The 57,671-nt window shown below is 41.1% G+C and carries 56 protein-coding genes and 1 tRNA gene (2 of these 57 running past the window's edge); 40 read left to right on the top strand and 17 right to left on the bottom strand.

The annotated features are described in order from the left end of the window. The 6 genes from FD716_RS07400 to FD716_RS07390 form a co-directional block, all read right to left on the bottom strand. On the bottom strand, window positions 1-159 hold the 5' portion of the coding sequence (locus FD716_RS07400; protein WP_139851699.1) for a helix-turn-helix domain-containing protein. 69 nt of this gene lie to the left of the window's left edge; only the first 159 of its 228 coding nucleotides appear in the window; its start codon is at window positions 157-159; its stop codon lies beyond the left edge, outside the window. A 14-nt stretch (window positions 160-173) separates the two neighbouring features. Continuing rightward, window positions 174-332 carry a hypothetical protein gene (locus tag FD716_RS18855; protein ID WP_171477003.1) on the bottom strand — a complete coding sequence of 53 codons (159 nt, stop codon included), beginning with the start codon at window positions 330-332 and terminating at the stop codon, window positions 174-176. Window positions 333-399: 67 nt separating this feature from the next. After that, window positions 400-531 (bottom strand): hypothetical protein, encoded by a 132-nt coding sequence (locus tag FD716_RS19260; RefSeq protein ID WP_267285304.1) that lies wholly within the window; start codon window positions 529-531, stop codon window positions 400-402. 299 nt (window positions 532-830) lie between these two features. Then, window positions 831-992 (bottom strand): hypothetical protein, encoded by a 162-nt coding sequence (locus tag FD716_RS18850; protein WP_171477002.1) that lies wholly within the window; start codon window positions 990-992, stop codon window positions 831-833. A 40-nt stretch (window positions 993-1,032) separates the two neighbouring features. Continuing rightward, a tRNA-Ile gene (locus FD716_RS07395) sits at window positions 1,033-1,109 on the bottom strand. Window positions 1,110-1,651: 542 nt separating this feature from the next. After that, window positions 1,652-2,332, bottom strand: coding sequence for a hypothetical protein (locus tag FD716_RS07390; protein ID WP_139851698.1), 681 nt, complete (start codon window positions 2,330-2,332; stop codon window positions 1,652-1,654). A gap of 985 nt (window positions 2,333-3,317) precedes the next feature. Between FD716_RS07390 and FD716_RS07385 the strand changes: the two genes are divergently transcribed. The 12 genes from FD716_RS07385 (at window position 3,318) to FD716_RS07330 (ending at window position 18,513) form a co-directional block, all read left to right on the top strand. Then, window positions 3,318-4,691, top strand: a complete 1,374-nt coding sequence (locus FD716_RS07385; RefSeq protein WP_139851697.1) for a dihydroorotase — start codon at window positions 3,318-3,320, stop codon at window positions 4,689-4,691. Between the two features lie 2 nt (window positions 4,692-4,693). After that, a complete protein-coding gene (locus FD716_RS07380) occupies window positions 4,694-5,944 on the top strand; it encodes a Zn-dependent hydrolase (RefSeq protein ID WP_139851696.1) in 1,251 nt (416 codons plus the stop codon). A gap of 91 nt (window positions 5,945-6,035) precedes the next feature. Beyond that, window positions 6,036-7,124, top strand: coding sequence for a DUF917 domain-containing protein (locus FD716_RS07375; protein ID WP_139851695.1), 1,089 nt, complete (start codon window positions 6,036-6,038; stop codon window positions 7,122-7,124). 135 nt (window positions 7,125-7,259) lie between these two features. After that, window positions 7,260-8,903 (top strand): urocanate hydratase, encoded by a 1,644-nt coding sequence (locus tag FD716_RS07370; RefSeq protein ID WP_139851694.1) that lies wholly within the window; start codon window positions 7,260-7,262, stop codon window positions 8,901-8,903. A 112-nt stretch (window positions 8,904-9,015) separates the two neighbouring features. Further along, complete coding sequence (locus tag FD716_RS07365) at window positions 9,016-10,347, top strand: MFS transporter (protein WP_139851693.1); 1,332 nt, start codon at window positions 9,016-9,018, stop codon at window positions 10,345-10,347. Further along, window positions 10,344-12,191, top strand: coding sequence for a LysR substrate-binding domain-containing protein (locus FD716_RS07360; RefSeq protein ID WP_139851692.1), 1,848 nt, complete (start codon window positions 10,344-10,346; stop codon window positions 12,189-12,191). The genes FD716_RS07365 and FD716_RS07360 overlap by 4 nt, the downstream gene beginning before the upstream one ends. Before the next feature lie 24 nt (window positions 12,192-12,215). After that, window positions 12,216-13,874, top strand: coding sequence for an HAL/PAL/TAL family ammonia-lyase (locus tag FD716_RS07355; protein WP_139851691.1), 1,659 nt, complete (start codon window positions 12,216-12,218; stop codon window positions 13,872-13,874). Between the two features lie 203 nt (window positions 13,875-14,077). Then, window positions 14,078-15,250, top strand: a complete 1,173-nt coding sequence (locus FD716_RS07350; protein WP_139851690.1) for a hypothetical protein — start codon at window positions 14,078-14,080, stop codon at window positions 15,248-15,250. A 230-nt stretch (window positions 15,251-15,480) separates the two neighbouring features. Beyond that, window positions 15,481-15,942: a LexA family protein gene (locus tag FD716_RS07345; protein ID WP_139851689.1), complete on the top strand. Its 462-nt coding sequence runs from the start codon at window positions 15,481-15,483 to the stop codon at window positions 15,940-15,942. Next, entirely contained in the window at window positions 15,939-17,240 is a 1,302-nt protein-coding gene (locus tag FD716_RS07340; RefSeq protein WP_139851688.1) for a Y-family DNA polymerase, read from the top strand. Before FD716_RS07345 ends, FD716_RS07340 begins: the two co-directional genes overlap by 4 nt. Before the next feature lie 88 nt (window positions 17,241-17,328). Continuing rightward, window positions 17,329-17,700 carry a hypothetical protein gene (locus tag FD716_RS07335; protein ID WP_139851687.1) on the top strand — a complete coding sequence of 124 codons (372 nt, stop codon included), beginning with the start codon at window positions 17,329-17,331 and terminating at the stop codon, window positions 17,698-17,700. 57 nt (window positions 17,701-17,757) lie between these two features. Then, window positions 17,758-18,513, top strand: coding sequence for a DUF4850 domain-containing protein (locus FD716_RS07330; RefSeq protein ID WP_171477001.1), 756 nt, complete (start codon window positions 17,758-17,760; stop codon window positions 18,511-18,513). Window positions 18,514-18,628: 115 nt separating this feature from the next. Here FD716_RS07330 and FD716_RS07325 read toward each other — a convergent pair whose 3' ends face one another. Next, entirely contained in the window at window positions 18,629-19,279 is a 651-nt protein-coding gene (locus FD716_RS07325; protein ID WP_139851685.1) for a hypothetical protein, read from the bottom strand. Window positions 19,280-19,791: 512 nt separating this feature from the next. On the opposite strand from FD716_RS07325, the gene FD716_RS07320 reads away from it, so the two are divergent. Together FD716_RS07320 and FD716_RS07315 are read left to right on the top strand one after the other, a co-directional pair. Further along, window positions 19,792-20,358 (top strand): 1-acyl-sn-glycerol-3-phosphate acyltransferase, encoded by a 567-nt coding sequence (locus tag FD716_RS07320; RefSeq protein ID WP_139851684.1) that lies wholly within the window; start codon window positions 19,792-19,794, stop codon window positions 20,356-20,358. 266 nt (window positions 20,359-20,624) lie between these two features. Then, window positions 20,625-21,374 carry a YebC/PmpR family DNA-binding transcriptional regulator gene (locus tag FD716_RS07315; RefSeq protein WP_139851683.1) on the top strand — a complete coding sequence of 250 codons (750 nt, stop codon included), beginning with the start codon at window positions 20,625-20,627 and terminating at the stop codon, window positions 21,372-21,374. A 70-nt stretch (window positions 21,375-21,444) separates the two neighbouring features. Here FD716_RS07315 and FD716_RS07310 read toward each other — a convergent pair whose 3' ends face one another. The 3 genes from FD716_RS07310 to FD716_RS07300 all read right to left on the bottom strand — a co-directional run bounded on the left by FD716_RS07310 (window position 21,445) and on the right by FD716_RS07300 (window position 24,883). Then, window positions 21,445-21,738, bottom strand: a complete 294-nt coding sequence (locus tag FD716_RS07310) for a DUF1330 domain-containing protein (protein WP_139851682.1) — start codon at window positions 21,736-21,738, stop codon at window positions 21,445-21,447. 110 nt (window positions 21,739-21,848) lie between these two features. Continuing rightward, window positions 21,849-23,258, bottom strand: coding sequence for an aldehyde dehydrogenase family protein (locus FD716_RS07305; RefSeq protein WP_139851681.1), 1,410 nt, complete (start codon window positions 23,256-23,258; stop codon window positions 21,849-21,851). Between the two features lie 26 nt (window positions 23,259-23,284). Then, a complete protein-coding gene (locus tag FD716_RS07300) occupies window positions 23,285-24,883 on the bottom strand; it encodes a GMC family oxidoreductase (protein ID WP_139851680.1) in 1,599 nt (532 codons plus the stop codon). A gap of 292 nt (window positions 24,884-25,175) precedes the next feature. Between FD716_RS07300 and FD716_RS07295 the strand changes: the two genes are divergently transcribed. Further along, window positions 25,176-25,472, top strand: coding sequence for a hypothetical protein (locus FD716_RS07295; RefSeq protein WP_139851679.1), 297 nt, complete (start codon window positions 25,176-25,178; stop codon window positions 25,470-25,472). 129 nt (window positions 25,473-25,601) lie between these two features. On the opposite strand, the gene FD716_RS07290 is transcribed toward FD716_RS07295, so the two are convergent. From FD716_RS07290 to FD716_RS07275, 3 genes are all read right to left on the bottom strand, one after another. Next, entirely contained in the window at window positions 25,602-26,087 is a 486-nt protein-coding gene (locus tag FD716_RS07290) for a GrpB family protein (protein ID WP_139851678.1), read from the bottom strand. Beyond that, entirely contained in the window at window positions 26,087-26,563 is a 477-nt protein-coding gene (locus FD716_RS07285) for an Lrp/AsnC family transcriptional regulator (RefSeq protein ID WP_139851677.1), read from the bottom strand. The genes FD716_RS07290 and FD716_RS07285 overlap by 1 nt, the downstream gene beginning before the upstream one ends. A 1,301-nt stretch (window positions 26,564-27,864) precedes the next feature. Beyond that, window positions 27,865-28,629 carry a glutathione S-transferase family protein gene (locus FD716_RS07275; protein ID WP_139851676.1) on the bottom strand — a complete coding sequence of 255 codons (765 nt, stop codon included), beginning with the start codon at window positions 28,627-28,629 and terminating at the stop codon, window positions 27,865-27,867. A 382-nt stretch (window positions 28,630-29,011) separates the two neighbouring features. On the opposite strand from FD716_RS07275, the gene FD716_RS07270 reads away from it, so the two are divergent. From FD716_RS07270 to FD716_RS07235, 8 genes are all read left to right on the top strand, one after another. Further along, window positions 29,012-30,226: an SfnB family sulfur acquisition oxidoreductase gene (locus tag FD716_RS07270; RefSeq protein ID WP_139851675.1), complete on the top strand. Its 1,215-nt coding sequence runs from the start codon at window positions 29,012-29,014 to the stop codon at window positions 30,224-30,226. Between the two features lie 10 nt (window positions 30,227-30,236). Beyond that, the gene (locus tag FD716_RS07265) at window positions 30,237-31,460 is read left to right on the top strand and encodes an SfnB family sulfur acquisition oxidoreductase (protein WP_139851674.1); all 1,224 of its coding nucleotides are present in this window, start codon (window positions 30,237-30,239) and stop codon (window positions 31,458-31,460) included. Further along, a complete protein-coding gene (locus tag FD716_RS07260; protein ID WP_139851673.1) occupies window positions 31,460-32,920 on the top strand; it encodes an LLM class flavin-dependent oxidoreductase in 1,461 nt (486 codons plus the stop codon). Before FD716_RS07265 ends, FD716_RS07260 begins: the two co-directional genes overlap by 1 nt. A 29-nt stretch (window positions 32,921-32,949) precedes the next feature. Then, window positions 32,950-33,789: a MetQ/NlpA family ABC transporter substrate-binding protein gene (locus FD716_RS07255; RefSeq protein WP_139851672.1), complete on the top strand. Its 840-nt coding sequence runs from the start codon at window positions 32,950-32,952 to the stop codon at window positions 33,787-33,789. 11 nt (window positions 33,790-33,800) lie between these two features. Next, complete coding sequence (locus FD716_RS07250; protein WP_139851671.1) at window positions 33,801-34,889, top strand: methionine ABC transporter ATP-binding protein; 1,089 nt, start codon at window positions 33,801-33,803, stop codon at window positions 34,887-34,889. Continuing rightward, window positions 34,870-35,529, top strand: coding sequence for a methionine ABC transporter permease (locus FD716_RS07245; protein WP_139851670.1), 660 nt, complete (start codon window positions 34,870-34,872; stop codon window positions 35,527-35,529). Before FD716_RS07250 ends, FD716_RS07245 begins: the two co-directional genes overlap by 20 nt. A gap of 157 nt (window positions 35,530-35,686) precedes the next feature. Then, window positions 35,687-36,778, top strand: coding sequence for a redox-regulated ATPase YchF (ychF, locus tag FD716_RS07240; RefSeq protein WP_139851669.1), 1,092 nt, complete (start codon window positions 35,687-35,689; stop codon window positions 36,776-36,778). A gap of 386 nt (window positions 36,779-37,164) precedes the next feature. Beyond that, window positions 37,165-37,518 (top strand): hypothetical protein, encoded by a 354-nt coding sequence (locus tag FD716_RS07235; protein ID WP_139851668.1) that lies wholly within the window; start codon window positions 37,165-37,167, stop codon window positions 37,516-37,518. An 87-nt stretch (window positions 37,519-37,605) separates the two neighbouring features. On the opposite strand, the gene FD716_RS07230 is transcribed toward FD716_RS07235, so the two are convergent. Continuing rightward, window positions 37,606-38,082, bottom strand: a complete 477-nt coding sequence (locus FD716_RS07230; RefSeq protein WP_139851667.1) for a hypothetical protein — start codon at window positions 38,080-38,082, stop codon at window positions 37,606-37,608. 111 nt (window positions 38,083-38,193) lie between these two features. Between FD716_RS07230 and FD716_RS07225 the strand changes: the two genes are divergently transcribed. After that, window positions 38,194-38,943: an AzlC family ABC transporter permease gene (locus FD716_RS07225; RefSeq protein WP_139851666.1), complete on the top strand. Its 750-nt coding sequence runs from the start codon at window positions 38,194-38,196 to the stop codon at window positions 38,941-38,943. Further along, complete coding sequence (gene ygaH, locus FD716_RS07220) at window positions 38,940-39,287, top strand: L-valine transporter subunit YgaH (protein ID WP_139851665.1); 348 nt, start codon at window positions 38,940-38,942, stop codon at window positions 39,285-39,287. Before FD716_RS07225 ends, ygaH begins: the two co-directional genes overlap by 4 nt. Window positions 39,288-39,419: 132 nt before the next feature. Here ygaH and ppsR read toward each other — a convergent pair whose 3' ends face one another. Further along, window positions 39,420-40,256, bottom strand: a complete 837-nt coding sequence (gene ppsR, locus FD716_RS07215) for a posphoenolpyruvate synthetase regulatory kinase/phosphorylase PpsR (protein WP_139851664.1) — start codon at window positions 40,254-40,256, stop codon at window positions 39,420-39,422. A gap of 157 nt (window positions 40,257-40,413) precedes the next feature. On the opposite strand from ppsR, the gene ppsA reads away from it, so the two are divergent. The 9 genes from ppsA to FD716_RS07170 all read left to right on the top strand — a co-directional run bounded on the left by ppsA (window position 40,414) and on the right by FD716_RS07170 (window position 52,042). Continuing rightward, complete coding sequence (ppsA, locus tag FD716_RS07210) at window positions 40,414-42,795, top strand: phosphoenolpyruvate synthase (RefSeq protein WP_139851663.1); 2,382 nt, start codon at window positions 40,414-40,416, stop codon at window positions 42,793-42,795. An 83-nt stretch (window positions 42,796-42,878) separates the two neighbouring features. Further along, a complete protein-coding gene (locus FD716_RS07205) occupies window positions 42,879-43,682 on the top strand; it encodes an RDD family protein (RefSeq protein WP_139851662.1) in 804 nt (267 codons plus the stop codon). A 292-nt stretch (window positions 43,683-43,974) separates the two neighbouring features. Beyond that, a complete protein-coding gene (gene cyoA / locus FD716_RS07200) occupies window positions 43,975-45,048 on the top strand; it encodes a ubiquinol oxidase subunit II (protein WP_139851661.1) in 1,074 nt (357 codons plus the stop codon). Between the two features lie 3 nt (window positions 45,049-45,051). Continuing rightward, window positions 45,052-47,034, top strand: coding sequence for a cytochrome o ubiquinol oxidase subunit I (gene cyoB, locus FD716_RS07195; protein WP_139851660.1), 1,983 nt, complete (start codon window positions 45,052-45,054; stop codon window positions 47,032-47,034). A 4-nt stretch (window positions 47,035-47,038) separates the two neighbouring features. Continuing rightward, on the top strand, window positions 47,039-47,656 hold the full coding sequence (gene cyoC / locus FD716_RS07190; RefSeq protein WP_139851659.1) for a cytochrome o ubiquinol oxidase subunit III: 618 nt from the start codon (window positions 47,039-47,041) through the stop codon (window positions 47,654-47,656). Further along, the gene (gene cyoD, locus FD716_RS07185; protein WP_171477087.1) at window positions 47,653-47,985 is read left to right on the top strand and encodes a cytochrome o ubiquinol oxidase subunit IV; all 333 of its coding nucleotides are present in this window, start codon (window positions 47,653-47,655) and stop codon (window positions 47,983-47,985) included. The genes cyoC and cyoD overlap by 4 nt, the downstream gene beginning before the upstream one ends. A gap of 10 nt (window positions 47,986-47,995) precedes the next feature. Beyond that, on the top strand, window positions 47,996-48,874 hold the full coding sequence (cyoE, locus tag FD716_RS07180) for a heme o synthase (protein WP_139851657.1): 879 nt from the start codon (window positions 47,996-47,998) through the stop codon (window positions 48,872-48,874). A 210-nt stretch (window positions 48,875-49,084) separates the two neighbouring features. Further along, the gene (locus FD716_RS07175) at window positions 49,085-51,202 is read left to right on the top strand and encodes a hypothetical protein (protein WP_407641925.1); all 2,118 of its coding nucleotides are present in this window, start codon (window positions 49,085-49,087) and stop codon (window positions 51,200-51,202) included. A gap of 6 nt (window positions 51,203-51,208) precedes the next feature. Next, window positions 51,209-52,042 (top strand): DUF3142 domain-containing protein, encoded by an 834-nt coding sequence (locus FD716_RS07170; RefSeq protein ID WP_139851655.1) that lies wholly within the window; start codon window positions 51,209-51,211, stop codon window positions 52,040-52,042. Here the strand turns inward: FD716_RS07170 and FD716_RS07165 are convergent. Further along, entirely contained in the window at window positions 52,039-52,524 is a 486-nt protein-coding gene (locus tag FD716_RS07165) for a hypothetical protein (protein ID WP_228714924.1), read from the bottom strand. The genes FD716_RS07170 and FD716_RS07165 overlap by 4 nt on opposite strands. Window positions 52,525-52,859: 335 nt before the next feature. On the opposite strand from FD716_RS07165, the gene rpsF reads away from it, so the two are divergent. The 5 genes from rpsF (at window position 52,860) to dnaB (ending at window position 56,391) form a co-directional block, all read left to right on the top strand. Next, window positions 52,860-53,246 carry a 30S ribosomal protein S6 gene (rpsF, locus tag FD716_RS07160; protein WP_139851654.1) on the top strand — a complete coding sequence of 129 codons (387 nt, stop codon included), beginning with the start codon at window positions 52,860-52,862 and terminating at the stop codon, window positions 53,244-53,246. Window positions 53,247-53,257: 11 nt separating this feature from the next. Further along, window positions 53,258-53,485: a 30S ribosomal protein S18 gene (gene rpsR / locus FD716_RS07155; protein ID WP_139851653.1), complete on the top strand. Its 228-nt coding sequence runs from the start codon at window positions 53,258-53,260 to the stop codon at window positions 53,483-53,485. Between the two features lie 8 nt (window positions 53,486-53,493). After that, complete coding sequence (rplI, locus tag FD716_RS07150) at window positions 53,494-53,940, top strand: 50S ribosomal protein L9 (RefSeq protein WP_139851652.1); 447 nt, start codon at window positions 53,494-53,496, stop codon at window positions 53,938-53,940. A gap of 132 nt (window positions 53,941-54,072) precedes the next feature. Beyond that, complete coding sequence (locus FD716_RS07145; protein WP_139851651.1) at window positions 54,073-54,633, top strand: DUF4303 domain-containing protein; 561 nt, start codon at window positions 54,073-54,075, stop codon at window positions 54,631-54,633. Between the two features lie 312 nt (window positions 54,634-54,945). Then, the gene (dnaB, locus tag FD716_RS07140; RefSeq protein ID WP_139851650.1) at window positions 54,946-56,391 is read left to right on the top strand and encodes a replicative DNA helicase; all 1,446 of its coding nucleotides are present in this window, start codon (window positions 54,946-54,948) and stop codon (window positions 56,389-56,391) included. Window positions 56,392-56,526: 135 nt separating this feature from the next. Here dnaB and FD716_RS07135 read toward each other — a convergent pair whose 3' ends face one another. Next, on the bottom strand, window positions 56,527-56,943 hold the full coding sequence (locus tag FD716_RS07135) for a DUF4259 domain-containing protein (RefSeq protein WP_139851649.1): 417 nt from the start codon (window positions 56,941-56,943) through the stop codon (window positions 56,527-56,529). Window positions 56,944-57,393: 450 nt separating this feature from the next. On the opposite strand from FD716_RS07135, the gene mdlC reads away from it, so the two are divergent. After that, a protein-coding gene (mdlC, locus tag FD716_RS07130) for a benzoylformate decarboxylase (protein WP_139851648.1) crosses the window boundary here: on the top strand, window positions 57,394-57,671 show its beginning. The gene runs 1,351 nt beyond the window's last position; 278 of the gene's 1,629 nt are visible here — the first part of the coding sequence; it begins with the start codon at window positions 57,394-57,396; the stop codon falls past the right edge of the window.

The following is a 57,671-nucleotide window of genomic DNA, read 5'->3' as shown; positions in this document are numbered from 1 at the left end:
TCTACAGTAGTGTAAGTACTCAATGATCTCCAAGAAGTACAATCCCTGCTCAATTTGTTGAATATAGTGAACAGACTTATTCAGACGTTGCGCCAACTCTAATTGAGAAAGGCTCTTCAATTGACGTTGTAGCGTTAGCCATTGTTGCAATGCTTTCATGACAAAGTCTCTCCCTAGAGCAAAGCCAGTACAACAGCACGTAACTTTTCAACAATATCCGTATCTTGGTCATTGCAAATACGAATTGCATTTGCAATGGATTTACATTGAGGATAAGGAATTACTTCGACAAAGTCAGAAACAGCATCAAGTTCAGGGTAATATTTATTCATGGTCACTCCTTTGTTTATGGACCATGAAAATAATATGTGCGTGAAATTGGACTAGATACGATTCTTCTTATTTAGCTCGTGGTTTTCCAGCATCAGAGCGCTTTTTACGCCATTCACCATCTTCATTACGTGAACGGTTTTGACCTGCTGTAGGGCCTGTTTTAACGATTGGACCTTTAGTATCTTTTGGAGAAGGCATAATTATTTCCTTTAAATTAGTAAGTTAAGGAACTATCTTAACTAAAAAAGGAATTTCAGCAACAAAAGAAATTAAGATATTGAAATTATGATTGAAAGACTCACCGTAAACTGATCACATCTGAGATTCCTCAAGAACTGTCAAGCAAACAATCTTCTAGCCAAACTCCCCAATTCGACCAACGATATCCCCTAGAGAGGCAGTGCAAAACAGGAAATACAGGAAATTTTAAAAATCCCCCAAGCCTTACATTTTCCACTCGCTTTACGCCACGATGGAGTCGACTAGAGATGATTCATCTATGGCTGTACATCGAGTGTAAAGTCTAAGTACTTGAAAATATGTAGGGGGAGTAAAAAGTAGGCGTGTAGTAGACTGCCGTTGAGATAGCCCAACGGACTATTCAATAAATGGACCGCATTTTTTACCGCAAAGTCCGATGTTCCAAAGATAGCGGACATTAAAAAAACCTCATAAACCAATGGTTTACGAGGTTGAATTTGGTGGGCCCACCGTGACTTGAACACGGGACCAACGGATTATGAGTCCGCTGCTCTAACCAACTGAGCTATAGGCCCTATAAATACTGATAGATCAAGTATTTCGAATCGAATACTAGCGAATCTTAAAGTTAAACACAAGAACTTTAGGCTGAACTGAATGGGTGTGATGGTTTATTGACCGCCCCTACTTCTGAGGTGATCCGATGCTATAAAATAGTTTATAAACGCTTATTGGGTAACTTGACTTTTATTTCAACGCTCATGATAAAGTTTTGCTTTTTTAGCATCGGATTCGGTTGCCTTAAACTCATCTGAGTGATTTCTTCTTAGTCTAGATGCCATGTAATGCTCCATATTTTGATGTTTCTCGCATTATTTATGGGAACAGTTTATCACTTATAAGTGTTGTTTAATTTCTAGAATCCATATAAGTAACGTGTAAGTAAATCGCACCCACAAAAAACCACCCGAAGGTGGTGATTCGTTCTCTCATCCGACTGGATTTTAGCCAGCAGTCATTTTATAAAATATAGCTTTGCCTTTATTGTTTCGACGTACTATTCCACAAAACATATCCTGCAAATAAATTAAATCTAATACTTCAGGTTTCGCTTTATTCACTCTTCAGATGCTTCAGTTGCTACTTGGGCCTCAACAACGCCATCATCCAATTCATTTTTAATTTGATCAGGGAGATCAGGGAAAAACTCTTGAAAATCTTTATTTGAAATATCGCGATTAAACGCTAAAACACGCCATTGATTATTCTTTGTGTCTCTAACAAAAATATGATCAATTCGCATCGCTTCAACCATTAAATTCTCTGAATTGTTTTTACGTTCTCCTTCTTTTAATTCAGCTTCACCAGCTACATTAATATATGCTTGAACGGGTATTACACATACTTCGCCGACCTGAGTTAAAACATTTGATTTAGGCGGCAAAATTTCATAAGAATATGGGTTCGAATTGTTTGTCGTATTGTGTTTTGCAATCGCTTTAATCCGTTTATTGTATTCACGCTGGCTAATCCAGGCATTTTCAGACCACGATGGTTTTGCAAATTGTAAATGCTTGGCTGCCCAAAATTGTTTACCAGGGTGGTTTTTATTAAATAAATATGAATAGTCATATTTTTCAGTATAGCGTTGTATCTCCTTCTCATCATTTATATGATCCGTGTTTGATTTTTTTTGAATGATTTCTTCAAATAGTTGATCGTTATTTTCACATTCTAAATTTTCAGCATTTGCAAAAGGAGCTAAACAGCAAACAAGCCCAACAAATATATTTTTCATAATAATTTACTCTTTTAGAGCGATTAAAATACTAAATATTGGATAAAAAGACTACCTCTAGATAAGTTTGATTTTTGTTCTGACTTAAAAGCCCAGATCTAATCCTAGCCAAATTATTGACCAGCAATATTTGAAACAGCCTCTGTACTGCTATAGATCTGTGCAGATAAAAATCTTGGCGCCTACTTGATCGGCTGATCCATACTCATCAGGAGTTTAGCATGAGTAAAAAAATCAGGTATTTACACAGATCTATTCAAAGCATAAACCATTAAATTGAGTGAGATGAGAAGCACAGCTTCGCAAGATATTATGATTCAAAATTATTTTAACAAAATTAAAGTTAAGATTAAGCAATTGCAGTTATAAAGGAATTTATACTCTGGCTCTCGGCAATTCGGTTTAAATATTAGCTATAAAACACTTATTATTTAACGATGTGCATGAGATATTATTATTTTAAAATTAAAATATACCAGCCTAGCTGTATCCATTATTTAAGTTAAATCGTATGTTAAACCCTAAACTTCGCATTATTAACTAAATCCATCTCGATATTAATCTCCCCCGCAACACCACTCAGCACAACCCTCAGATTTAGGCTGCAGATCCCCTTTTATTCGGCTAATGATTTACCTCTATCTGTAACACCATCAAGTAATACAACTTAAGTTTTTAGCAGCAAATTAAAGCCCGACTTTTTTCAGGCAGTTGTTGATTTTCGACTGAACGCATTGCCATTTTAGTTGATCAAAATATTGCTGCTTATCGCGCCCCCTCTTCGCCAGTCTTAAAGCAACTCGCTGTAATGAGCCGCTATATTTCAAAATGTATTGAAAAAATAACTAAATAAATTTAAATATTTGAAAATGTTGTTCGGTTTTATTTATGTTTTTTCTTAAAATCGGAATAGGAATTTTTTTGATGAGCACGCTAATCTTAGGCACATAAAGAAAACACCAAAGCGGCATGTAGGAGATTACTTATGGAAAAGTATCAACAACTTGTGTTAGGCCATGTGGTTCTAGCATCAGGTGAGATTGAACATGGCTATGTCGCCATTGACCAAGGAAAAGTTGCACGAATTGGTGCTGTTGAGGCAGGACAACCTGATGCAGATGTCATTCATAATTTTCAGGGTCATTATATTTTTCCTGCTGCAATTGATGCACAAGTACACAGCCGTAGTCAAAAAGACCAAGAGGATTTTATTTGGTCTACTCATTCTGCGGCTGCTGGTGGTGTCGGCACCATCGTCGATATGCCCTATGATGCAGGCCGCTTAATTTGTGATGCAGAACGTTTTGAACTAAAAAAAGCGGAGGCAAAACAGCAAGCACGTGTTGACTTTGCCTTGTATGGCACGGTTCATCCCGATCAAGGTGATGAAAAAATTGAGGAAATTATTGCTGCAGGTGCAATCGGATTTAAATTCTCAACCTTTGGCACAGACCCAGAGCGCTTCCCACGCATTCCTCCTAAAACTATGCATGCATGTATGGCTAAAATTGCAAAATACGGTTTATTCGCAGGTGTACATAATGAAGATGATGAAACGGTAAAAGCCCTAACAGCGGACTATAAAGCCAAAGGTGCTACCGATTACACTGCACATTCAGCATCACGTCCAATTTATGCTGAAAACCTAGCCATCAATCAAGTTTATGAATTGGGTGTCGATACTGGGTGTCGCGCGCATGTGGTGCATTGTTCAAACCAACGTGGTTATGACATCTGCCAAAGCTATCAACGTCAAGGCTTTGATACCACAATAGAAGCCTGCTTACATTATTTGATCTTATCTGAAGACGAAGACGTGGCGCGTTTAGGTGGCCGCGCCAAAGTCAATCCCCCTATTCGTAGCAAAGTTGAGCGTGAGGCGCTTTGGCAGCACTTAGCTGCAGGCAATATTACAGTGGTTTCAACCGATCATGTCAGTTGGTCAATTGACCGCAAAACCCATGACAATATTTTTGAAAATGCCTCTGGCGCCACAGGTTTAGCCTTGTTGCTTACCCTGATGATCGATGGTGCAGCCAAACGTAATATTCCATTCAGTCGGATTGCTCAAGTGCTCAGTTATAACCCTGCCCGATTATTTAGCATCCAACATCAAAAAGGTGCTTTAGAAATTGGTCGTGATGCAGACTTGGCCATCGTCAAAAAACAAAGCTACGTTTACGACGCAAAAGCCAGCAATTACAACTTCTCTGACTGGAGTCCCTATGATGGTCTGTCTATCGATTATCAAGTGATTGCAACAATGGTTCGTGGTGAATGGGTCTTCCAAGATCAAGTCGTTATTAGCCAGCCCGGTTTTGGTCAGTTTGTTCAGCCACTCCTCAATAAAAAGGTGTAAACATGCGCACAATCAATCGTCAGCGTTATTGGCAACAATTAATGCGCTTGGGTGAAATTACTGAAGCTGAGCGTCCTTACACCCGACGTTCTTTTAGCGAATGTTTTTTACAAGGTCGTGCTTGGTTAACCGAACAAATGCAAGCTGCGGGTCTAACTGTACATGTGGACACTGCAGGCAATTTAATTGGCCGCAAAGCCGGTACACACCCTGAATTGGGCTGCATCATGATCGGCTCGCACAGTGATTCAGTCCCCTCTGGTGGTCGCTTTGATGGCATGGCAGGTGTGATTGCAGGGCTCGAATGTGCGCAAGTGCTGCAAGATCATCATATTACGCTCAACCATGATTTAGAAATTGTAGATTTTTTAGCTGAAGAGCCGAGTGAGTGGGGCATTTCATGTGTTGGTAGCCGTGGCATCAGTGGCTATTTAACCCAAGATCTCATCAATACGCCACATCCGCAAAGCCAAGAAACCTTGGCAGATGCTGTCACTCGCATGGGCGGTGACACCACACAGTTAAGTTTGCGTACTGATGTAGCACAGTTTCTAGAACTACATATTGAGCAAGGCGTAGTACTTGAACATAAACAAATAGATATTGGTGTAGTTACCGGCATCGTGGGCATTATCCGTTTAAGTTTAACCTTAACAGGTCAAGCTGCACATGCAGGTACCACCCCGATGAACCTACGTAAAGATACGCTGGCAGGTGCGGCAGAAATTATTTTAGCCGCTGAAAAATTAGCACAACAATTCTCTCAACGTGAACATGGCTATTTTGTTGCAACCTGCGGTCAAGTGTTCAACAAACCCAATGCCAGCAATGTCGTCCCTGGTCGCACGCAATTGGTCTTTGATATTCGTTCCGATACCCGCGGCTGGATGGAGGAGTTTGCAGATGCCCTTCATCAAATGATTCACAATATTCTCCCACCCCGTCAATTGCAGTTAGTTGAATTTGAACGTTTAACTGATACCTATCCCATGCAATGTGATGAAACGCTGATGCAGCACATTGAAGCTGCCTGCAAAACTGAAAAAGCCAGCCATCAACGGATGTCGAGTGGTGCTGGGCATGATGCGGCATTTATTGCCAAGCTTGCTCCAAGTGCCATGATTTTTGTGCCAAGCGTCGATGGAAAAAGTCACTGTCCAGAGGAATGGACCCATGAAGTCGATTTAAGCCGCGGTGTTGCTGTATTGCTACAAACTCTACTCAGCGTCGATGCCGCTGCTCGACCTGTTTAGTGAATAAACTAAGCAAATAGACTGAGTTCATCAAGTTAGTAAATAGATTAAGTAAATATCTGCTTTAAATTGATATAGATAAGGAAATGAAATGTCACGGATTTTAACATTACAAGATGTCGAGTTTGCAATCAAAGGTGGTTCGGTCTTTGCCTGCGGTGGTGGTGGTTGGGTCGAGCATGGTCGTGAATTAGGCACCATGGCGGTCACCATTGGTCGCCCAGAATTGGTCAGTATGGATGAAGTCAATGATGATGCTTGGATTGCAACAGCTGCAGCGATTGGTGCACCGGGTGGTTTGACCGACTGGGAAATGCTAGGCATGGACTATGTTAAAGCTGCCTCATTGCTACAAGATGCGCTCGGTGAAAAGCTGTATGGCTTGATTATTGGACAAAATGGCATGTCATCGACCTTAAATGCTTGGTTACCTTCTGCCATTTTAGGAACAAAAGTTATTGATGCAGTTGGTGATATTCGTGCCCATCCCACAGGTGATATGGGCTCAATTGGCATGGCCAACTCGACTGAACAAATGATTCAGACTGCTGTTGGCGGCAATCGTGAAAATAATCAGTATATTGAATTGGTTACTCGTGGTGCAACCGCCAAAGTCTCACCTATTTTACGCAAAGCATCCGATATGTCTGGTGGTTTTATTGCCAGTTGCCGCAATCCTTTACGTGCTTCATACGTTCGCCAAAATGCAGCATTGGGTGGTATTTCCAAGGCACTGTCCTTAGGTCAGGCCATTTGTGCGGCTGAACCTGCAGGCGGTGCTGCTGTGGTCGATGCCATTTGCAAAGAAACCAATGGACAAATTTTGGTATCAGGAAAAGTCACGGCGAACACGCTGCGTTATACCGATGAAGCCTTTGATGTTGGTGTGATTGAGATTGGAACCGGTGCAAACAAAGTGCGTATCCATGTCATGAATGAACATATGGCGGTCGAAAATGCACAAGGTGAACGTCTAGCTACCTATCCAGATGTGATCACTACTTTAAATATGGATGGCCAACCACTTAGTGCAAGTAAAGTACTACCAGGAATGGAAATTTTAGTTTTTCACATTGAAAAATCTAAATTACCACTGTCTTCTAGCGTGATTGATCCAAGTGTCTATCCACATGTCGAAGCAACATTAGGTATTCCATTAATGGAATATGCCCTTGCTTAAGTACAGTACACCCCGTTAAATACGCACGCTTGAATACTTAGCCATTTTTTTAATTAGGCCGTTTTCAAATAGATGCGTTAAAGATTGAAATTGCAAAGATAGGCGTCACAAGGACAAAATTCACAAGGATTGAATATGAATCAGAAATTTACAGTCACCAGTGGTACACAAGTACGTTGTAAAGGCTGGCGTCAAGAAGCACTGCTACGTTTATTGGAAAATGTGCTGGCAGTTGGTGAAAATCCTGCAGATTTAATTGTTTATGCTGCGATGGGCAAAGCTGCACGCAATTGGCCAAGCCATGACGCGATCGTACATACCTTAAAAACCATGACTGAAGATTATACCTTGATCGTTCAGTCTGGTAAGCCCATTGGGCTACTCAAAACCCATGCCAAAGCCCCGTTAGTGATCATGGCAAACTGCAATATGGTGGGTCAATGGGCAAAAGCCGAAGTCTTTTATGACTTAGAGAAAAAAGGCTTAATTTGCTGGGGTGGCCTAACCGCAGGCGCTTGGCAATATATTGGCTCACAAGGTGTGATTCAAGGAACTTACGAAATTTTCAACCATATTGCCAACCGTGATTTTAATGGAGACTTAAGCGGCCGTTTTATTTTAACAGCAGGTTTGGGAGGGATGGGCGGTGCACAGCCATTGGCAGGTTATTTGGCCAATGCTGCAACCCTCGTGGTTGAAACTGATGCTGAACGTATTGATAAACGGATGAAAATTGGTTATTTGCAACATCGTGCGGATCATTTAGATGAAGCCTTGGCTTTAATTCAACATGCACAGGCCACCAAACAAGCAATTTCTGTTGGCTTGGTTGGTAATGCTGCTGAAGTTTATCCAGAACTGGTACGTCGTAATATCACGCCTGATATTGTGACCGACCAAACCTCAGCACATGATCTGGTCTATGGCTATATTCCACATGGTTTTGAATATGCAGACATTGTCGAAATGCGTAATCATGACCATCCAAAACTTATGGCTGCAAGTTTGGCCAGTATCAAACAACATGTTACTGCAATGCTCGATTTCAAGGCAAAAGGTGCGGTGGTCTTTGACAATGGCAATCTGATTCGCACCCATGCCTTTAATACTGGGGTGAGTAATGCCTTTGATATTCCAGTATTTACCGAAGCATTCTTACGTCCATTGTTCTGCCGCGCGATCGGCCCTTTCCGTTGGGTAGCCTTATCCAATGATCCAGAAGATATCAAAATCATTGATGACTTTATTTTACAACGCTTCCCTGAAAATAAAATTGTGACCAATTGGATTCATCTGGCACGCAAACATGTTCCTTTTGAAGGCTTACCTGCTCGCATTGGCTGGTTAGGACATTTAGAACGGACTGAATTGGCCCTTGCTGTAAATGACATGGTCGCCAAAGGGGTCTTAAAAGCCCCAATCGCATTTACCCGTGATCATCTTGATGCTGGTGCCATGACCCATCCTAATATCATGACTGAAAACTTAATCGATGGTTCAGATGTGATTGCCGATTGGCCACTGATTAATGCCATGGTCAACTGTGCGTCGGGTGCAGACTTGGTGGCGATTCATTCTGGCGGTGGCGGTTATAGCGGCTATATGACATCAGCGGGTGTAACTGTGATTGCCGATGGTAGCGCAGAAGCAACCGAGCGCTTACAACTTAGCCTCACCAATGATACCAGTCTCGGCATCATGCGTTATGCCGATGCCGGCTACCCAGAAGCTTTAGATGAGGCGATGCAAAAAGGGCTGCATTACATTTCACTAACATAATACGTTGCTAGCATTTTCTTTGGGCTTGTGGTGATAACCATCTCCCCCCTCGCCCTGAGAAAAGTAGATTTAATATTAAGGAAAGATATTATTTCCAGCACTGGGAAAAATCATGGAACGAATGAATCAAGATACGACCTCAAGCAAAAAATCGCCAGGCAAGGCGGTTGCAGCAGCATCCATCGGTAATGCACTAGAATGGTATGACTTCAGTGTATTTGCTTTTTTTGCCACCTATATTGGGCATAGTTTTTTTATCGATGGCGATGAAAATTCGACCTTATTTAAAACTTTTTTAATTTTTGCCGTAGGTTTCATTGCCCGTCCACTCGGTGCACTCTATCTCGGCCTTTATGGTGACCGAGTCGGTCGTAAATCTGCCTTGGTACTCACCATTGCACTGATGGCTATTGGGACCTTAATTATTGCCATCGCACCACCGATCTGGATGATTGGTATTGGCGCACCGATTTTATTATTGGTTGGCCGTTTATTACAGGGGTTTTCTGCTGGTGGAGAAATTGGGGGCGCCACTGCATTTTTAGTGGAATCAGCACCTAAAGAAAAACAAGCCGTTTATGCCTCTTGGTTACAGGCCAGCATGGGGATTTCCAACATTCTTGCCGCTTTGGTGGGTGTCACAATCACCAGCTATTTTACCGACCCCGAAATTCATGAATGGGCTTGGCGTATTCCCTTTATTATTGGCCTCTTGATTGTTCCTGTAGGTTGGTATATTCGTCGTAATCTCGATGAAACTGAAGACTTTAAGATTCAACAACGCGCACAGCAACACATCGCTCCACCCACCTTAAAAACTATTCTGAAAGAATATCCAAAACATATCTTGTTTGGTTTTATGTTCTCGATTTTATGGGCCGTGAGCATTTATACCTTCATTATTTATATGCCAACCTACTACTCGTCACATAGTGCAGGATTAGGATTTACACGAAATCAAGCCTTTACTGCTTCTCTGATCGGCAATGTCTTTATGGTGGTGCTCTGTGTTGTTTCAGGTTCCTTAGCAGATCGCTTTGGCATGGCACGTATTCTAAAGATTGGCGCACTCATTCTTTTGTTTGGCAGCTATCCCTTACTGGCGTGGTTACAGCATAGTCCAACTTTCTCCACCCTAATTATGGTGCATATTGCGTTCTGCATGATGGTCTCTATTTTCTGTGGTGTCGCACCAGCAGCCTTGGCCAGTATTTTCCCTGTCGCTGTACGCACAACTGGTATGTCTATTTCATATAATATTGCGACCATTTTCTTCGCAGGATTCGCTCCAGCACTGCTGACTTGGGCAACAGCATATAATGTGATGGCTCCATCGTTCTATTTAATCATGGCCAGTTTTGTCGGATTAATCGCGTTACACTTCATGTTTAACCTCAATGCAGAAGTTGTCCCAGAAAGCCAGAGTGTAAACAAAATCGTATGAAACCTATTCCACTTTCAACAAAGCTAAATCGGATTGAATGGTCTGCGCTCAGTTATTATTTGTTGGTTTGTCACAACAACAATCTGAGCCAGAGCGCACAGATACTGGGCTATTCTCGTTCGAACTTAAGTGAACGTTTAAGCAAATTAGAAGATGTTTTATCACTTCCATTGTTTGAACGTTTGCGTAAGCGATTATATGTCAATGAACAAGGGCTCTCATTGGGTCGATTTATCTTACCGGCCCTGATCCTTGAGCATTTTGCCACACATTATCGACACGATTTAGCCGAGCCAATACAGTGGTTAGAAATCAAATTACCATTACGATTTTATGGTGGGCGCCTTAGTCGGGCGCTCGAAAATGCCATTCAACTTTGTCAGCAGCAGTATCCCAATGTTTTAATTTGGCCACTGCCCTTTGATAGTTTTGATATTCGGCAGAGCTCAATTTCCGAATGGATTCCAAAATGGTCGCGTCTTGGTGAAGTCCGTATTGATTGGGCACAACAAGCCTTAGCGACCACACCCGAGATCACCTCAGTTCCTGGCCATTGGTGTTTGCTTAGTCATGAGTCATTGGACCTGGCGGAAACACTATCTCTCAAAGATCTTGCCGGGTTAAAGTTATCTTTGCCTCGCCTGCCTTGGATTTTATTACAACAAATTGCCTCTTTTATTGAATCTTCTCATCTGTCTTTTGAGCATATCAGCACAGATTATCGACAGATTTTAAGCCGGCCCAATGATCAGAAAAAATCCTTTCTGGTGAATAGCCTGCTCCTTGATCAACAAATTTTAGCTGCAGACTGGCGCATCAGCCACCTGCCAGAAATACCACAAGCATTTTTGCAGATTCAGCATGAAGGACAGCACCCTGTCATTGAAACCTTTATGCAGTCGTATTTAACCGCATTTCAATCTAATCATGGCAGTGCCAGTTGGTCACCAAAGACACAGCTAAAGCATTGGATTTATTTACACCAAACCATTAAGTCTGGCTCGATTAGTACCGCTGCCGAAACCTTATTTATGACCCAATCCAACCTCAGTATCCAACTTAAAAAACTGGAACACACCGTTGGTTATGAACTGCTGTATCGCAAGATGGGAGTTCGCCAGATCTTAAAAACGGACGTTGGCGAAATATTCCTCGAACTGTGCAAAGGCATGTCACATATCTTCACCGAGTTATTTGAATACTGTGATGGTCAACGCTTAAGCCAACAGCAACATTTATCTTTGGGGCTTTTGCCCAGTATTGATAGCAAAAGCACCTTGGTTCAAGTAATTGCCAATCAAGTCAACGAATGGCAGCAGCAAAACCCACAAGTCAGACTGGAAATTATCGAAGAGCGACATCGTTATCTGATTGATGCGCTCCGCAACCATGAATTGCATTTAGCCATTATCGAAGCGGATTCACCTTGGGTAACCCATGTCCCAATTCAAAAGCCTGAAACGATGGGCTTGGTCATTCACCCCTCAAAAATTGATGCGACCATTACCGCACTCAATTGGAGTGATCTCATTCATTTTCAATTGGTCTTGCCAAGAAAAGGAACAGGAATGCGCCTTCTCATTGACCAACACTGTTTAAGTCTTGGAGTTGAACTTCAACCAGAAATTCAATCAGACAGTTTAAATATCAACCAGCACTGGGTCATTGAAGGGCGCTATGCCACCATTTTACCAAAATCAGCCGTTACGCAATTGATTGAACAGAACAAAGTTAGATTTATTCAATTAACCCCGAATTTAAACCGAATTTTGCGCTTGGCTTATCTCAGCCACCGCATTTTAAATCCAATAGAAAATAGCTTACTGCAATTTCTATTGAAGTAACTCACCTCACCACAGGAATATCACATGCGCAAATGGAATGCCCACATGTTGAAGATCTGCTTTACCTTCAGCGTCATACTCAGTAGTCACACGCTATACGCTGAAACGATCACCCTCACACCGAAGCGTCAATTAACTATAGAGATGGTCAATAAAGTCGCCTCAGAGCAGGCCAGCGTCACCTTAAGCCAAGATGCGAAAAATAATATTAAAGCGGGTTATGACACCGTTATGCAGGCAGCTTTAAATAACGTTCCGGTCTATGGTCTAACGGTTGGTGTGGGTTGGAATAAAGATCATCCTGTTTTTCATGAGGTTAATGGTCAGCGAGTTTTATCTTCTGAACTGGTCGAATTGTCACAAAAATTTAACCAAACCTCTTTACGTGCACACAGCTCTGGCTTAGGACAAGCTCTACCTGTGAGTACCGTACGTGCTTCAATGCTGATCCGATTAAATACTTTTTTAAATGGTGAAGCTGGTATTTCCCCTGCGCTTGCACAGCAGTATGTCGAGTTTTTAAATAAAGGCATTACGCCCGTAATTCCAAGCCAAGGCAGTGTTGGAGAAGCCGATATCACCCTAGCCTCTCATATTGGCTTGGCTATGATTGGTGAGTGGAATGTGGTCTACCAAGGCAAAGTTCAGCCTTCGATCAATGTGATGAATCAACTTAAAATCAAGCCATTACAACCGATTGGCAAAGACTTTCTATCGATTTTGAGCACCAATGCATTGATGGCTGCCAATGCCATTGATGTACTCAATCAAAGTAAAGCTTTGTACCAAAAGGAAGTACAACTTTTTGCATTGATGCTTGAAGGATTTAATGGCAATGTCGCACCATTTAGCGAATCGGCTCTAAATGCACGACCTTATCCTGAAGTACAAAAAGCGGCGGCGGATATACGTCAGGCCTTAAAAGGCAGTGACTTATGGAAACCGAGCAGCGAACGAGCCTTACAAGATCCGCTCTCTTATCGAACCATGGCCTATACGCTGGGTGAAGTTCGCACCGCCAATACGGAATTGGAAAAAATGTTGTTGATTCAAATCAATCACAGTGATGACAACCCCTTGGTTCTGATTGCGGGTCTAAATACAAATGACAGCACTGCACAAATGCAACGTTACAGCATTCCAGGGAAAGCTTCTGCTGCGATTGTTCCAACAGCAAATTTTAACTTCCTGCCCGTCACTAGAGCCGCTGCACAGTTAAATGAAGCACTGGCAAAACTTGCTGAAATCATGACCCAACAACTGATTCGTACCGAAAATCCAGAATTCACGAAACTACCACGCTTCTTGGCTGCAAAAGATAACCATGGCCATGCCTTTGGTGCAATTCAAAAACCCTTTGTCACTGTCAATCAGAAAATCAAATTACTGGCACAACCCCAATGGTTTATGGGTGCAACACTCGCAGGCAATATTGAGGATACGGCAACCATGAGCAATCTGACTTTAGAGAATAGTCAGGCGATTATTAATGGTTTATATGATATCTCCGCTTTTCAGTTGTTACATGCCGCTCAAGCCGTCGATTTACGTGAGGGCTTTCAACTCAGTCAGAGTAGCGCACAACTCATGAAACAATATCGCCAACATGTTGCCTTTATAAATCAAGATATTGCGACAACGGCACTGATTGAAAAAAGTATTCCATTCTGGAAACAGTACTAATACTGTAAAAGTGTCATTATTTTGCTGTAGAATATTAACCTTCTTTAAATAGTGCATTCGCTTAAATGTGCTATATCGCATTATTTACTTCAATCGAAGCTTATTATTTTGATCTATTTAATTCCGTCAGTTTCTGATTTTTAAATGATTGAAAAACGAGAACTCACTGATGAGTTCAGTCATAATTTACTTAGGACAAACCGATGTTAAAGCAAAAAACTTTTTTATTTAAAACAATTATTGCCAGCTCAATTGTAATCTCACAATGGGGTTATGCAGGTCTTACTTTCGGGGATAAAGAATCTACAGCGGGTCAGGTTGATATTGGTGGGGCGATTCGCGGTAAATATGTATATGATGATTATTCAGATCCAACCACCAGTAAGTTTTCCTTTTCTGATGCTATTTTAAGAATTGATTATGAATCCAATAAAATCATTGGCCATCTAGATTATCGCGCTTATGAATATTATGGCCATCTGGGTGATGCAAGCTGGCTAACAGATGCATGGGTTGGTTATAAAATTGATGACAAAAATAAAGTAATTGCGGGTTTAAATCCTGTTCCCTTTGGCATAGACCGCTTTTGGGGTAAAACTTTTTATCTCGGTATGGGCAATGCAATGGGTCTCGAAGATGTACATAACCTCGGGCTAAAGTACCAACATAAAACTGAAAGCAATCAGCTTGATTTGGCTTTCTATCCAACGGATGGCGGTAATTTTCAGGGACATTCTAAAGACTCACGCCGATATAGCATTAATATGGTCAACGCAGATGATTATGTCGTCAATGGAACCAATACCAAAGAAAAGAATATGCTGGTGGCGCGCTATGTGCATCAATTTAAATATGATGACCTCAACTACAAACTTGGGGCATCGGCTTGGTATTCAGATGTTGAAAATAAAAATACCCATGCAACCGGCTCTCGAAAAGTTTGGTCTATTTTTACTGACATGAATTATGAAAACTGGAGTATGAATTTATTACTTGGTCATCAAAAAATTGACAATAAAGATGATTTATATCCAGATCACATTACCCTTGGTGGCTTTGACGCTTCATTTAACTCTGCCACTGAAGGTGATTTTTTCTCGACTGAAGTCAGCTATTTATTCCCTCAGAAATTTGAATATATCAATTCAATTCGTCCATATATTAACTACAGTGGCTACATTAATAAAAAAGGCGATAGTGCAGATAGTTTTCGCATTATTCCCGGTCTTTCTTTTATGCTGAAAGATATCACCATACAGGCAGAATATTTAATTGGTAAACATGATCCCTACTTGGGTGATGCCAATGGCCTCGCAAATGGCAGCAATGACAAATGGAATAAAAAGGCCAATGTCTCAATTGCTTACTATTTCTAAGCCCCAACAACACTGTTGTGCTTGAGTCCGATTTCAGATTGGACGATAGCGCTGTTTTAACCACGCCATTTTATAATTTTCGTATTTTGCGTATATTATAAAATGGTTTTTGAGCTAAATAAGCACCGCGTCTGAGATAAAATCTCGTTCCCCCTGCACATCTTTCAGCTTGAACTTTCCACACATTCAATCTACAATTTGATTTTGTAACGTTATCAAGTTGGCGTAGCATGGCCCTATTAAAATTCCCTACAAAAAGTAGCGATGAGATTTGCGATGTATTACACATCACAGCTAAAACGCATACTTCAATTCCACTGGCTGCAGAAAAAGTTTCAGCCGGTTTTCCATCTCCAGCCCAAGACTATATTGATAAGAAAGTAGACCTCAATGAGCATTTAATTCGCAATCCGAATGCCACTTTTTTGGTACGAGTTGCATCACTTTCTATGCGTGATGCTGGAATTAATATTGACGACATATTAATTGTCGATCGAAGTTTAGATGCTAAGCATAATGATATTGTGATTGCGCTGATTGATAATGACTTCACCCTCAAACGTTTAAAAATAAAACAAGGTATTTGTTGGCTTAAAGCTGAAAACCCCGACTTTGATGATATTCATCTCACTGAATTTCAGGACTCGATGATTTGGGGTGTGGTGACCAGTTCAATTAAGCATTTTCGATGAAATCAGCGGAGAAGATCTTTGCGCTGATTGACGTGAATAATTGCTACGTCTCCTGTGAACGTGTATTTAACCCCCAATTAAATAATAAACCCGTGATCGTCTTATCTAATAATGATGGTTGTGCTGTCGCCAGATCACAAGAAGCCAAAGACTTGGGCATTAAAATGGCAGTGCCCTTATTTCAAATACAAGACCTGATTCAGCAACATGATATTCAAGTGCTTTCGAGTAATTATGCGCTTTATGCTGAAATGAGTACGCGCTTTCACGCCATACTTGGCAGTTATGTCACACCTGCCGAGCAGGAGATTTATAGCATTGATGAATGCTTTCTCGATCTAACCGCTTATGCTGCGCAATATCATTTAATTGATTATGCCCAAACCATGAGAAAGCGTATTTTAAAATGGATTGGGCTACCCGTTTGTGTCGGTATTGGCCACAGTAAAACCGAAGCGAAACTTGCCAATCACATTGCAAAGCAAACCCCTCACTGGCAAGGGGTGTGTAATTTGGCGGATATGGATTTATTAATTAAGGAACAAATTTTACAAGCAATCGATGTTGCAGAGGTTTGGGGGGTTGGCCGCAAACATTCAAAAAAATTAAAAAGCATGAATATTCATACCGTTTTTGATTTGGCTTGTAGTGATCCGATTTTTCTACAAAAACAATTCAGTATTGTCATGGCCAGAACCGTACTGGAACTTCAGGGAAGCTCTTGTATTGAGATTGAAGATGCACCTGCCCCCAAAAAACAAATTATTGCCAGTCGTTCCTTTGGTGAAAAGATTACTGAATTTGATGATTTAAAAGAAGCTTTGAGCAAATATATTCAAGATGCTGTACAACGCTTAAGAAAGGAAAAACATCTGTGTGGTATGTTGACGGTTTTTGTGCAATCGAGTCCTTTCGATCCCAATCTACCTTTTTATAATCAATCAGCGAGTGTTGAACTCCCCAATCCAAGTGACAATTTAACGGTACTGAGCAATATCGCATTTAGCCAGCTTAAAACGCTCTTTAAAACACATGTGAAATATAAAAAATGCGGCATTATTTTAAATAACCTTATTCCACAATCCTCGTATATTCCAGATCTTTTTACCGACAATACACACGACCAAAAAAATGAAAAGCTCATGCAAGCCTATGAGCATGTGCAAGATCGTTTTGGTAAAACTAAACTGGCGCTAGGCACCTGTTATTTACCAGATCGAAAATGGAGTATGCATCGTGCTCATATGAGCCGCAATTATTTTAGTATGATGGGAATGTTGAGCGTTAGCGATAAATAAAAAGTAAAACTAATATTTTTTCATATTCATCTTATTAAATGTATAAAATACGATATGACTGATCCTAGTGAAAATAATGGATAAACCAATGAAAAAATTATTTTTTTCACTTCTAATTACCCTAAGTACTGCAGCATCAGCCAATATCAATTGCGACCAGCTCTCTAAACTCGCGGACGATAATGGCGTGATGTATGGCACCAAATATATGTTTACCTTACAAGGCCCCAAAGGTTTTAGAAGCAATTTTCATTCAGCACCCTCAGCACAGTGCAGTATTAAAAACTTATTCTTAATTCCAAATGATACGGTAATTGCCTACCAGCAATTTCAAAATGAAAATTATACTTGGTTCTATGTGATGTACATCGACAAAAATGGTAACGATACAACTGGCTGGATGAAAGAAAAAGATTTTAAAATGACCAGTAGACTCAGTCTGAATGCCCCAGAGGATTGATGTATTTACCGTCTCGTTCATTCATTTAAATAAAAACATATCATGCGAAGTCATCTCATGAAAATAATAGCATCAACTGTATTTACTCTACTTGCCACCTTGGCTATTCAAAGCCATGCCAAACCATATAACTTTAGCCCTCCAACAATAAATACCTCTATGGCAGAACAAAATGTACAGCACCCGATTACCGCAATTGGCCAGGCTGTATTTCGTAATGGCGTTAAAATTCCAGCTTATTCGATCAGCGTGCCGATGGGCACCGATGAAAATGACAGTCCGCACCTGCCCACTGAAAATTGCTCAATCACCAAATGCTTTTTTAATATGGATGTAGATCCAAAGCTAGCCGAGCAATTTACGGTTTATCATATTGCAGATACTACAGAATGGATTTTAGCCCCTCGCTCATTTACCCGAATCAAAGCTGCGATTGGAGCAAATGGCAATACAGCCGTACTTATGACAACTGCTGACCAAAAATCTAACCTGAGTTTGTATGTTGTGCCTGCTTGCGTGAGTTGTGCTTTAGATGCCGCCAGTATATTTTTTCCTGAAGCGGCCAAAGAAAATAAAAAGCAATTTGATCACGTTTATTCAGGTACCAATGTGCCACTCAAGATCGTGCGACTCAATAAACACACCGCTTATTATCAATACCAGTTAGCAGCGCAATATGTGACCGATGGCGTGGCAAAATTTAATATGGAAGGTGATACTGCTTTTCAACAGCTCTCAATGAGTTTAAGCCCTCCACAAAAACCATTGGCACGGCTCATGCTCAATTTCTTTTCACTCACCCATCCCAATTAATATGCATATCGTGGCTGAGCTTGGTTAATACATAGATTACGCTTTATCTATAATCAAATGCAGGCAAGATCTTCTGAAAAAGCCAGCATTTGATTCGTCGTAGATAGAAATAGAATTAAAAATTGGCGGATTCTGCTGTATTTTTTTGCTGTTTTTGCGCTGCTTGACTTTGTGATCGCTGCTGAGAAAATTCATGGGTTAAATACTCAACTTGTACTTTAAACCCGCCCATATGTGGTGAACGAACCAAAATCGTTTCATTATTGGGCGTTACAAACTCAGTTTCTCGATCACCTACAAATGGGGCTTTTTCACGCACGATTTTATAATTATTTTTTTTGATATAACTCACAATTTTTTTATAAGTTTCATGCGACATATGATTATTTTCATTGAGTACCATCCACACATAAACCAGTTTTTCATTTTCATCAAAACCAAACTGCGTACCAACCAATCCGTCGATATTAAACCCGGAACCATCATTTTCAAGTAAAGGTCCGCCAGCATAACTCACATTATTTGCATCAACTTGGTAATCTGTTAGCCGTTTTTTAACAGAGTCAAAAGTTGAGTCTCTCAGTTTAAAGCCTAAAACAGGTGTTCCGGTTAAATTTTTATCATCTTCAGGTGCAAGCTTTTCTGGTTGCTTCGGTACTTTCTGCTCTACTGCCGCATTATTTGCTTTTGCCTCAGTCGTATCAGAGCACCCCGAAAAAACAATAGCCGTACTGCATAAAAATGCAGTTAAATAAATTTTATACATTAAGGAAAACACCCAGACCAAACCATTAAAATGTTGTGGCCATTTAAAAATAAATAATCTTGTATGGCTTATTCTAAATAAGCCCATCACATAGTAAATGACATGTAAGTATAAGTAAGCAAAAGACTTTAGCAATAGTTTTGCTTTGATTATTGATTAGACATTCGGCTAAGCCTTTTTCAAAAGCATTTATTATGATTTTAAAACAACCACGGCAACGATCATTAAAAGCAGAAGCGAAACTCCAAGAATATTATTTGGAATCGATATAATTCATCAAAAGTAGTTACTTCTAACGCAAGTAAAAATACCAACAATCTGCATACCCAATAAATATTCAACCAAGAAATAACAATACTGCAGACTTATTGGTATAAGCCAGCGACAAATTTAAATCAAAACCAAGGTCTTAAACCTCTTTTTTGATAAAAAAATAAAATTGAACATTGTATTTCGTATCGATTCCTCGCAAACTCCCCAGCTCATTTCTCTCTTGCCACAAAGGTAAATCTATGAAAACGCAACTCGGTAAACTTACCTTTAAACTCGCAGGTTGGAAGTATCAAGGTGATAAGAATATTTTAGAAGATAAACAAGTACTTATTGGTTTTGAGCACACCTCAATGATGGATGGTGTTTTATCGCTCGCGCTGTTTCAAATTTATCAAATTAAAATTCATATTTTAATGAAAAAAGAATTGTTTAAAGGCCCAATGAAGCCAATTTTAGAAGCAATCGGTGCCATTCCTGTCGATCGTAAGGCCAACCAAGATATTGTTTCGCAAATGGTGCAATTGTTTGATCAAAACCAGAAATTCAATTTAGTCATTGCACCAGAAGCCACCCGCGCTAAAAATGGTGAAGAACGTAAACCGATTCGTACCGGTTTTTGGCATATTGCCAAAGCCGCCAATGTACCGATTATTCTGATGTTTGCCAATGCGAAAACCAAGCAAGGTGGCATCTTTGCCAAAATCTACCCATCAAACTTAGATGATGATCTTGCTGAAATTAAACGTCTGTATAAAGAACATACTGGACTAGACATTATTATTCCAGCACCCAAAGCACTGGCTTAAACCGATATCCCTTCAAATTTAAGCAATAAAAAGCACAATCATTCATGCAATGATCGTGCTTTTTTTATCGCTGCATAAAAAACAAACGCAAATAACCTCGCTCTAATTTCAAAGGATTAAGCCAAAAAATAGGCTTTAACCAAGTCAATGCGCTGTAATAGCCAAAAAGCCACAATCACCTAATTTTCAAAAAAAAATCCCTATGCTAGAATCGCTATCATTTGATCTGGTCTAGAACCAGTTTTTTCGTTAGGAGCGCATTTCGCATGGCGGGTCATTCTAAGTGGGCCAATATTAAGCATCGTAAAGCTAAACAAGATGCAAGTCGTGGTAAAGTTTTCACTAAATATATTCGTGAATTGGTCACAGCCGCAAGACTCGGTGGCCCTGAAGTAGCAAGTAACCCACGTCTTCGTGCGGTGGTCGAAAAAGCACTGTCTGTCAACATGACACGTGACACCATCAATCGCGCCATTCAACGTGGTGCCGGTGATGATGCAAATGATGATTTAAAAGAAATCACCTATGAAGGTTATGGCGTAGGCGGCGTTGCGGTCATTATTGAAACCATGACCGACAATCTCAATCGTACCGTTCCTGATGTACGTCACTGTTTTTCTAAAACCAATGGTAACTTAGGTACTGCGGGTTCTGTTGCATATTTATTTACCAAGCGCGGTGAAATCATCTTTGAAGATGTTTCATTAGAAGACCGAATCATGGACGTGGCGCTGGAAGCCGGTGCTGAAGACATTGAAATCACTGAAGATGATATTTTAGTGATCACCACCCCTGAAAGTTTTGGTGATGTACAAGATGCATTAACTGCAGCAGGTCTGAAATCTGACAATGCTGAAGTGGTCATGAGCCCTTCAACCAAAGCCGAGATTAACGACATCGAGCAAGCCAAACAAATCTTAAAAATGATTGATATGTTTGAAGATTTAGACGATGTTCAAAACGTTTATACCAACGTTGAATTCTCTGATGAAGTCCTCGCACTCTTAGACGAGTAAACATTTAGAGTTACGTACTCAAAAAAACGCACCCAACTCGGTGCGTTTTTTTGCTAAGCGCGTCAGAAAACTAATCTGCCAAGCCTTCTGTTAAAATAATCGAAAATTCACCAGCTAAATCACGGTGTTTTTTGGCTTGCTGATATGCTTCGCTGTGATACCACGCTTTGGCCTGTGCCATATCTGGAAACTTAAAAATAGCGACCGCTTCACTGTCCATATTTTCTAGGCATACTGTATCACCATAAAAAGCCAATGGTTGGATCGCATGTCCCTCACTGGCTTTACCTGCAAGCTGCTGATAGATTTTCAATTCATCTAAATTTTTCAAACTTTTACGAATAAAAATAACATATGCACTCATGATTTCCCTTCCCTTTGTATCGTCTTTAAATTCAGATCTAGACCCTAATTTTCACAATAAAAATGGGCATACTGGTCACAGCACACCCATTTTGCCAATTACACCAATGCTTAACTGGCTAAATGTATGGCTTGTTTTTTCGTAAATGAGAGTAAACCATCCAAACCAAATGAATAGCCCATACCTGACATTTTCCAACCACCAAACTCAGTAAAAGGTGAAACATCGGCATGACTGTTAATCCAAACCGTGCCAGCTTCCATTTGAGCCGCAGCAGCTTGAGCACGTTTAATGTCTTTACTCCAAATCGAGCCGCCCAAAGCATAACTCGATTGATTGGCACGATGAATCACCTCATCTAAGTCTGAGAATTTCACCACAGGCAATACTGGGCCAAACTGTTCTGTCGCAAATATTTCGCTTTGCTCAGCCACATTGGTCAAGATAAGCGGTGCTAAGAAATAGCCCTGTGCTGGCAAATCTGCTGTTTTGTTATTTGCAACATGTGCCCCCTCAGCAATCGCCTGCTCAACCAAAGCTTTGACTTTTTGATATTGCTTCACATTTTGCAAAGGCCCAAGCGTTGTGGTTTTATCTAGACCATCACCAACCACCTGACTATCCGCAATTTTGGCCAGCTCTTCAACCATTTGATCATAAATATTTTCATGCACATATAAGCGCTTAATACAGGCACAGGTTTGCCCTGCATTAAAGAAAGCACTGCCAAATAGCTTCTGTGCCGTTTCTGCAACATCGACATCATCCATCACAATTGCCGCATCATTCCCGCCCAGTTCAAGCACCACTTGACGTAACTCCTTCACAGAGGCAGCGAGAATCGATTGCCCAACCGGTGTTGAACCCGTAAAAGTAACTTTCTCAACATCAACATGATTGCTGAGGGTTGCCCCGACCTCACCAGTACCAAGCACAATATTACATACCCCAGCAGGCACATGACGGTTAATAATTTCAACCAAACGGAGCGTTGCTAACGGTGTATATTCAGAAGGTTTATTCACCACGCAGTTTTTGGCTTTTAACGCTGGAATAATGTGCCAAATCGCAATCATAAATGGCCAATTCCACGGCGTAATCGAAGCAACAACACCCAATGGACGATGATAGACATTCATCTTTTTACCCATCGGATCTATTTGTTCTAACACAGGAATTTCTAAGCCGTTGGTCACTTGCAACCAATACAGTGCCATATCAACTTCCATTTCCCCAAGCGCAAGTGGCTTACCCTGTTCTTCTGTAATTAAACGCGCAATTTCAGATCTCGCTGCTTGAATATCTGCAGCAACACGATTGAGGATTTCAGTTACCTCGGTATCACTGGTATTTTTCCACGTTTGAAATGCCTGTTTGGCACTTTCTACGGCATCATTTACTTGATTAATACTTGCAGATTTGCAAACTGTTAAAACTGCTTCAGTGGCGGGATTAATCACATTAAAACCGCTTTCCAATCCTTGTACTTTCTGTCCTGCATAAATCATTTGATTTAACATTTGTTTTTCCTTAACGAAGAGAGTTTTTAACTTTGTTGAATAAGTAAATCAACCGCTTTTTCTGCGACTGCAATGGTGGGTGCGTTGGTATTACCGCTTGGTATTTCTGGAAATATTGAGCAATCAATCACACGTAAATTTTGTATTCCGTGTACTTTCAAATTTAGGTCAACCACTGAATCCAGTTCATTTTTCCCCATACGACAGGTTCCAACGGGGTGATAGGTGGTTTTACAGGTTTGACGCACAAAGGCTTCAATGGCACTTAAGTCATCACGATCTTCTGCTGGAGAAAAAATTTCATCAATATAGCCTGCAAGGCTAGGCATCTTTAATAAATCAAGACCGAACTGTGTTGCACGAATCATCCCTTGTACGTCCTCTTCTTTCGCTAAGAGGTTGGCATGGACTTGAACGAGATCTTCGGGATTCTTACTTTTCAGTAAAACTTCGCCACGTGAACGCGGTCTTAAATAACAGTTTTTAAGGGTAATACCGTGAGTTTTACCTTTGCCTAAACCATTTGGATCATCCCAAGTATCTAAACCAGGTAGAAAGTGAGCTTGCAGATCAGGACGACCGTCATTGTTGCTATCAATAAATGCACCAGCTTCTAAAATATTGGAAGAGACCACGCCTTTACGGGTAAATAACCAGAGTAAACCATTTTCAATCTTCTTAAATCCCTGATCTTGACCATAAATTGAAATAGGTTGTGTAATGGTTGCATTAATCGAAACATGCAGATGATCATGATAGTTTTTACCCACAGCTAAGTCTTTAATCACCTCAATCCCATGCGCTTGTAAATGCGCCTGTGGGCCAATCCCAGACAACATTAAAATCTTTGGAGAGCCCAAGGAACCGGCACTGACGATCACGCTTTTTCTGGCTTTAAAATAATGTTCTTGACCACCAATAATGCATTTCACCCCCACCGCCTTATTCCCCTCAATCACCACCTTCGATACCAGGGCATTTAATTTAAGGCTGAAGTTGGGGTTATCTCGAACTGGTTTTAAATAGGTTGTTGCGGTGCTTGCACGTTCGCCATGATGTGTAGTGGTTTGAAAAAAACCGACGCCTTGTTGTGATTTTCCATTAAAATCATTTGTATAATTTAAACCAAATTCTTGACCGGCTTTAATAAATGCACGGCTTAATGGATGACGGTAATGATTGTCGCTCACATATTGTGGGCCAGCGACCCCATGATATTCTCCAGAGAGTGTTTCATTATTCTCAGCTTTTTTAAAATAACTCAGCATCGAGTCAAAACCCCAGCCTAGGCAGCCGTGTTGATTTTCCCAGCGATCATAATCTTCATGCTGGCCACGTAAATAAATCATGCCATTGACTGAACTACTGCCACCAAGCACTTTGCCTTGTGCACAGGTCATTCTACGATTATTGGTTCTCAAATCGGGCTCAGTGCTATAGTCCCAAGTCTTACTGGCAATCGCTTGTGGCACACCCGCTGGCATCTTAATAAACAGACTATTATCATTCGTACCGGCTTCTAATAATAAAACTTTGCCTTTTTTATGCTCTAGCAATCGAGACGTTACAACACAACCCGCTGATCCAGCCCCGCAAATGATGTAATCAAATTCTTCGTTATTCATTTCTGCTATTCCTTGCAAAAGCGATACTAAAATTAAAAATATTATTCTAAAAACATATCATATAAATGCATTAAAAAATTATAAAAAAATAATTTAAATTGGAAATAATATTTTTTTGACAATAAATTAAATACTTAATATAGAAAGTAATAAATAAAACAATTAAAACTTGTGCAATAAAACATCAGGCACTTTGATCTATTTCAGTTCTACCAGCCAGCACAATAGTCTCCAGATGGCTTTCTACTGATTATCCTGATATTTTATAGCCAATTGCTTTGGATACCTTAAAATGAATAAAATCACTTTACTTTCCCTCAGTTTATTTTTTCCAAGCCTTGGTTTTGCTCAGACAAACCATTGTGAGGCGTTGCAGGATACTGCACATAAAATCATGCGCATGTATCAAGATGGCCTGCCAGTCACTTCTGCAATGGAGGCTTTCACCCAATCAGAAAAAGATGCGGCAATCAACAAAATCATGGTTGAGGTTGCCTACGATACCGATAAGTTTGAAACTCAAGAAGATAAAGAAAAAGCAGTGCTCGACTTTTCAAATCATATGTATATGTTCTGCTTACGCTCTTAAGCAACTTTATTGGTACTGATTAAGCAACGATGTTTTTATATTCAAAAGCCATGTGATTGAATCTCAATGAGGATGCTGATTGAATACAGCAAGGAAGCATCTTCCTAGAAGATTGCCGTCCTATGTGAATCATCTTAAAACATGGCGAATAAATTCTGCTTTTTGCGCCCGATATTCATCCATACCCAGATACTGTGCAGCTCTTTTGATTTGATTATATTGTTCAACGAGCTCAGGACGCTGTCTCAAGCGATCACGAAATGCTAGAAAAAATACATACACAGATCCAAGAGCAACTAATTGAATTGCTACTTGTTTGTCTTCAATCGCTTCCAGCATGCATAACTGTGCGCACCGAAAGGTATCTGTTTTTTCAGTAAAGCCATGCGCCAATAAACAGATAACAGCTTCTTCAAGTAAGTGCTCAGGTACCCCCACATAAATATCTAAGTCACCTTTGGAAATCGCATCTGGAATAGCCGAAGCCCCAATATGCTCCACTTGAGCAAATGGCATTAAAAGTAATATCTTGGCCTGATAATGATTAAAAAGCGCAATACATTGTGGCTGATAAGCTGCAGCAGCCTGTAACACGATCGCCTGATCAATTGGCATTAACCCGCCACCTTACTCAGTAAGGCCGTACAGTTAAATACGTTATATTCCTTAATCACAAAACTCGAATGAAGTGCCACGACGTGCTCGATTTTACCCATGCGTTTTAATAGAAAATCACTATAGTTTTCCATATCCTTAGCCACCACCTCCACCAAGAAATCAGCGGACTGTCCTGTGACCAAAAATGCATTAATCACTTCAGGAATACTCTCAAGTTCTTCTAAGAATTTAGCGAAAGTATCACTATCATGCTTACTCAAAGAAACTTGTAAAATAATATGCAGTTTAAAGCCGAGTTTTTCATAATTAATATCGCGCTTTAAGCTGCTCATAATATCAGTATCAATTAAATGTTTGATACGACGATGCACTGAGCTGACCGATAAATTAATCCGCTCTGAGAGTTCATTTAAATTAATATCTTCGTGAGTAAGTACTTCTAAGATTTGTTTATCAAAGCGATCAAGTTTCATCTGTTGTGCCTATGTATTGTGAATGGTTTTATGATGAAAACTTACTCAAACTTTATAGTTGTTGTACGTGTAATTATTTTGACGTCTTGCAGAATTTTTAAGGGTCAAGGGAAAACACGTGGTTTGCTTCAACAACTATATGTTTGTAACCTATAGCATGTGCCTATAAACTTTTGATTTATAGCGTCCTAAGTCGAATTGAGACCTTTTGGGTTAATCTGCTTTTTTCTCCCAAATAAAGCAGATCTTTTCTCGCTTCGATCCCCATCACACCCTTGAGATATAAGTTAACAACATTCACTGTGAATTATTTCTCTAAAAAACATAAATTTCCAGTCATTTTTGAAAATATTTTTCACAATTAAATAAAATTGATCAATTAATTACCATGTAGCTATATTTATCATTTATTTTTTTCTTTTTATTGGTTGAATATCGATAATTATTTTCAAAATCCAATCAAATATAACCACAATAAAGTCGCTGTAATCAGCACAGTATGTAGAGCAATAGCAACTTATGCTAATCACTAGATAGAGTTAATCTAAAGGCTGAATCTAAGCTAAATAAAATATGCGACATGAATAAGCCCACCTAGACAGAAAACACTCGCAAAGCGTGTTTAAATTTTTATATAGCTTAGGCTATTTGAGTTTTGAATTTTGAATTTTGAATTTTGAATTTTGAATTTTGAATTTTGAATTTTGAATTTTGAATTTTGAATTTTGAATTTTGAATTTTGAATTTTGAATTTTGAATTTTGAGTTTTGAGTTTTGAGTTTTGAGTTTTGAGGGGGTTAATCGTCTGTGATTGAAAGTCTATATTTATTATTTCATTTTTTTAAGTTAATTGCAAAATCAACAACTGAATTTTTAAGGGTTGAAATATATGTGGGTTTACTTCAACAACAATTGCTTTGTAAGCAACAGCCTATGCCTATAAACTTTTGGTCTATAGCGTCCTAAGTCGAATTGAGACCTTTTGGGTTTGATTAGCGCCCTTCTCCCAAATTTTGCTAATCTTTTGCTCGCTTCGATTCCCACTTCACCCTTGAGATATAAGTTAACAATAAACAATCCGAATATTTTCCCTAAAAAACCATTATTTTTAATTTATTTTGAAAAAATTTATCACAAAATTAAATAATCACGATTAATTTTATCATTAAAGTGATTTAACCGAATTTTATTCTCACAATTAAGTCAATTAATGCGATATTTTCCTTTGTATATATACAAAAAAAGCCGGAATATCCGACTATTTTTGTATTGAGCAATCTTGCCGTGATCATGCAATGCGATTAAAGCCCACGCCAATCGACTCGCGCATTGCGTTCAGTGGCATAAATACGTTGGATATATTGCCCTAAAGGAAGATCCAGCAAGAATATCTTATATTGATTAAACTCATCCGCTTGTTCTGTTTCAGGCTCGCGCTCCCACGGCGTTGCTTCAAGTTCAAGTAGCGGTGCTAACATCGAACATACAGCAATATCCGCCAGTCCCAAACGATCTCCGACCAAATAACGACCATTGTTATCAATCAAGCGCTGATTTAGCTCGGTTACCCTATCGGTGATCTGCTGCTGTGATTCATTTACCTTTTCATCATTCAGTTGAAAGCGTTTATTCATCACTCTTTTTAAAATCGGTTTTGAAATTTTTTCAAATTGACGTAAATAACCTTTTTCACCAATCATGATTTCCAAAGGTTCATCACTCACCGATAAAGAATGTGCCAAGCCCCAACGTCGCACATGCTGCCCCAATTCATTCGATAATGTATTCACCGCCAAGGCCTGCTCACGCAGATTTGGATGGGCACGTAATAATGCATGTTCAGGATATTTTTCATCGAGATAAAACGCAATTTGGGAGGAGTCTGCCACCCAATGCTCATGATCTTTTAAAATGGGTAAGATGTTTTGCCCTGTTTTTAATTGAGCAAAGGCCCGATGTACCCCAGGTATTAAATTATGCGCAACATAATCTAGCTGCTTATGATCAAGTAACCAGCGCGCTTTTTCACAATAGTGCGATAACGGAAACTGGTAAAGAATACGCATAAAAGCTCCACTTTATAATTGTATTGCGTTGATTCGAGAGACAAACCATCCCTTTAAGCAGTTTACTTTAATGAGAGCAACTGAGAATTACAATAGAGTTTTCGTCCAAAACTATGCTGAAGCAAAGGGCCTGTTGTTTTTTGATTTATATCAGTTTTTCTCTAGGTTATTCCTATTCTAAATATAGCAGCGCGATTGCCCCAGATTTACAACTGTAATATTCAAATAAAGCTTTTGTTTTCAAATGATTAGTATATTAAATATAACGCTTTCATTTGCATAATTTTTCTTTTAGAAAAAATATTCTAAGTTCAGCACAATCACTCAGTTAAATATTGAGCAAAAATTCATTAGCGTTTCAATATTGATAAAAGGTATTGATATGTCTAATTTTACTTCACAAGAAACAGCCTATGTGATCGAAGATGATCAGCAAGCCATTAATGCAGCTTATCAACTGGCTGATTTTGCATTGATTGAACGTAACCATCGTGATCAACAGCAAGCTTTACCGCATGATGTGATTGCACAATTTAGCTTAAAAGGTTTGGCTGGAATACGGATTCCCAAACAATATGGTGGTGCCTATGTTTCAAATCAAACCTTAGCCCTAGTCTTTAAAATTATTTCTAAAGCCGATGCAAGCGTAGGACAAATCCCACAAAATCAATTTGGTCTACTCAACTCCTTGGCACGCATTGCCCCTGAAGCGCAGAAACAATGGCTCTATGCTGAGATTTTAAAAGGCAAGCGTCTCGCCAATGCTGGACCTGAGCGCTACACACCAGACTCACGCAGCATTTCCAGTCACTTAATCCGCCAAAACCAAGATTATGTCTTAAGTGGAACTAAGTTTTACTCAACAGGTGCTTCATTTGCAGACTGGCTTGCCATCCGCGCTCTCCACCCTGAAGGCCATACAGTGCTTTGTATTGTTGATGCAAAAGCTTCAGGTGTTGATATTGCAAATGACTGGGATGGTTTTGGACAACGCACCACAGCCAGTGGCACCATCACCCTTGAGAATGTGCATGTTGCAGCAGATTTAGTCTTTGATGAAAAAGCCTTAGGTCAAGCCAACAGTTATCGCGGGGCTTACTCGCAACTGATCCAAGTTGCCATTGATGTCGGTATTGCAGAAGCGGCTTTTGCCGACACCTTGACTGCTATTCAAAAAGCACGCCCGATTGTCGATGCTCAAGTTGAACTCGCCAGCCAAGAAGCTTTTAGTTTACAAGAAGTTGGCAAGCTGAGTATTTTACTCGATGCCGCCAATCTGCTGCTGATCGAAGCTGCAAGCTATTTAGATGAACTCGATGAATTAAATATCCGCGATCAAGTGACTGAAGCACAAGCCAATCGTGCCTCTATAGTTGTGGCAGAAGCCAAAGTCTATGCCAATGATGCCGCCTTACAGATCTCTGAAAAACTGCTCGAACTCGGTGGCAGCCGCGCCAGTCTCGAAATTCACAACTTAGACCAACATTGGCGCAACGCACGTGTGCACACGCTACACGACCCAGTGCGTTGGAAATTACATGCCATTGGCAATTATTACCTCAACGGCTTACAGCCTGCCCGCCATGCGTGGATCTAAGGAGAATTTTATGACTACTTTTCAACAAATCGCGCTCAATGATCGAGCAACTACAAAACATGCTCATATTATTCAATCAGATGCCGAAGCACTTGAAGTCGCCAAGCAACTCAGCCAGCAATTTCAAATTGGCAGTATTCAACGTGATCAACAACGACATTTGCCCTATGCGCAAATAGAGGCTTTCAGTCAATCAGGGCTGTGGGCGATTACCGTGCCCAAACAATATGGCGGTGCAGAGGTTTCCAGCTATACCGTGGCGCAAATCATCGCCTTGTTTAGTGGGGTTGATGGTTCTATTGGGCAAATTCCGCAAAACCATTTCTATGCCTTAGAAGTCCTGCGCAATACGGGAACCGAACAGCAAAAACAGAAATTCTATGCAGAGGTTTTGGCGGGTGCGCGCTATGGCAATGCATTGGCGGAGTTTAAAACCAAAACTTCTGCAGCCAAATACAGTGTAATTCGCACAACCGCTCATGGTTCTGTCATCAATGGTGAAAAATTCTATTGCACCGGTAGCCTGTTCGCCCAGCGTATTCCAACTTTGGTGCAGGATGACAATGCACGTGAATTTTTAGTCTTCGTTGCTGCAGACCGTCCGGGGCTCCAACGCATTAATGATTGGTCTGGTTTTGGCCAAAAAACCACGGGCAGTGGCACGGTAAAATTAGACAATGTCGAGGTCACTGCCGAAGAAATCCTCCCTTTTGATGAGGTTTTTAAGCAGCCCACCTTGCTCGGCCCTTTTGCACAAATTATGCATGCTGCAATCGAAGTCGGTATCGCACGTGCAGCCTTTGAAGAAAGCTTAGTCCGTGTCAAACAAGCCAGAGCTTGGATGGATGCGAATGTCGAACATGCCTCACAAGATCCACTGACTTTATACGAGTTGGGCCGAGTTGCCGCAGATGTACGCGCCAGTGAGTTATTACTTAAACAAGCTGCAACTTCAATTGATCTCGCCAAGCCACAGCCTACTGCTGAAAACGTCGCCAAAGCATCCATTGATGTTGCTAAAGTCCGCGCACATAGTGCTGAAACAGCCTTAAAAGCATCTTCAAAATTGATTGAATTGGCAGGTAGTCGAGGCAGTCAGCGCAGTGATGGCTTAGACCGTTTTTGGCGCAATGCCCGCGTGCATACGCTGCATGATGCCACCCGCTGGAAATATTATTTTATTGGTCAGTACATTTTAAATGGCAAATTACCCCCACGCAGAGGGACATTGTAATGACAATAACCACACAAGGTCAGTTCATAGATGAAAAAATCATACCCTCCTCCCCAAAACAGATTTTACTGAATGCCTTCGACATGAACTGTGTCGGCCATATTAATCATGGCCTCTGGACGCATCCACGTGATCAGTCCACTCGATTTAATCAACTGGATTACTGGACTGATTTGGCCAAAACCCTAGAGGCTGGATTATTTGATGGTTTATTTATTGCCGATATTACAGGGGTCTATGATGTCTACCAAAATGGCATCGATCTTACCTTAAAAGAATCAATTCAATTGCCAAGCCATGACCCTGCCACCCTGATTTCAGCCATGGCAGCGGCGACCCAGCATTTGGGTTTTGGGGTCACCGTCAATTTAAGTTATGAATCCCCTTATCAGTTTGCACGGCGTTTTGCTTCACTCGACCATTTAACCAGAGGTCGCATTGGTTGGAATATCGTGACCGGTTATTTGGATAGCGCTGAGCGTTTGATTGGCCAAAAGGGTTTAAAAGATCATGATTTACGTTATGAGCAAGCCGAAGAATTTTTAACCCTGTGCTATAAGTTTTGGGAAGGCTCTTGGGAGTCCGATGCAGTACGCAATGACAAAGCCAATCGCATCTACACCGACCCAAAAAAAGTTCACCCTGTTCAGCATCAAGGCAAGTTTTATCAAAGTCAGGGGGTGTTTCAAGTTTCACCTTCACCGCAACGTACCCCAGTTTTATTCCAAGCAGGTGCCTCACCACGCGGGCTAAATTTTGCTACCCGGCATGCTGAATGCGTGTTTATTGGCGGTGATCAGGTCGATAAAATCAAACAACAAGTCCAACAAATTCGAGGCTTGGCTAGCGAACAAGGACGTGATCCCAGCAGTATCAAAATCTTTGTAGGGAGCACGGTGGTCACCGCAGAAACTGATGCCTTAGCCCAAGAAAAGCTCGCAGAATATAGCCGCTATGCCAGCCCAGAAGCAGGTTTGGCTCATTTTTCCAGCTCAGTTGGGATTGATTTGTCGCAATTTGCCGATGATGAAGCCATTCCCTATCGCCAAACCAATAGCATCGCTTCAGTTAATCAAAAGTTTAAAGAACAACAGATCACACCTGCCGATTTAAAAGCCCAACATTTGCTTGGTGGGCGTTATCCCCTGATTGTGGGTAGCGGTCAAACAGTTGCAGATCGACTTATTCACATCCTCGATGAAACTGGGATTGATGGATTTAATCTGACCCGCACCGTCGCTCCCGAATCGCATCATGATTTTATTCAGTGGGTCATTCCTGAACTACAGGCACGCGGACGCTATAAAACCCAATATCAAAGTGGGACGCTCAGACACAAATTATTCGAGCAAGGTGATTTACTGCCCACTGCGCATCCTGTCGATGGCTATCGTTGTCAGCCGCAGCAACCTAAGCTTCAGCTAGTCACTGAAACAGCGTTAAAACAACAAATTGCATAATCGAAATATTGATATTTGAGGGGAATCTTATGGCGTTAACAGCTGGCAAAAAAGCCATCTTCAGTCTTGCCGCACTCGCAATCGTCGTCGTTGCGGCCATACTTTATAAAACACAGTTCAGCAAACCAAGTGCAGCGCTGCAACCCTTGGTGATTGGGATGAGCCCTTCCTTTGCCAAAACCTTACAAGTGGCTGCCGATGAAGCCAAACAACAAGGGCTGGATGTAAAACTGGTGGAGTTCTCCGACTGGAATACCCCCAATATCACCTTAAATCATGGGGATATTGATGCAAACTTCTTTCAACACCAACCTTTTTTAGACAATACCCTGCGTGAAACTGGCTTTAAACTTAAAGCCTTTGCGACGGGAGCTGCATCGCATGTCGGTTTGTATTCTAAAAAATATCATGCCTTGGCGGACTTACCACAAGCTGCCCGTGTCGTCGTACCCAATGATCCCGTCAATCAAGGACGCGCCTTACTACTGCTACAACAAGCGAAGTTAATTCAGCTTAAAGATGCCAACAATTCACTTTCAACACTTGCTGACATTGTACAAAACCCCAAAGACTTACAGTTCATCGAAGTTGAAGGCCCACAAACTGCACGTGCTCTTGATGATGCAGACTTGGCCTTTGGTTATCCACATTATTTACGTTTAGCCAAAACTGCCGATCCAGAGAGTGCCTTAATTTTTGATGACACAACCAATAACCGTTATGCCATTCTTTTTGTCGTACGCGATGATTATCAAGACACAGAGGGCCGTTTGAAAAAATTTGTCGAAATCTACCAAAACTCACCCAAAGTTAAAGCGTCTTTAGATCAAGAATTTGGCGCAAAACTCTGGTTTCCGGGCTGGAAATAAGGAGCTTAAATATGGTTAGCTTTGGTACTCAATCACTGTTTTCAACAGCGCATATTCAAATTCGACAACTGAATAAATACTATGAAATCAATAATCAACGCATTCATGCCCTGAAAGAAATCAATCTCGATATTCCACAAGGCCGTATTTTAGGCATCATTGGAAAAAGTGGTGCAGGAAAATCATCATTGTTGCGTACCCTCAATGGTCTTGAGCCGATTGACACTGGCAGTATTCACATTGAGCAACAGCAGATCGAGGTTTTAAACCAACAACAACTCAATCGACTCAGACAAAAAATTGGAATGATCTTTCAGCATTTTAATTTACTGTCTGCCAAAACTGTTTGGGAAAATATTGCCCTGCCTTTAAAAATTGCAGGAACTGATCGCTCAAGCATCAACACCCAAGTGGAGCAAATGTTAGCACTGGTGGGCTTAAGTGATAAAGCTCAGCACTATCCAGCGCAACTGTCTGGTGGGCAAAAACAACGTGTTGGCATTGCACGAGCACTGGTCAATCAACCTGAACTTTTACTGTGTGATGAAGCCACATCTGCACTTGATCCTGAAAGTACCGCCAGTATTTTGGCACTACTCAAAAAAATTAATCAGCAATTTGGCATCACCATCGTATTAATTACCCATGAAATGCAGGTGATTCGTGAGATTTGTGATCAGGTGGTGGTGATTGATCAAGGAGAAATCGTTGAATCAGGTCAAGTCTGGTCAGTATTTTCTCAACCACAGCAACGCATTACTCAAGAATTGCTGAATCTCGATAGCGCAACGTTAGATTTCCACATCTATGCCGATAAGACCCAAGTAACTGCCCTCAATCAGCCATTAACCCACAGTATTTTAAAATTAAAATATGCGGTGAGCGCAGCACATTGCCCTGATCTCAGTGCCATTTTGCAAGCCTTTGATGCCCCTGTGCATTTATATCAAAGCCAAGTCGATCAGATTCAAAATCATGTGGTGGGTTGCTTGTTACTGGCTGTCGCCAATCTAGCACTTGATTTTAATACTCTGCGACAACGACTTGATGCCAATTCTATTCAGCTTGAGGTGCTTGGCTATGCACGACCAACTCATTAATTTACTGATCACAGGCAGTATAGACACCCTCTTGATGGTCGGTGTTTCCGCTGCTGTTGCTTTGATTTTTGGCTTGCCCATGGCGGTCCTTTTGGTCTGTAGCGCTAAGAATGGAATTCGCCCCGCCAAGCGTCTCAATCAAACACTTGGTTCCATTGTCAATATCAGTCGTTCTATTCCTTTTCTGATTTTAATGGTGGCGCTCATCCCCCTCACACGCTTAATCGTCGGCACCAGTTATGGTGTATGGGCGGCAGTGGTGCCGCTCAGTATTGCAGCCACCCCATTTTTTGCACGTATTGCAGAGCTCAGCCTCCGTGAAGTCGATCAAGGTTTAATCGAGGCAGCTCAAGCCATTGGCTGTAATCGCCAACAAATTATTTGGCATGTGCTGTTACCTGAGGCTTTACCGGGCATTGTGGCCGGATTTACCGTTACCATCGTCACCATGATTAACTCCTCTGCAATTGCGGGTGCCATTGGTGCAGGCGGTTTGGGCGATATCGCCTATCGCTATGGTTATCAACGCTTTGATATGCAAGTCATGTTGGCTGTAATCGTGGTTCTGGTTATTTTAGTGATGCTAGTACAAGCTCTTGGCGATCAAGTTGCACTGCATTTGGATAAACGCAAACACTAAAACTGTGCTAAAAAGCCAAGCTGAACTGCTCATCTGACAGGTCAGCTTGCTCTATTTCAGCTGAACACAGATATATTGATACACAAATATTCCCTCTCGACCCGGCTTTCATGTAAAATCGTGAACAATTTTTTATTGAATACTTTGTGAGTTTTACATGGGTTTTAATTGTGGAATTGTGGGCTTGCCCAATGTCGGTAAATCTACCCTTTTCAATGCCTTAACTAAAGCAGCGATTGCTGCTGAGAACTTCCCGTTTTGTACGATTGAGCCCAATACTGGCGTTGTTCCTGTGCCAGATGCGCGTATGGACAAACTGGCAGCGATTGTAAAGCCACAACGTACTATTCCAACATCAATGGAATTCGTTGATATTGCAGGCTTAGTTGCAGGTGCTTCCAAAGGCGAAGGCTTAGGTAACCAATTTTTGGCCAACATTCGTGAAACCGATGCCATTGCACATGTGGTTCGTTGTTTTGAAGATGACAACGTTATTCACGTCAACAACAAAATTGACCCACTCGATGATATTGCAACCATCAACACTGAACTTGCGCTCTCTGATATGGATACCGTAAGCAAAGCGGTTCTTCGTTTAAGCAAAAGTGCAAAAAGCGGTGATAAAGATGCGCTTACAACCAAAGCAGTGCTTGAAAAAATCTTACCATTACTCAATGAAGGTAAGCCTGCACGTGCTGCAGATTTGTCTGACGATGAGCGTAAAGCGATCCGTAGCTTCGGTTTATTGACGCTTAAACCAATCATGTACATCGCCAACGTTGCTGAAGATGGTTTTGAAAATAATCCACATTTAGAAGCAGTGCAAAAACTGGCTGCTGAAGAAAACGCGATTGTTGTGCCTTTATGCAACCAGGTCGAATCAGAAATCTCTTTGCTTGAAGATGATGAGCGTGCTGAGTTTTTAGAAGCAATGGGCATGGAAGAACCAGGCCTAAACATCGTAATTCGTGCAGGTTATAACTTGCTTGGACTACAAACTTACTTTACTGCTGGTGTTCAAGAAGTTCGTGCTTGGACCGTTAAAGTTGGCGCAACCGCACCACAAGCAGCGGGTGTAATTCACACTGACTTTGAAAAAGGCTTTATTCGTGCTGAATGTGTGGCATACGATGACTTTATTCAATACAACGGTGAAGCGGGTGCAAAAGAAGCAGGTAAATGGCGTTTAGAAGGCAAAACTTATATCGTACAAGATGGCGATGTTCTACATTTCCGCTTTAACGTCTAAGTCTTTGCTCGTCCTTTAAGCTGTACAACAAAGTCTTGCTTCGCCAAGACTTTGTTTGATTTTGAAGCCATATTATTCATATAAAAAATAGATTAAAGCGACAAGAACAAAAAGTAATCACATAAGTGTGCGTGTTCCAACACGGCGTAGTAAGCCACTCGCTAAAACAAAATCAGTATAAAAACAGACCTCAAAACTATCGCTGCCACCCGACAGGATATCTTTTATTTTTAGTGGTCTAAACAATCGAAATCGCTCAAATAACACCCAACATTTTTTCATATAAAGATTTGCTTTAAAAAACTTTATTTAATTTTTAAAAATTATATTTTCAGCATAAATTGGAGCGATGGCACTTTTGCCATACTAAAATAAAGATGAATAACATGAAGAAAATCACAACATACATCGCTGCAACAGCATTGACGTTACTCAGTGTGAGCGCTTTTGCTTGCCCAAAAGGCACCACCTTAACTGGCGGTACTGGTCCAAATCATAAAGGCGGTAAATGTGTTGCGGTTACAACCGCGCAAAAAGCCACGAAAGCATCTCAGGCGACTGCTGTTACAACCGCGCAAAAAACCACGAAAGCATCTCAGGTGACTGCGGTAACTGCGCAAAAAACCACAAAAACACCTCAGCCCACTGCAGCGACCGCTCAACCTAAAGTAGCAGTAACCACAAACGTTGCACCGCCCAAAGCCCCAACGCCAAATGCTTTACCCAAAGCCAAATCATAATGCAGCTTAAAACAAAACCACCAGGCACTGTGGGTGCATGGTGGTTTCAGAGTTTAATTTTCGAGATGATCAATAATACAAATTGCTTTAACCTGACTTTGGTGAAGTATTGCCTAAAGCGGGTTGAGCAATGGCATCTTTACATTGTGCTTTATCACGCTCATAGTCTTGTTGCTTTTGACTCATCAATTTATCTTTTTCGAGGGTTGCTCTGGCCCAGCTGTCTAAACTGGTCAGCGCTTTACGGCAGAGCGCATATTTACCTTCGGTGACTGAGTCTGTCATTTTGACATTGATCCGCCACTCCGTGCTGAGTTTACGCACCGGTTTACGCACTTTATCTTCAATGAGATTCAACTGCTTACGAGAAACGTAAACGTCCGTTTCATTGATCAACACCCAAGCTTTCTGCGCATAAATCGTCGCATCATTATCTAACTTTGGTGCTGCTTTAATTTCGACTTTTGCAGCTGTCTGTTCATCAGGCTGGTTACAGGCTTGCAATAACCCTGCTGTTAAAATCACAGCTCCTAGCCCCCAAGCACGAACGTTATTCGCCGGCATGATATATCGCATCTTTAAACTAATCAGCACTATGCTATTAAATTCGGTTATAATTCTCAACCTATTTAATCCCCTCCGCTAAAATACATTCATATTTAAAACAGGTGCACGGTGTCTCAGCACAATAGCGCTTTAAGCGCTTCATTTTCTCAATTTCTGCAAGGTGCCAAAGACAGTCAGGTTATTATTTTCACCTACTTGCCTGTGTCCTTTGCGTTTGGTGTCTCTGCAACTCAATTCGGCTTTAGTCCTTGGGAAGCACTGTTTCTCTCTTGCACCATGTATGCTGGTGCCAGTCAATTCTTGGTGGTTGCCCTGCTGGCCAGTGGAAGTTCGATTTGGATGGCTGCACTCACGGTCATTGCCTTAGATATCCGACATGTTTTATATGGTCCGGCACTGTATAACTTGATTCAAGATCGGCTCAATCTAAAGAAAACTGCGCTTTGGTCATGGGGAATGACCGACGAAGTTTTTGCCAGTGGCATGATTCAACTTTCTCAACGTCGCCAACAATGGACTGAATCTTGGATGCTTGGCCTCAGCCTATTTAGTTGGCTGTCATGGAGTTTAGGCTCACTCTTGGGTGGATTGTTTGCCAATCAAATCACGCATCTACCATTATTTATGCAAGCTGCATTAGACTTTTTACTGCCCGCACTCTTTCTCAGCTTTTTATTAGCAGCCTTTGAGAAAAAACACACGCTGGTGGTGGTGGTCACCTTTATCAGTGCTGCCCTTGCCTGCTATTGGATTAATTTATCAGCTGCAATTTTCTTGGGTATTTTATCGGGTATTGCCGCGGGTTTATTTGAGTATTATGTGTTAAAAGCAAAACATAAAAATAGAGAAGTCGCATGAGTTTAGAAATTATATTAATTGGAATTATTGTGGGTATCGCCAATTTTGCTTCACGTTTTGGCCCATTATATCTGATTGAAAAACGCAATAAATCTGAATCGCGAAACAGTCCGGTCTGGCTTGGTATTGCGCTCGGCTCTATTGGTATTGCTGCAATTACCTCAATGCTGGTGGTCGCCACCTTACCGCCTTTAATTGAGATGCCCAATAAAGTAATTGCCATGTCGGTTGGATTTATCGTCCTCATCGCACTGTATTATAAGTTTAAGAATATCGTTGCTGCGACTTTAATCGCAGCATTGTCTTATGGCTTGGTGTATACCTATGTGCCAGTGACATTTTAATGACGCAGCCATAAACACCTGCTCCGCCATTTAACAATAACTTCTCGTATAAAATAACGCCATGTAGCGCACTGCTCCACATGGCGTTATTTTAAGTCTGCATCTTTTATATTTAATAATCTCAGGCAGTCATTAACCAATACGACGTTTTAATCCCGCCATTTGTAGTACGCGGGTTGAAATTTCTTCAATCGACATTTCAGAGACATTTAAATATTTAATTCCTTCCGAAATAAAAATACCCTCGACTGCACGTAATTCCATCTGACATTGGCTAAAGCTGGCATAACGGCTATTGGCTTTACGTTCTGAACGAATGGCAACCAAACGTTCTGCATCGATCATTAAACCGAATAATTTATTTTTATGCGCTTTTAATACAGCGGGTAAACGGTTGTCGTCTAAATCTTCTTCAGTTAAAGGGTAGTTCGCCACTCGAATACCGAACTGCAAAGATAAATAAATCGATGTTGGTGTTTTACCTGAACGAGAGACCCCAATTAAAATCAAATCTGCTTTGTCATAATGACGGGTACGTGCACCATCATCATTGTCCAAAGCAAAATGTACTGCATCAATACGGGCTTTATAATACTCAGAATCGGTTACAGCATGGGTCTGCCCGACTAAAGTTGTAGGGATGGTGCCCAACACATCAGAGAGCTTACTAATTAACCCCTCAAATACGTCTAAATTAACTGCATGCGCGGTGTTAATAATATCGCGTACATAAGGGTCAACCAAGGTATCAAATACCAACGGCATTTGCCCGTCTTTATCGGCACAGCGGTTAATATCGGCCACCACTTCCATTGCCGCTTCTTCGGTACTGATATAAGGAATAATGTGAATATCAAAATCTACATTTGGAAACTGCGCGAGCAATGAATGACCTAAGGTTTCTGCAGTAATTGCAGTGCCATCGGAAATAAAAAAGACACTTCGCTTTATTTGTTTACTTTCTGTCATTAAATTTATCCTCAAACATTTGTCTTAGCGCTCTATAATCTTTATAGTAAACCCATCTTACATGACCTGTCGCTTAGTTAACGTGAAATGCTAAGTTTTTTGGTTATATTTACATGCCAAGATATTGATTAATACTGCAAAAGTGGAGTAACAACCTTTGGAAGCACGCGTAATCGGTCTGGAAAAACTAGGGAAACACGACGTTGAGATCGTGGGTGGTAAAAACTCTTCCCTTGGAGAAATGATCAGTCATTTAGCAAATGCTGGTGTATCTGTCCCAGGTGGCTTTGCAACAACTGCTGAGGCTTACCGCGAATTCCTTGAACAAAGTGGTTTAAATGCCAAAATTAAAGCTGAGTTAGATCAACTCAACGTTGATGATGTCAATGCCTTGGCTGCCTCAGGCGCCAAAATTCGCCAATGGATTGTTGACACTCCACTGACGCCAGGACTTGAAAAAGAAGTTCGCGATGCATTTACAGCACTGTCTAATGGCAATCCAGATATTGCTGTTGCAGTTCGCTCTTCAGCAACTGCAGAAGATTTACCAGAAGCATCTTTTGCCGGTCAACAAGAAACCTTCTTAAATATTCGCGGCATCGACAATGTCCTGATTGCAATTAAAGAAGTCTTTGCGTCTTTATATAATGACCGTGCAATTTCTTACCGCGTCCATCAAAACTTTGCACACGACATCGTTGCGTTATCTGCGGGTATTCAACGCATGGTACGTTCAGAGACGGGTTCTGCTGGTGTCATGTTTACACTTGATACCGAATCTGGTTTCCGTGATGTCGTCTTTATTACTGCGTCTTATGGTTTGGGTGAAATGGTGGTTCAAGGGGCGGTAAACCCTGATGAATTCTATATTTCAAAACCACTGTTAAATGCTGGTAAGCATGCCGTGATTCGTCGCAACTTGGGCTCTAAGCACCAAAAAATGGTTTATGGCGAAGAAGGCTCTACCGCAAAATCTGTTGTCGTGGTTGATGTTGAAAAACCTGAGCGTCAACAATTTGCACTCAATGATTTCGAGCTTCAAGAATTGGCGCGTCAAGCACTCATTATTGAAAAACATTATGATGCGCCAATGGACATCGAATGGGCGAAAGACGGTGATGACGGCCAACTTTATATTGTACAGGCACGTCCTGAAACAGTGAAAAGCCGTGAAAACGTAGGCACCATGGAACGCTACTTGCTCAAACAAAAAGGCAATGTATTGTGTGAAGGCCGTTCAATTGGTCAACGCATTGGTTCTGGTCGTGTACGTATTGTCACTTCAATCAAAGAAATGGACAAAGTACAACCAGGTGATGTACTCGTTTCAGACATGACGGATCCAGACTGGGAACCGGTCATGAAACGTGCTGCAGCGATTGTCACTAACCGTGGTGGTCGTACCTGTCACGCTGCAATTATTGCACGTGAACTTGGTGTCCCTGCAATCGTTGGTTGTGGTAATGCCACTGAAGTCTTGACTGATGGTCAAGAAGTGACTGTGTCTTGTGCTGAAGGCGATACGGGCTTCATTTATGAAGGCGCATTAGATTTTGAAATTCAGCGTAACTCAATTGAGTCTATGCCGAAACTTGCTTTCAAAATTATGATGAACGTCGGTAACCCTGACCGTGCTTTCGATTTTGCGCAAATGCCAAACGAAGGGATCGGCCTTGCACGTTTAGAATTCATCATCAACCGTATGATTGGTGTGCATCCTAAAGCCTTACTCAACATCGATAGCCTACCACGCGAAACACGTGCTGCTGTCCTTGCACGTACTGCGGGTTATGCTTCTCCAATCGAGTTCTATGTTGAAAAACTGGTTGAAGGTATTTCAACACTTGCAGCTGCATTTGCAGACAAACCTGTCATCGTTCGTATGTCAGATTTTAAATCAAATGAATATGCAAACCTGATTGGCGGTAAGTTATACGAGCCAGAAGAAGAAAACCCAATGTTGGGCTTCCGTGGTGCGAGCCGTTATGTTTCTGACAATTTCCGTGATTGTTTTGAACTTGAATGCCGTGCATTGAAAAAAGCCCGTGACGAAATGGGCTTAACCAATATTCAAATCATGATCCCATTTGTGCGTACTGTTGCTGAAGCAAAACGCGTCATTGAATTGCTTGCACTCAATGGTCTAAAACGTGGTGAGAATGGCCTAAAAGTCATCATGATGTGTGAATTACCAACCAATGCATTATTGGCTGAGCAATTCCTTGAACATTTTGATGGTTTCTCTATTGGTTCAAATGACTTAACGCAATTGACCCTTGGTTTAGACCGTGACTCTGGTATTGTTTCTCATCTATTTGATGAGCGTGATCCAGCGGTTAAAGCACTGCTTTCAATGGCGATTCATGCATGTCGTAAAGCTGGCAAATATGTTGGTATTTGTGGTCAAGGCCCGTCAGATCATCCTGACCTAGCGCTTTGGTTAATGGAGCAAGGAATTGACTCAGTTTCCTTAAATCCAGACTCTGTTCTAGACACTTGGTTCTTCCTCGCTGAAGAAAAGACTAAACAAGACAAATAAAACATGTTAAAAGAGGACCCATTCGTGGGTCTTTTTTTTTAACCATCGTCTTTTAGAAATATATTTTTTGAGATAAAAGTTTTATGCAAATTTACTTGGCGCGCAATAATCAACAAGCTGGCCCATATAGCCTAGAGCAAATCAATCAAATGTTGGCCTCTCAGCAGGTACTCCTTACCGATTTAGCATGGCATCAAGGCATGAATGAATGGAAAGCTTTAGGTGAATTGACCCAAGGGAAACTTGTGTATGAACCAACAGGTGCAACACCTGCTGCAACGCCCCCTTTCCAACCGAATACCCAAACAGCACAAGCAACGCCTAATACGGCACATCGCAGTAGTGAAATCAAACAAAATGCTGGCGCACTCCCTCTTGCCAGTCTGGGCACCCGCTTTTTCGCCAAAGTACTTGATTTACTGCTATGGCTACCCGCTGCATTTATTCCTTATTTACTTTTGGGTGTTGATTCACGCTTACAACTTCTCGAAATTCAAGGCAAATACCTCACGGTTACGGACACAGCCCAAGCGCTACAGCTCCAAACAGAACTCGTGCATTTATTGTTTACCCAAGAAGCATTTATTGGAATGTCGGTCTATATCGTACTGATGTTGGCTGTCCAAGCCTTTCTTTTGTTCAAAACAGGACAAAGTATTGGTAAAAAAATGCTCGGGCTTAAAATCGTCGATGCAGAAACCAATGGTAAGGCAAGTTTAAATCAGGTCTTCATATTACGTAGTTTGGTGTTTATTATTTTAAATATCTCACTGATGGTACTTAATCTAATGCCCTTCATTGCAGTCATCGATATTGTGTTTGCATTTAACCCACAACGTCAAACCTTACATGACAAGTTGGCTAAAACCAAAGTTGTAAAGCTCTAACTTAAAATAAAAAAAGGATGATTTATCATCCTTTTTTAACGCCAACACTTTGATTTAATAATAATATTATTATAACCAGCTTTTTCCTATTTCATTCCAACTTAGTATCTTCAACCTATATTTAAAGCCACTTTACGTATAGCTAAGTTTATCTATATAAGGCATAATGCCGTACAACGTAGCGGTGTCAATATATCAAGGTATTTATTAAAAAAATAGGTATTCATTATTTGACACTTGAATCGCTAGCCCAGTTTTTTTAGGGAATGGGACTCTTCACCGAGGTTGTAAAATGAGACAAACAATTTTAGCTGTATTGTCTTTATCAACGCTTGCCGCACTCTTAACAGGATGTGGTGGTGACTTAGTACTTCTAAACTCAAAAGGTCCAGTCGCAGCAGGTCAAAGTAACCTGATGATGACTGCGATTTATCTAATGCTTTTGGTGGTTATACCATCTGTTCTTATGGCATTGTGGTTTGGTTGGAAATTTCGCGCGTCGAATAAAGAAGCAGTCTATGAACCGACATGGGCACACTCAACAAAGATTGAAATCGTTGTATGGGGTGTACCGGTCATTATTATTGCTATTCTAGCTGGATTAACATGGTGGGGTTCTCACCAGTATGATCCGTATCGTCCAGTGAAAGCTGATGGTAAAGCACCTGTAAATATTCAAGTCGTTGCTGAAGCTTATAAATGGGTATTTATTTATCCAGACGAGAATATTGCCACAATTAACGAAATGCGCTTCCCAGAGAAGACGCCTGTTAGTTTACGCATAACCTCTAACTTTACGATGAACTCATTCTTCATCCCACAGTTAGCTGGTCAAATTTATGCGATGGCGGGTATGCAGACTCACCTTAATTTCTTAGCCGACGATGTTGGCGTATTCCGTGGTTTTTCTTCAAACTACAGTGGATATGGTTTCTCACAAATGCGTTTCAAAGCGTACAGCGTGACTGATACAGAATATAAAGATTGGGTTGCTGCTATCAAAGCGGGTAATGGTGCAACTGTGAATGCAGATGCAGTTCAAAAAGGTCTTTTAGATCAAGCAGAATTTGCAACCTTACGTGATGGTCATCGTGGTATACATCAGATCGAAGCGATTGTTGCTCGTGCCGTAACGCCAGAAGAGAAAGCTGAAGCAGCAAAAATCGAAGCTGATGGTGTCTATCCAACGAAGCCACATCCAGTGACGTATTATTCTTCAGTTGAACCTAAATTGTTCGAATCTGTTATTAACCAATACATGAGTAATTATCATGGTGCTGATCATACTGCGCAAGCAGCAGGTCCTCACGATAATGCAGAAACTCAAGTCAATGTTAATCAGTCGACTGCTTCTGTAGGGGAATAAGACATGTTCGGAAAATTAGGCTGGGATGTATTACCTTACGACCCAATCGTACAAATTACGATCCTCTTTATGGTCCTTGGCGGAATCGCTGCATTTGCAGGTATTACCTATTTCAAGAAATGGGGTTACCTATGGAATGAATGGTTCACCTCAGTCGACCATAAAAAAATTGGTATTATGTACCTCTTCGTATCCATCGTTATGTTGCTACGTGGCTTTGCCGATGCAATTATGATGCGTTTACAACTGTTCCTTGCGAGCGGTGGTGGCGAAGGATATTTACACCCTGAACACTATGACCAGATTTTTACTGCGCATGGTGTGATCATGATCTTCTTCGTGGCCATGGGTCTGGTTGTTGCTTTGATGAACATCATCGTACCACTACAGATCGGTGCACGTGACGTTGCCTTCCCGCTCCTAAACTCTTTGAGTTTCTGGTTGTTCGCGGGTGCAGCAGCATTGGTTATGGTTTCTTTAGCACTGGGCGAATTCGCTGCAACAGGTTGGATGGCTTATCCTCCACTGTCTGGCATTCAATATTCTCCAGGTGTTGGTGTTGACTATTATATTTGGGCATTACAGGCTTCTGGTCTTGGTACGTTGTTAACAGGTGTTAACTTCTTTGTAACCATTATCAAAATGCGTGCGCCTGGTATGAAACTCATGGACATGCCGATCTTTACTTGGACAACACTTTGTACTGTTGTATTGATCATTGCTGCATTCCCTGTGTTAACAGCAACCATCGCTATGCTTACTTTGGACCGTTACTTCGGTTTCCACTTCTTCACCAATGAGCTTGGCGGTAGTCCAATGCTTTATGTGAACTTGATTTGGACCTGGGGTCACCCTGAAGTATACATCTTGATCTTACCTGCTTTTGGTATTTACTCGGAAGTGACAGCAACCTTCTGCCGCAAAACATTGTTTGGTTACAAATCAATGGTTTATGCGACAGTTGCAATTACTGTTCTGTCTTTCGTAGTTTGGGTGCATCACTTCTTTACCATGGGTGCTGGCGCAAACGTCAACGCATTCTTTGGTATTATGACCATGATTATCGCGATCCCAACGGGCGTGAAAATCTTCTCATGGTTATTTACCATGTATAAAGGTCGCATCACCTATACAACACCAATGCTATGGACACTCGGCTTCCTCGTTACCTTCGGTATCGGTGGTTTGACTGGTGTACTTATGGCAGTTCCACCTGCTGACTTCTTGGTTCACAACTCATTATTCTTAATTGCGCATTTCCATAACGTAATTATCGGTGGTGTAGTGTTCGGTATGTTCGCAGGGATCATTTACTACTGGCCAAAAATGTTTGGTTGGAAACTAAATGAAGCTTGGGGTAAAGCCGCTTTCTGGTTCTGGTTCATTGGTTTCTATTTTGCATTCATGCCGTTATATATCCTTGGTTTCATGGGTATGACACGTCGTTTGAATACATATGACAACCCTGAGTGGGATCCGTACTTAGCACTTGCGCTATTCGGTTCTGTTCTCATCGCAATTGGTATCGCATGTTTCCTTATGCAAGTCATCGTTGGTTTCTTACAACGCAAAGACAATATGGACTACACAGGCGATCCATGGGATGCACGTACCCTTGAGTGGTCAACTTCATCTCCTGCACCTTTCTACAACTTCGCACACGTGCCTGAATGCAGCGGTATCGACCGTTTCTGGACAGACAAAGAAAATGGTGTTGCGTATGTACGTCCGACGAAATACGAAGACGTTCACATGCCAACCAATCGTGCTGCTGGTTTTGTTATTGCAATGCTGATTACACTTATGAGCTTTGCATTGGTGTGGCATATTTGGTGGTTAGTGGTAGTTAGCTTCGTTGCTACAATCGTTAGCTTCATTGTCAGCTCTTTCACGAAAAAAGTTGACTACTATGTGCCTGCAGCTGAAGTAGAACGTATCGAAAATGAGCGTTATGCTTTACTTGAACAACACTTGAAGAAGGACTAAGGAAATGGCTGAAGTACTTCATCACGACAACCATGGACACGATGAGCATCATCACGATGATACTGACATCACCGTCTTTGGTTTTTGGACTTACTTGATGAGTGACTTGATTTTATTCGGGACACTCTTCATCGCGTTCGCTGTTTTAAGCAGCCATATTCCAGCTGGAACTCCAAGTGCAAAAGATTTGTTTGGTGATTCATTGGGCTTTGTTTTAACTGAAACATTTGCCCTCTTAATCTCCTCTGTAACTTTTGGTTTTGCTGTCTTGGCATCCTACAAGAAAAATGTAGGCCAGGTGTTGTTATGGCTTGCCATCACTTGGGTCTTTGGTGCTGCGTTTATCGGTATGGAACTATATGAGTTCTCTCATTTAGTTCATTCTGGTCACGGTCCAACGACAAGTGCGTTCTTATCTGCATTCTTTACCTTAGTCGGTACCCATGGTATCCACGTGACTTCAGGTTTAGTGTGGATGATCGTACTGATGATCCAAATCAAGAAGTATGGTTTAACGACTGCAAATACACGTCGCCTTGCATGCTTAAGCTTGTTCTGGCACTTCCTAGACATCGTTTGGATCTGTGTATTCAGCGTCGTTTACTTGATGGGAGTTCTATAATGAGTCACGATCACAATGCATCAGGTGCTTCTCACGGTAACGTAAAACAATACACAATTGGTTTTATCATTTCTGTATTGCTGACAATCATTCCATTTTATATGGTGATGAATGCAGACTCGTTTAGCCGTGGTGCGATTGTTGCGTCTATCGCAATTACCGCAGTTGCTCAGGTATTGGTTCAATTGGTGTTATTCCTCCATATGAACTCTTCAGCCGAACAACGTTGGAACGTGATTGCTTTCATCTATACCATCCTCACCATTGCTGTACTTTTGGTTGGTTCGGTATGGATCATGAACTACTTACACTCCAACATGATGATCTAAACTGATCATCATGTTAAAAAAGTATTTATTCCTGACGAAGCCAGGAATTCTATTTGGTAACTTTGTTACCACCTTGGGCGGCTTTTTTCTAGCCGCTCAAGGCTCAGTGGATTTCCTCTTACTCCTTATCACACTTGTTTCAACAACGCTGGTTGTTGCTTCAGGATGTGTCGTCAATAATGTCATCGATCAAGACATTGACCCTAAAATGCAACGCACCCAAAACCGTGCATTGGTTCAAAAAACCATTTCGCAAAGTGCCGCATTGGTGTATGCAGCGGTTCTAGGTTTGCTTGGTTTTTCGATGTTATGGTTTTTTGTCAATGCTTATGCTTTTGGTTTTGCTGTACTCGGTTTTATCGTATATGTGCTGTTTTATAGTCTTTGGACCAAACGCACCTCGATTCATCAAACCATCGTTGGCAGTATTTCAGGTGCAAGTCCACCTGTAATTGGTTATACCGCTGTCAGTAATGAGTTCGATGTTGCCGCGTTATTGGTATTCCTCGCTTATGCACTTTGGCAAATGCCGCATTCTTGGGCAATCGCGATTTACCGCTTTGATGATTATAAAAGCGCAAATATCCCGATTTTACCCGTCGCACGAAGCGTGCAACGTACCAAGGTTGAGTCATTGATCTATGTGATTTTATTTACGGCAGTTTTAAATGGGTTGTATTGCTTCGGCTATACCAATATTTTGTTTCTGATGATTTTTAACCTACTTTCAGGTTATTGGATTTATTTATCTATTATCGGATTTCAAGCCAAAGATGATCAGCGTTGGGCAAGAGGCTATTTTCTTTATTCTGTAATTTTAATTACAGTACTCAGTATTAGTTTTGGCTTTAGCTATCATTCTCCCGCACCACATTTCCCAATTTTTTAAAAGAAAGATAGACATTAAGTCTATCTTTTTTTTATTTCAGTTTTAGCCCTTCCCTCGCTTATCGATTATCTGTTTACGCGCAGCAGATCAAGTTATTGCATGATTGAGTGGTATTGAATAGAAAACTCAATTCAAAGCTATCTTTTTTATTTCTTTGAAGTTTTTCTATTGCTATGATGATAAGTTACTAAAACACTCCTCATTGCGGTCATTACAATGAAACAGACTTATCTTGCAAAAACGCTTGCTTACTCATTCTTGCCATTGATGCTTGTATGCACAACGCATGCCGTTGCAGGGGGTGGAGATGCTTGTTATTCAAGTTTAGCGCTGAATATTAGCAGCTATAATCAATGCAGTAATCTTCCCGTTTTAGTGCCATCCAATGACAATAAAGTAAATGCCCTGCTGCTGCTGAATGAGCTGGGGCTTGCCCGTTTAGGGAGTGTTAGCGCGAATGAAGCATTGTGGGATGCTGAATATGGAACAGTTCCTTTTGAAGTCGATCGTTTTTTGCCACGTGCAACCAACAAAATTCCCAATCAACGTAAACCACAAACGATAAATACTGACTTTGATGAACGCTGCAGCAGTATCACCTCTGGTCAGCAACGCTTTAATGAGCAAGTAAAAGCAAATGCTAAAATCCCTGCTGCTGAAAAACAAATTTTGCAGACAGCGCGCGATCAACTCAATCAATGTAACCAAAAACTAAGCTTTATCACGGTCGATCCCACTTGGACGCAAACCACTCAACAATATGCGTCTTATTTAAATGGCAGTATTGCTTTTTATAATGCTAACTTTTCCACAGCAACAGAGATATATTCAGCATTAAGCGCTGCACAAGATCCATGGATCAAAGAAACCGCACGCTACATGTTGATTCGCAGTGGTTTAAACGATGCTTATGCAACAGGTACTGGTGAATATGGCGATGTTAATCTCAATGACATGGATCAAAATGCGATTAACCGAAGTGCTGAATACATCAATGACTATTTAAAGCTGTATCCCAATGGTGAATATGCTGCAAGTGCGCGTGGTTTTATGCGTCGTGCAGCTTGGTTATCTGGCCGCCAAGATTTACTGATTAATGAAATTGTCTGGCAAATGCAGAACCCGAAATCGAAACTTTATAATTTAGATATGCAGCAATTGCCGGCTGAAATTGACCGCCGTATTTTCCAAAGTGAAAAATTTGATGCCAGTTTGCTTAAAGATCCGCTCCTGTTGGCGACTTGGGATCTGATGCAGATGCGCCAAGATCGTTATGGTCTTAATGATCACAATGCCACAGATCTTACTTGGGCCAATTTAATGGCACAGCAAAAATGGTTTAAAGCGCAACCTGAATTATTTAAATATTTACAGGCCACACATTTAATGCTGGTGCAAAACAAAGCGGCGGCTGCATTAGCATATTTACCCAAACAAAGCCCAGATTTAAATCAAAGCTTAGGGCTAAGCCAAGCCTTTTTAAAAGGGCAAATATTAGAAAAGACAGCGCCGCAACAAGCCGAGCACTATTGGACTGCACTGTTGGCTCAGGCTAAAAATGACAATCAACGTGGTTTATTTGAAACTGCCCTGTTTAAACATTTAAATCAACGCCAAGATTATGCGGCATATATCGGTCGCTCCGCAAAAATCAGCCAAGCCAATTTACAACGTGAATTTATTACTCAATTTGCCAACGAAAATTCGCTGCAAAAAATCCTTGAATCATCACAAAGCACTGCAGATCAACAACGTGCCGCAAGCTATACCTTACTCAGCAAAGCCTTAATTCATCAAAACTACAGTTTGTTTAATCAAAGTTTAAAATACCTCCCCAAAGATGCGGCACAATATAAGTCTTATGACAGTCCAACGACTGCCCTGAAACAACAACCGCCTTTTGCCAATTTTATTTGGAATGGCAGTACCATCACGGATCAACTACGTTGCCCAAACCTACAAACATTAACTGGTCAGCTCGAAAAATCAGCCCAAGATCCGTTACTACAAATCTGTTTGGGTGAGTATATGCGCAGTGATCAGGCCTATGACTTGCTACGCACCACCCAGCAAGAACAAGAAACACCGAGTTTTTCAGGCCCCATTTATACCCGTGGACAAGCCTATAAAAACGTGATTAAGCAATCTGGCAAAAGTGATTTACACGCTTATGCGCTGTATCGCTCAGTTCGATGCTATGCCCCATCCGCACTCAATGACTGCCAAGACCAAGAAGTACCCAAGTCGACCCGTAAACAATGGTTTGATCAGCTAAAACGTGATTATCCCCATATGGACTGGACCAAGTCTTTGAAATATTACTGGTAAGCCAGCATGTACCTTGATTATCTAGCGAGTGGTGTACGCAGTCTCGGCCTGTGTGCACTGTTGGTTTTAAGCGCTTGTCAGCCGAATGGTTCGGCCAACGCACAAAACAGCTCAACCCAAGACACAACAGTACCAAAGCTGCCTGCAGCTGTGACGCGCCAAAAAATCATCGTCAATGCCAATGATTATGATGCTTTTTGGATTTGGGGAAATATTCGATCTGCGCCCTATTTGAGTCAAGCCAAAGAGCTCTATATTCTGCAAGGTGAGATTCATACGGCTAAAAATGAACAGCAATCGGTGCTCACGCCACAAGGGGTTGCAGTGCTACGAATTCCCCATCAAAAAGTCTGGTTGGTATTTCGTGCACGGCATTTAGATTGGAATGAACAAAATTTGGCAGCGATATTCAGTCGGATGCAGCAATGGGAAAATCAAGGTAATCAGATTCTAGGTCTACAAATTGATTTTGATAGTAAAACCCAAAATCTAAAGCAATATGCACTGTTCCTGCAGCAATTGCGGCAAAAGTTGCCCAAGCAGTATAAATTAAGCATTACTGGATTACTGGACTGGACCAATTTCAATGACGCAGACAGTTTAAATATATTCAGACAGAATATTGATGAGTTAATTTTACAAAGTTACCAAGGCACCACCACCATTCCCAATTATGCAGATTATTTAAAACGGGTTTCCGCTTTAAATCTGCCCTTTAAAATTGGGGTGGTACAGCATGGTATTTGGTCAAACGAGATGCAGTTTGAGCAAGATTCTAACTTTAAGGGCTACGTGGTGTTTTTATTACGAGATGCAAAACCCAATCGCGCTACGGATTAACCAAAGAAACAACTGTCCATTTCAATTGGAGTAAAACAGTTTTCAAGCGCAGGACGCCCCCAACGACGTTCTAGTTTTTCCCAAGTCGAATTTGCAAGTGGTAAAAACTGTAAGGTATCTGAGCCCAGTGATGCATTACATAGGCGAATCTCATAATCGGCTTTTAAAATTTGATTGAGATGAATAATAGTGGTATCACGATCCGCACCATCGCCTTGATAAGGGACCAATACACGCTGATCTTTATAAATAATGGTCAGTTCAAAACCTTGGGCATTATCACTATCGACTGTTTCAGCGGTTAACAGCTTGGTATTTAAAATATCCTCGCAGTACTGCACGATTTCTTCATCGTATTCACGCCAATCGACCACCATCACCATATCGGTGCGGCCAGAAATTAAATCGACAAAAACCTCTTCATAACCCGATTCAAGATAGTTCTCAATCAATTCTAAATGTTCACGACTGGTGTTTTTCATGGCGGGCATTTTATCCTTTTGGCAGCTGTATTGACGTTTAAACGTGACAGCTCATTTTAAAGTTGCATTAATACATATCCCAATTGATCTCGCAACGACTGAGGTCCATTTAAAGACTGATCCGTCATTTTAATTGATCAATTGGGCTTTAAACTGCAAGCCAAACCAATATTCAGGCCATTGGCTAAAAAGAAAGCCAATCTTTGTTTGTAATCCAACAGTATTTTACCTATAATGACGCTTCGCAATTTTTGCGGCTCAATTGATTTAATCAATTGTGACTCCTTGCTTTTAAGCATTTGCTTAAGGGCTGTATAATCCGTAAGGAGCTGACAATGCGTCATTACGAAGTCGTACTTTTAGTACACCCAGATCAAAGCGATCAAGTGGTTGGTATGGTTGAACGCTATATCTCTCACATCAAAGACGCTGAAGGTCAAATTCACCGTTTAGAAGATTGGGGCCGTCGCCAATTGGCTTACCCGATCAATAAAATTCATAAAGCGCATTACATTCTAATGAATATTGAATGTAATCAAACTACGCTTGATGAGCTAGAAGAATTGTTCCGTTATAACGATGCAATTATTCGTAGCCTTGTCATTCGTCGTGAGCACGCAATTACTGAAGAGTCATTGCTTGCTAAGAGTGCTGAAGAAAAGCGTGCGCGTAAAGCTCAACGTGAAGAAGCACAACAAGTTCAAGACTCTGTTGAAGCATAAGGAGAACATCAATGGCACGTTTTTACCGTCGTCGCAAGTTCTGCCGCTTTACAGCTGAGAACGTAACATATATCGACTACAAAGATATCGACACTTTAAAACAGTACGTTACTGAAAACGGCAAGATTGTTCCTAGCCGTATTACTGGTACTAAAGCGCGTTATCAACGTCAATTAGCGTTAGCTATTAAACAAGCGCGTTATTTGTCTTTGATCGCTTACACTGACAATCATAAGTGAGGTGATCTGTGGACGTTATTCTATTACAACGCATTAAAAACCTTGGTAAACTTGGTGATAAAGTTTCAGTTAAAGCCGGTTTCGGCCGTAACTTCCTTATCCCACAAGGTAAAGCAGTTGCAGCAACTGAATCAAACACAGCAGCTTTTGAAGCTCGCCGTGCTGAACTTGAGAAGCAAGAAGCTGATATTTTAGCAGCTGCTCAAGCGCGTGCTGATCAATTGAACGAAGTAAACATCGTAATCACTGCGAAAGCTGGTGATGAAGGTAAACTCTTCGGTTCAATCGGTACACGTGATATCGCTGATGCATTAACCAATGCTGGCCTAGTTGTTGACCGTGCTGAAGTTCGTTTACCGAACGGCGCACTTCGTCACACTGGCGAATTCAACATCGCAATCCAATTGCATCATGATGTTGTTGCTGAAGTTCTCGTTACTATCGTATCTGAGTAATTTCAAGCAAGAAAAAGAGCATGCCTTACCGCATGCTCTTTTTTTATGCCTAAATTTAGCCTAACAACGCACACTCCCCCTCCCCATATCGTGTAAAATCATTAAAGTGCAAACCACACAATGAAATACGCTATGAATTTTGAATTACTTCAACAAAAAATCGAACAAGCCACCAAACAAGCATTCTTAGAAATGCACTTACAACACGGCGCAGAAGGTATTTATGCCTTTGCTTTATATAGCGATGAAGGCGCGATGACGGTCTGCCCATCGACCAATACTCAAACGGCATTAAAAGCGTATGATGCTGCCGAAGACCGAATCTATTATCAATTTGAACCAGCAGAATGGAAATATGAAATGCAGGGTGCCGACGCTGCCTTCAATCAAATTTCTGCCGAAGTCTATGCTGCATCAGAGCAATGCCTGCAATATGATGAGGATGGTGAATATATCGAAAGCGAAGCTTTTAATCTCTTTAGAGAAACCCTGTTTGACTGTTGCTTCAAGGTGCTGCTAAAACTTAAACAAGAAAACTTCTTTTACAATCTGGTCCAACAAGATGTTTTTCTAATGTTTAGCGTCAGTGAATATGAGTTTGATCAGGAAAAACTCAAGAAGATGATCATTCAACTCAACGACAATCCTTATCAAACCGAATATCTGGCATGGATGCAGACTTGGAGCGAATGATTGAGCGATTACAATTGAGATCAACAAATTTGCCCCCATCAACCAGTCTAGGTCGCAACATCTCTTTATTCGAACAATGATTATTCCACCGCGGAGCGCAGCCCCAATAAGGCGTCTAATTTCTCCGCTGTTCTACAACAATTGACCAAGCATCTCTTTTTTCAGTTATGAACTTCATCTGTTTTGCATTAAGATAAGTCACCGATAACTGGGCTGCTTTTAGCGGTTTATTATCATACGATTAAATCCGTATTGTGTTCCCATATCGCTTGCTGTTGTCTTCACTCTTTTGTCATTTATTCAAGGTCTGCTATGTCTAAGGCTACTGCCACTATTCCCTCAAGCCCGTTTAATTCTGGCACTCAAGCCATTGAATCTGCGCCATTAAAGGAATTTCGTACGCCACCGCATAACTTGTCAATTGAACAAGCCGTGCTCGCTGCCCTGATGACGGTTGCCGAATCCTTTGAGCAAGTCAGTGACGTATTAAATGAAAATGATTTCTACGCAACGCGCCATAAATATATTTTCCGCGCGATTGAAAAACTTGCCCAAGAAAGTTCACCTTATGATGCGGTATTGGTGAATGACTGGTTAATTAAACAAAACTTGCTCGATGCCGTTGGTGGTGAGGAATATTTAATGCAATTGATGGCGGACTCGCCTTCTAGCTTTTATAACCTTGAAACCTACGCCAAAAAAATTAAAGAATTCGCAACTTTAAGAAATATGATTAAAGTTGGTAATGAAATTCTACAAAATGCCTATGACACCAAAGGCCGTGAAGTCAGTGAAATCTTGGACTTGGCTGAAACCACGATTTTCTCCATTGCGGAACAACATAACAACAACGCAAAGGCGCAAGGGCCAAAGCCGATTGCCTCGGTAATGACCACGGTTTTTGATAAGTTAAATGAACTTTCACAAATGGAAGGCAGTATTACCGGTTTAACCACGGGCTTTACTGAGCTCGACAATAAAACCTCAGGCATGCAAGCCGGAGACATGATTATTGTGGCTGCACGTCCTTCTATGGGTAAAACCACCCTTGCGATGAACCTAATTGAAAGCGTACTGTTTAACTGCGACTTGCCTGCGTTGGTATTCTCGATGGAGATGCCCGCAGACTCGATTGCTATGCGCTTGATTTCAGCCTACGGTAAAGTCCATCAGGGCCATTTACGTTCAGGAAAAATGGATGGTGATGAATGGTCTAAAGTGACCGGTACTATTTTACAACTTCAAGAAAAACATCTGTATATCGATGACTCCTCGGCCCTACCACCAACGGAGTTACGTGCCCGTGCGCGCCGTATTGCCAAACAACACGGCGGCAAGTTGGGTTGTATCATGGTCGATTACTTACAATTGATGAAAGTGCCGGGCATGGGCGATAACCGTGTCGGTGAGATTGGTGAAATTTCACGAAGTTTAAAAGCACTGGCCAAAGAAATGATGTGTCCTGTCATTGCACTGTCACAGCTGAACCGCTCGCTAGAGAACCGTCCGAACAAACGCCCCGTGATGTCTGACTTACGTGAATCGGGCGCGATCGAGCAGGATGCCGATTTAATTATGTTTATTTACCGTGATGAGGTTTATAACAAGGAATCTAAAGAAGCCGGTACTGCTGAAATTATTATTGGTAAACAACGTAATGGACCGATTGGTACGGTACGTTTGGCATTTGAAGGTCAGTACACCCGTTTTAGTAACTTGTCTCCTGAGTTCTATGCACAATACCAAGACGATGAATAGAAGTTAATCTGTGCAATTGAGCTTAGCCACATAACTCATATTACTAACCCACAACAATCACCTAATCTAGGTCAGAACCTAGCATGACCTAGATCAACAACGGGGCATAATAAATGCCCCGTTGCTGTAATCGCTTTAACCAGCGATTAAAATCTCTTTTAATGTTGCAATATTTTCTTTCCACAGCGGATAATCTTCACCGCTTTCTTCCCAGAGTTCATTCAGCTCTGATTCTTCACTCAGCAATCGGTCTAAAGCCACAACCGCTTTTTGCAGTAATGCTGCTGAAGGTTTACTGGTTAATGTCGCGATCCATTCATCTATTCCTTCAGGATAGCTCTCATTTTGAGTGCCCTGTCCTAAGACCTTCGCCAAAACCTCTGCAGCAGCATGTACCACACTCCCATAATCGGCATCGAGATACTCATCATCATCTTCGATCATTTGATCAAACGCCTGTTCGATCACTTCATAATCGGTACTTCCTTCCAGCTCTGATTTCCAATCGCAAGCAGTGTCATTTCCAAATGGTTCATGTGACCACGCGCCCATCTTTATCTCCTAATTTATTGACGAATCATTTAATCAAGCTTATACAGCATTGTTATGCTGTACCCAAGAATCTATCGATTAATTTAAGCTATTTATTTATAACAGCTTAAATTTAAATGTTAATTAAATGAATAGTGATGCCCATTTCAGTCATGGTATTTTCTGCAAACCACAAATTAAAATCAACATTAAAATGCTTTAAATACGATCAATAAAATAGTTTATGAATAACAAAACTTAACCATGAATTAAGCCCAGAATTTATAGAATATTAAATATATTTCATGATTAGTAATATATTTAAGGTGGTTATAAATATACTGATATGAGCAAATTTTATCATCTCAATATATAGATAAGCAGCTAGGCATTATTCATAAAAATGCAATTGATATGATTGTATCTAAAATCCAAATGATAAATTCTTGATAAATAAATAGGTAATAAACCATGATGACCATTAGAGATACCACGTTTGAACTTCTCAGAAAATTAAATATTACGACTATTTTTGGTAACCCCGGCTCGACAGAAGAAACTTTTCTACAAGATTTTCCTAGTGATTTTAGATATGTACAAGTTCTGCAAGAAGCATCTGCCGTTGCAGCAGCCGATGCTTATGCACAGGCCACACAGAGCGTTGGACTCGTTAACGTACATACTGCTGCGGGTATGTGTAATGCAATGAGTAATATTTTTACTGCCAGTATGAATAAAACCCCATTAAT

The sequence above is a fragment of the Acinetobacter pullicarnis genome, assembly GCF_006352475.1.
Taxonomy (GTDB): Bacteria; Pseudomonadota; Gammaproteobacteria; order Pseudomonadales; family Moraxellaceae; genus Acinetobacter; species Acinetobacter pullicarnis.
The sequence above is the reverse complement of the archived record's forward strand: the minus strand, read 5'-3'. Positions and strand labels throughout refer to the sequence as shown.

Bases quoted from the DNA above. Each gene is read 5' to 3' on its own strand.
- FD716_RS18855 (WP_171477003.1), bottom strand. From the start codon at position 332: ATGAATAAATATTACCCTGAACTTGATGCTGTTTCTGACTTTGTCGAA.
- FD716_RS19260 (WP_267285304.1), bottom strand. From the start codon at position 531: ATGCCTTCTCCAAAAGATACTAAAGGTCCAATCGTTAAAACAGGCCCT.
- FD716_RS18850 (WP_171477002.1), bottom strand. From the start codon at position 992: ATGTCCGCTATCTTTGGAACATCGGACTTTGCGGTAAAAAATGCGGTC.
- FD716_RS07390 (WP_139851698.1), bottom strand. From the start codon at position 2,332: ATGAAAAATATATTTGTTGGGCTTGTTTGCTGTTTAGCTCCTTTTGCA.
- FD716_RS07385 (WP_139851697.1), top strand. From the start codon at position 3,318: ATGGAAAAGTATCAACAACTTGTGTTAGGCCATGTGGTTCTAGCATCA.
- FD716_RS07380 (WP_139851696.1), top strand. From the start codon at position 4,694: ATGCGCACAATCAATCGTCAGCGTTATTGGCAACAATTAATGCGCTTG.
- FD716_RS07375 (WP_139851695.1), top strand. From the start codon at position 6,036: ATGTCACGGATTTTAACATTACAAGATGTCGAGTTTGCAATCAAAGGT.
- FD716_RS07370 (WP_139851694.1), top strand. From the start codon at position 7,260: ATGAATCAGAAATTTACAGTCACCAGTGGTACACAAGTACGTTGTAAA.
- FD716_RS07365 (WP_139851693.1), top strand. From the start codon at position 9,016: ATGGAACGAATGAATCAAGATACGACCTCAAGCAAAAAATCGCCAGGC.
- FD716_RS07360 (WP_139851692.1), top strand. From the start codon at position 10,344: ATGAAACCTATTCCACTTTCAACAAAGCTAAATCGGATTGAATGGTCT.
- FD716_RS07355 (WP_139851691.1), top strand. From the start codon at position 12,216: ATGCGCAAATGGAATGCCCACATGTTGAAGATCTGCTTTACCTTCAGC.
- FD716_RS07350 (WP_139851690.1), top strand. From the start codon at position 14,078: ATGTTAAAGCAAAAAACTTTTTTATTTAAAACAATTATTGCCAGCTCA.
- FD716_RS07345 (WP_139851689.1), top strand. From the start codon at position 15,481: ATGGCCCTATTAAAATTCCCTACAAAAAGTAGCGATGAGATTTGCGAT.
- FD716_RS07340 (WP_139851688.1), top strand. From the start codon at position 15,939: ATGAAATCAGCGGAGAAGATCTTTGCGCTGATTGACGTGAATAATTGC.
- FD716_RS07335 (WP_139851687.1), top strand. From the start codon at position 17,329: ATGAAAAAATTATTTTTTTCACTTCTAATTACCCTAAGTACTGCAGCA.
- FD716_RS07330 (WP_171477001.1), top strand. From the start codon at position 17,758: ATGAAAATAATAGCATCAACTGTATTTACTCTACTTGCCACCTTGGCT.
- FD716_RS07325 (WP_139851685.1), bottom strand. From the start codon at position 19,279: ATGTATAAAATTTATTTAACTGCATTTTTATGCAGTACGGCTATTGTT.
- FD716_RS07320 (WP_139851684.1), top strand. From the start codon at position 19,792: ATGAAAACGCAACTCGGTAAACTTACCTTTAAACTCGCAGGTTGGAAG.
- FD716_RS07315 (WP_139851683.1), top strand. From the start codon at position 20,625: ATGGCGGGTCATTCTAAGTGGGCCAATATTAAGCATCGTAAAGCTAAA.
- FD716_RS07310 (WP_139851682.1), bottom strand. From the start codon at position 21,738: ATGAGTGCATATGTTATTTTTATTCGTAAAAGTTTGAAAAATTTAGAT.
- FD716_RS07305 (WP_139851681.1), bottom strand. From the start codon at position 23,258: ATGTTAAATCAAATGATTTATGCAGGACAGAAAGTACAAGGATTGGAA.
- FD716_RS07300 (WP_139851680.1), bottom strand. From the start codon at position 24,883: ATGAATAACGAAGAATTTGATTACATCATTTGCGGGGCTGGATCAGCG.
- FD716_RS07295 (WP_139851679.1), top strand. From the start codon at position 25,176: ATGAATAAAATCACTTTACTTTCCCTCAGTTTATTTTTTCCAAGCCTT.
- FD716_RS07290 (WP_139851678.1), bottom strand. From the start codon at position 26,087: ATGCCAATTGATCAGGCGATCGTGTTACAGGCTGCTGCAGCTTATCAG.
- FD716_RS07285 (WP_139851677.1), bottom strand. From the start codon at position 26,563: ATGAAACTTGATCGCTTTGATAAACAAATCTTAGAAGTACTTACTCAC.
- FD716_RS07275 (WP_139851676.1), bottom strand. From the start codon at position 28,629: ATGCGTATTCTTTACCAGTTTCCGTTATCGCACTATTGTGAAAAAGCG.
- FD716_RS07270 (WP_139851675.1), top strand. From the start codon at position 29,012: ATGTCTAATTTTACTTCACAAGAAACAGCCTATGTGATCGAAGATGAT.
- FD716_RS07265 (WP_139851674.1), top strand. From the start codon at position 30,237: ATGACTACTTTTCAACAAATCGCGCTCAATGATCGAGCAACTACAAAA.
- FD716_RS07260 (WP_139851673.1), top strand. From the start codon at position 31,460: ATGACAATAACCACACAAGGTCAGTTCATAGATGAAAAAATCATACCC.
- FD716_RS07255 (WP_139851672.1), top strand. From the start codon at position 32,950: ATGGCGTTAACAGCTGGCAAAAAAGCCATCTTCAGTCTTGCCGCACTC.
- FD716_RS07250 (WP_139851671.1), top strand. From the start codon at position 33,801: ATGGTTAGCTTTGGTACTCAATCACTGTTTTCAACAGCGCATATTCAA.
- FD716_RS07245 (WP_139851670.1), top strand. From the start codon at position 34,870: ATGCACGACCAACTCATTAATTTACTGATCACAGGCAGTATAGACACC.
- ychF (WP_139851669.1), top strand. From the start codon at position 35,687: ATGGGTTTTAATTGTGGAATTGTGGGCTTGCCCAATGTCGGTAAATCT.
- FD716_RS07235 (WP_139851668.1), top strand. From the start codon at position 37,165: ATGAAGAAAATCACAACATACATCGCTGCAACAGCATTGACGTTACTC.
- FD716_RS07230 (WP_139851667.1), bottom strand. From the start codon at position 38,082: ATGCCGGCGAATAACGTTCGTGCTTGGGGGCTAGGAGCTGTGATTTTA.
- ygaH (WP_139851665.1), top strand. From the start codon at position 38,940: ATGAGTTTAGAAATTATATTAATTGGAATTATTGTGGGTATCGCCAAT.
- ppsR (WP_139851664.1), bottom strand. From the start codon at position 40,256: ATGACAGAAAGTAAACAAATAAAGCGAAGTGTCTTTTTTATTTCCGAT.
- FD716_RS07205 (WP_139851662.1), top strand. From the start codon at position 42,879: ATGCAAATTTACTTGGCGCGCAATAATCAACAAGCTGGCCCATATAGC.
- cyoA (WP_139851661.1), top strand. From the start codon at position 43,975: ATGAGACAAACAATTTTAGCTGTATTGTCTTTATCAACGCTTGCCGCA.
- cyoB (WP_139851660.1), top strand. From the start codon at position 45,052: ATGTTCGGAAAATTAGGCTGGGATGTATTACCTTACGACCCAATCGTA.
- cyoC (WP_139851659.1), top strand. From the start codon at position 47,039: ATGGCTGAAGTACTTCATCACGACAACCATGGACACGATGAGCATCAT.
- cyoE (WP_139851657.1), top strand. From the start codon at position 47,996: ATGTTAAAAAAGTATTTATTCCTGACGAAGCCAGGAATTCTATTTGGT.
- FD716_RS07170 (WP_139851655.1), top strand. From the start codon at position 51,209: ATGTACCTTGATTATCTAGCGAGTGGTGTACGCAGTCTCGGCCTGTGT.
- FD716_RS07165 (WP_228714924.1), bottom strand. From the start codon at position 52,524: ATGAAAAACACCAGTCGTGAACATTTAGAATTGATTGAGAACTATCTT.
- rpsF (WP_139851654.1), top strand. From the start codon at position 52,860: ATGCGTCATTACGAAGTCGTACTTTTAGTACACCCAGATCAAAGCGAT.
- rpsR (WP_139851653.1), top strand. From the start codon at position 53,258: ATGGCACGTTTTTACCGTCGTCGCAAGTTCTGCCGCTTTACAGCTGAG.
- FD716_RS07145 (WP_139851651.1), top strand. From the start codon at position 54,073: ATGAATTTTGAATTACTTCAACAAAAAATCGAACAAGCCACCAAACAA.
- dnaB (WP_139851650.1), top strand. From the start codon at position 54,946: ATGTCTAAGGCTACTGCCACTATTCCCTCAAGCCCGTTTAATTCTGGC.
- FD716_RS07135 (WP_139851649.1), bottom strand. From the start codon at position 56,943: ATGGGCGCGTGGTCACATGAACCATTTGGAAATGACACTGCTTGCGAT.